The 44,660-nt window shown below is 63.0% G+C and carries 50 protein-coding genes, 1 tRNA gene and 1 pseudogene (1 of these 52 only partly in view); 37 read left to right on the forward strand and 15 right to left on the reverse strand.

Annotated elements, in window-relative coordinates; translation table 11 throughout:
- A protein-coding gene (gene cyoB, locus NKJ28_RS25150) for a cytochrome o ubiquinol oxidase subunit I (protein WP_352637324.1) crosses the window boundary here: on the reverse strand, positions 1 to 1,102 show its 5' portion. The gene continues 905 nt to the left of window position 1, outside the view; only the first 1,102 of its 2,007 coding nucleotides appear in the window; it begins with the start codon at positions 1,100 to 1,102; the stop codon falls past the left edge of the window.
- A gap of 2 nt (positions 1,103 to 1,104) precedes the next feature.
- The gene (gene cyoA / locus NKJ28_RS25155) at positions 1,105 to 2,028 is read right to left on the reverse strand and encodes a ubiquinol oxidase subunit II (RefSeq protein WP_352637326.1); all 924 of its coding nucleotides are present in this window, start codon (positions 2,026 to 2,028) and stop codon (positions 1,105 to 1,107) included.
- Positions 2,029 to 2,619: 591 nt separating this feature from the next.
- Between cyoA and NKJ28_RS25160 the strand changes: the two genes are divergently transcribed.
- The 11 genes from NKJ28_RS25160 (at position 2,620) to NKJ28_RS25210 (ending at position 14,754) form a co-directional block, all read left to right on the forward strand.
- On the forward strand, positions 2,620 to 3,762 hold the full coding sequence (locus tag NKJ28_RS25160) for an extracellular solute-binding protein (RefSeq protein ID WP_352637327.1): 1,143 nt from the start codon (positions 2,620 to 2,622) through the stop codon (positions 3,760 to 3,762).
- Positions 3,762 to 4,613, forward strand: coding sequence for an IclR family transcriptional regulator (locus tag NKJ28_RS25165; RefSeq protein ID WP_352637328.1), 852 nt, complete (start codon positions 3,762 to 3,764; stop codon positions 4,611 to 4,613). Before NKJ28_RS25160 ends, NKJ28_RS25165 begins: the two co-directional genes overlap by 1 nt.
- A 23-nt stretch (positions 4,614 to 4,636) precedes the next feature.
- A complete protein-coding gene (locus NKJ28_RS25170) occupies positions 4,637 to 5,668 on the forward strand; it encodes a sugar ABC transporter substrate-binding protein (protein ID WP_352617742.1) in 1,032 nt (343 codons plus the stop codon).
- Positions 5,669 to 5,806: 138 nt separating this feature from the next.
- Positions 5,807 to 6,790, forward strand: a complete 984-nt coding sequence (locus tag NKJ28_RS25175; RefSeq protein ID WP_352468255.1) for an ABC transporter permease — start codon at positions 5,807 to 5,809, stop codon at positions 6,788 to 6,790.
- A complete protein-coding gene (locus NKJ28_RS25180) occupies positions 6,780 to 8,312 on the forward strand; it encodes a sugar ABC transporter ATP-binding protein (protein WP_352637330.1) in 1,533 nt (510 codons plus the stop codon). The genes NKJ28_RS25175 and NKJ28_RS25180 overlap by 11 nt, the downstream gene beginning before the upstream one ends.
- Before the next feature lie 30 nt (positions 8,313 to 8,342).
- Positions 8,343 to 9,338 carry an ABC transporter permease gene (locus tag NKJ28_RS25185; RefSeq protein WP_352501149.1) on the forward strand — a complete coding sequence of 332 codons (996 nt, stop codon included), beginning with the start codon at positions 8,343 to 8,345 and terminating at the stop codon, positions 9,336 to 9,338.
- Position 9,339: 1 nt separating this feature from the next.
- The gene (locus tag NKJ28_RS25190) at positions 9,340 to 10,125 is read left to right on the forward strand and encodes an SDR family NAD(P)-dependent oxidoreductase (RefSeq protein ID WP_352637331.1); all 786 of its coding nucleotides are present in this window, start codon (positions 9,340 to 9,342) and stop codon (positions 10,123 to 10,125) included.
- A gap of 18 nt (positions 10,126 to 10,143) precedes the next feature.
- A complete protein-coding gene (locus NKJ28_RS25195) occupies positions 10,144 to 11,349 on the forward strand; it encodes a CaiB/BaiF CoA transferase family protein (RefSeq protein WP_352637333.1) in 1,206 nt (401 codons plus the stop codon).
- Between the two features lie 2 nt (positions 11,350 to 11,351).
- Positions 11,352 to 12,137, forward strand: a complete 786-nt coding sequence (locus tag NKJ28_RS25200; RefSeq protein ID WP_352637335.1) for an enoyl-CoA hydratase/isomerase family protein — start codon at positions 11,352 to 11,354, stop codon at positions 12,135 to 12,137.
- Positions 12,134 to 13,909 (forward strand): CoA-transferase, encoded by a 1,776-nt coding sequence (locus NKJ28_RS25205; RefSeq protein WP_352637336.1) that lies wholly within the window; start codon positions 12,134 to 12,136, stop codon positions 13,907 to 13,909. Before NKJ28_RS25200 ends, NKJ28_RS25205 begins: the two co-directional genes overlap by 4 nt.
- Positions 13,910 to 13,920: 11 nt before the next feature.
- Positions 13,921 to 14,754, forward strand: a complete 834-nt coding sequence (locus NKJ28_RS25210; protein WP_352637338.1) for an SMP-30/gluconolactonase/LRE family protein — start codon at positions 13,921 to 13,923, stop codon at positions 14,752 to 14,754.
- Between the two features lie 26 nt (positions 14,755 to 14,780).
- On the opposite strand, the gene NKJ28_RS25215 is transcribed toward NKJ28_RS25210, so the two are convergent.
- Together NKJ28_RS25215 and NKJ28_RS25220 are read right to left on the reverse strand one after the other, a co-directional pair.
- Entirely contained in the window at positions 14,781 to 15,122 is a 342-nt protein-coding gene (locus tag NKJ28_RS25215) for an antibiotic biosynthesis monooxygenase family protein (RefSeq protein ID WP_352637339.1), read from the reverse strand.
- Between the two features lie 171 nt (positions 15,123 to 15,293).
- Positions 15,294 to 15,881, reverse strand: coding sequence for an EF-hand domain-containing protein (locus tag NKJ28_RS25220; protein WP_352637341.1), 588 nt, complete (start codon positions 15,879 to 15,881; stop codon positions 15,294 to 15,296).
- A 105-nt stretch (positions 15,882 to 15,986) separates the two neighbouring features.
- Here NKJ28_RS25220 and NKJ28_RS25225 point away from each other — a divergent pair, with 105 nt between their 5' ends.
- Positions 15,987 to 16,253 (forward strand): DUF3606 domain-containing protein, encoded by a 267-nt coding sequence (locus tag NKJ28_RS25225; protein WP_023677031.1) that lies wholly within the window; start codon positions 15,987 to 15,989, stop codon positions 16,251 to 16,253.
- A gap of 37 nt (positions 16,254 to 16,290) precedes the next feature.
- Here NKJ28_RS25225 and NKJ28_RS25230 read toward each other — a convergent pair whose 3' ends face one another.
- Both NKJ28_RS25230 and NKJ28_RS25235 read right to left on the reverse strand, forming a co-directional pair.
- Positions 16,291 to 16,839, reverse strand: a complete 549-nt coding sequence (locus tag NKJ28_RS25230; RefSeq protein WP_023677030.1) for a DNA-3-methyladenine glycosylase — start codon at positions 16,837 to 16,839, stop codon at positions 16,291 to 16,293.
- A gap of 103 nt (positions 16,840 to 16,942) precedes the next feature.
- The gene (locus tag NKJ28_RS25235; RefSeq protein WP_023677029.1) at positions 16,943 to 17,272 is read right to left on the reverse strand and encodes a hypothetical protein; all 330 of its coding nucleotides are present in this window, start codon (positions 17,270 to 17,272) and stop codon (positions 16,943 to 16,945) included.
- Positions 17,273 to 17,508: 236 nt separating this feature from the next.
- Between NKJ28_RS25235 and NKJ28_RS25240 the strand changes: the two genes are divergently transcribed.
- The 3 genes from NKJ28_RS25240 (at position 17,509) to NKJ28_RS25250 (ending at position 19,770) form a co-directional block, all read left to right on the forward strand.
- Positions 17,509 to 18,036, forward strand: coding sequence for a metallophosphoesterase (locus tag NKJ28_RS25240; protein WP_352637343.1), 528 nt, complete (start codon positions 17,509 to 17,511; stop codon positions 18,034 to 18,036).
- A 50-nt stretch (positions 18,037 to 18,086) separates the two neighbouring features.
- Positions 18,087 to 19,382, forward strand: coding sequence for a cytochrome P450 (locus NKJ28_RS25245; protein WP_352637344.1), 1,296 nt, complete (start codon positions 18,087 to 18,089; stop codon positions 19,380 to 19,382).
- 73 nt (positions 19,383 to 19,455) lie between these two features.
- Entirely contained in the window at positions 19,456 to 19,770 is a 315-nt protein-coding gene (locus tag NKJ28_RS25250) for a hypothetical protein (protein WP_352637365.1), read from the forward strand.
- Between the two features lie 105 nt (positions 19,771 to 19,875).
- On the opposite strand, the gene NKJ28_RS25255 is transcribed toward NKJ28_RS25250, so the two are convergent.
- Together NKJ28_RS25255 and NKJ28_RS25260 are read right to left on the reverse strand one after the other, a co-directional pair.
- Positions 19,876 to 20,109 carry a hypothetical protein gene (locus NKJ28_RS25255; protein WP_352637345.1) on the reverse strand — a complete coding sequence of 78 codons (234 nt, stop codon included), beginning with the start codon at positions 20,107 to 20,109 and terminating at the stop codon, positions 19,876 to 19,878.
- A gap of 151 nt (positions 20,110 to 20,260) precedes the next feature.
- Positions 20,261 to 20,337, reverse strand: a tRNA-Arg gene (locus NKJ28_RS25260).
- A gap of 282 nt (positions 20,338 to 20,619) precedes the next feature.
- On the opposite strand from NKJ28_RS25260, the pseudogene NKJ28_RS25265 reads away from it, so the two are divergent.
- From NKJ28_RS25265 to NKJ28_RS25285, 5 genes and pseudogenes are all read left to right on the forward strand, one after another.
- Positions 20,620 to 21,015: pseudogene (locus NKJ28_RS25265) on the forward strand (type I restriction-modification system subunit M N-terminal domain-containing protein); the annotation flags it as partial.
- A 69-nt stretch (positions 21,016 to 21,084) separates the two neighbouring features.
- On the forward strand, positions 21,085 to 22,722 hold the full coding sequence (locus NKJ28_RS25270) for an HsdM family class I SAM-dependent methyltransferase (protein ID WP_352637362.1): 1,638 nt from the start codon (positions 21,085 to 21,087) through the stop codon (positions 22,720 to 22,722).
- Entirely contained in the window at positions 22,719 to 23,771 is a 1,053-nt protein-coding gene (locus tag NKJ28_RS25275; RefSeq protein ID WP_352637347.1) for a restriction endonuclease subunit S, read from the forward strand. Before NKJ28_RS25270 ends, NKJ28_RS25275 begins: the two co-directional genes overlap by 4 nt.
- Positions 23,768 to 24,592: a hypothetical protein gene (locus NKJ28_RS25280; protein ID WP_352637350.1), complete on the forward strand. Its 825-nt coding sequence runs from the start codon at positions 23,768 to 23,770 to the stop codon at positions 24,590 to 24,592. Before NKJ28_RS25275 ends, NKJ28_RS25280 begins: the two co-directional genes overlap by 4 nt.
- 28 nt (positions 24,593 to 24,620) lie before the next feature.
- Positions 24,621 to 28,049, forward strand: coding sequence for a type I restriction endonuclease subunit R (locus NKJ28_RS25285; RefSeq protein ID WP_352637353.1), 3,429 nt, complete (start codon positions 24,621 to 24,623; stop codon positions 28,047 to 28,049).
- Between the two features lie 54 nt (positions 28,050 to 28,103).
- Here the strand turns inward: NKJ28_RS25285 and NKJ28_RS25290 are convergent, their stop codons facing one another.
- On the reverse strand, positions 28,104 to 28,994 hold the full coding sequence (locus tag NKJ28_RS25290; protein ID WP_352637354.1) for a D-alanyl-D-alanine carboxypeptidase family protein: 891 nt from the start codon (positions 28,992 to 28,994) through the stop codon (positions 28,104 to 28,106).
- 237 nt (positions 28,995 to 29,231) lie between these two features.
- Here NKJ28_RS25290 and NKJ28_RS25295 point away from each other — a divergent pair, with 237 nt between their 5' ends.
- The 4 genes from NKJ28_RS25295 to NKJ28_RS25310 all read left to right on the forward strand — a co-directional run bounded on the left by NKJ28_RS25295 (position 29,232) and on the right by NKJ28_RS25310 (position 31,480).
- On the forward strand, positions 29,232 to 30,338 hold the full coding sequence (locus NKJ28_RS25295) for a hypothetical protein (protein WP_352637355.1): 1,107 nt from the start codon (positions 29,232 to 29,234) through the stop codon (positions 30,336 to 30,338).
- 75 nt (positions 30,339 to 30,413) lie between these two features.
- A complete protein-coding gene (locus NKJ28_RS25300) occupies positions 30,414 to 31,034 on the forward strand; it encodes a nucleoside triphosphate hydrolase (RefSeq protein ID WP_352637356.1) in 621 nt (206 codons plus the stop codon).
- 70 nt (positions 31,035 to 31,104) lie between these two features.
- Positions 31,105 to 31,365, forward strand: coding sequence for a hypothetical protein (locus NKJ28_RS25305; protein ID WP_352637357.1), 261 nt, complete (start codon positions 31,105 to 31,107; stop codon positions 31,363 to 31,365).
- A complete protein-coding gene (locus NKJ28_RS25310; protein WP_302893450.1) occupies positions 31,352 to 31,480 on the forward strand; it encodes a hypothetical protein in 129 nt (42 codons plus the stop codon). The genes NKJ28_RS25305 and NKJ28_RS25310 overlap by 14 nt, the downstream gene beginning before the upstream one ends.
- 21 nt (positions 31,481 to 31,501) lie before the next feature.
- Here NKJ28_RS25310 and NKJ28_RS25315 read toward each other — a convergent pair whose 3' ends face one another.
- The 3 genes from NKJ28_RS25315 to NKJ28_RS25325 form a co-directional block, all read right to left on the reverse strand.
- Complete coding sequence (locus NKJ28_RS25315; RefSeq protein ID WP_352637358.1) at positions 31,502 to 32,206, reverse strand: glutathione S-transferase family protein; 705 nt, start codon at positions 32,204 to 32,206, stop codon at positions 31,502 to 31,504.
- Positions 32,207 to 32,342: 136 nt separating this feature from the next.
- Positions 32,343 to 33,551 (reverse strand): beta-ketoacyl-[acyl-carrier-protein] synthase family protein, encoded by a 1,209-nt coding sequence (locus NKJ28_RS25320; RefSeq protein ID WP_352588683.1) that lies wholly within the window; start codon positions 33,549 to 33,551, stop codon positions 32,343 to 32,345.
- Between the two features lie 4 nt (positions 33,552 to 33,555).
- The gene (locus tag NKJ28_RS25325; protein WP_023677013.1) at positions 33,556 to 33,810 is read right to left on the reverse strand and encodes an acyl carrier protein; all 255 of its coding nucleotides are present in this window, start codon (positions 33,808 to 33,810) and stop codon (positions 33,556 to 33,558) included.
- Between the two features lie 202 nt (positions 33,811 to 34,012).
- On the opposite strand from NKJ28_RS25325, the gene NKJ28_RS25330 reads away from it, so the two are divergent.
- The 5 genes from NKJ28_RS25330 to NKJ28_RS25350 are packed head-to-tail and all read left to right on the forward strand — an operon-like array spanning position 34,013 to position 36,405.
- Positions 34,013 to 34,855, forward strand: a complete 843-nt coding sequence (locus NKJ28_RS25330; RefSeq protein ID WP_502898211.1) for an urease accessory protein UreD — start codon at positions 34,013 to 34,015, stop codon at positions 34,853 to 34,855.
- A 28-nt stretch (positions 34,856 to 34,883) separates the two neighbouring features.
- The gene (locus tag NKJ28_RS25335; protein WP_023677011.1) at positions 34,884 to 35,186 is read left to right on the forward strand and encodes an urease subunit gamma; all 303 of its coding nucleotides are present in this window, start codon (positions 34,884 to 34,886) and stop codon (positions 35,184 to 35,186) included.
- A 19-nt stretch (positions 35,187 to 35,205) separates the two neighbouring features.
- A complete protein-coding gene (locus tag NKJ28_RS25340; protein ID WP_352492190.1) occupies positions 35,206 to 35,463 on the forward strand; it encodes a DUF1272 domain-containing protein in 258 nt (85 codons plus the stop codon).
- Between the two features lie 35 nt (positions 35,464 to 35,498).
- Positions 35,499 to 36,092, forward strand: coding sequence for a HupE/UreJ family protein (locus NKJ28_RS25345; RefSeq protein ID WP_352637364.1), 594 nt, complete (start codon positions 35,499 to 35,501; stop codon positions 36,090 to 36,092).
- Positions 36,093 to 36,099: 7 nt separating this feature from the next.
- Positions 36,100 to 36,405: an urease subunit beta gene (locus NKJ28_RS25350; protein ID WP_023677008.1), complete on the forward strand. Its 306-nt coding sequence runs from the start codon at positions 36,100 to 36,102 to the stop codon at positions 36,403 to 36,405.
- A gap of 26 nt (positions 36,406 to 36,431) precedes the next feature.
- Here the strand turns inward: NKJ28_RS25350 and NKJ28_RS25355 are convergent, their stop codons facing one another.
- Together NKJ28_RS25355 and NKJ28_RS25360 are read right to left on the reverse strand one after the other, a co-directional pair.
- Positions 36,432 to 36,926: a hypothetical protein gene (locus NKJ28_RS25355; RefSeq protein WP_352492191.1), complete on the reverse strand. Its 495-nt coding sequence runs from the start codon at positions 36,924 to 36,926 to the stop codon at positions 36,432 to 36,434.
- 126 nt (positions 36,927 to 37,052) lie between these two features.
- Positions 37,053 to 37,436 carry a hypothetical protein gene (locus tag NKJ28_RS25360; RefSeq protein ID WP_023677006.1) on the reverse strand — a complete coding sequence of 128 codons (384 nt, stop codon included), beginning with the start codon at positions 37,434 to 37,436 and terminating at the stop codon, positions 37,053 to 37,055.
- 179 nt (positions 37,437 to 37,615) lie between these two features.
- Between NKJ28_RS25360 and ureC the strand changes: the two genes are divergently transcribed.
- From ureC to NKJ28_RS25395, 7 genes are all read left to right on the forward strand, one after another.
- Positions 37,616 to 39,328 carry an urease subunit alpha gene (gene ureC / locus NKJ28_RS25365; protein WP_031211834.1) on the forward strand — a complete coding sequence of 571 codons (1,713 nt, stop codon included), beginning with the start codon at positions 37,616 to 37,618 and terminating at the stop codon, positions 39,326 to 39,328.
- Between the two features lie 47 nt (positions 39,329 to 39,375).
- Positions 39,376 to 39,969 (forward strand): hypothetical protein, encoded by a 594-nt coding sequence (locus NKJ28_RS25370; protein WP_023677004.1) that lies wholly within the window; start codon positions 39,376 to 39,378, stop codon positions 39,967 to 39,969.
- A gap of 57 nt (positions 39,970 to 40,026) precedes the next feature.
- Positions 40,027 to 40,611, forward strand: a complete 585-nt coding sequence (locus NKJ28_RS25375) for an urease accessory protein UreE (protein ID WP_352637360.1) — start codon at positions 40,027 to 40,029, stop codon at positions 40,609 to 40,611.
- The gene (locus NKJ28_RS25380; RefSeq protein ID WP_031211833.1) at positions 40,592 to 41,293 is read left to right on the forward strand and encodes an urease accessory protein UreF; all 702 of its coding nucleotides are present in this window, start codon (positions 40,592 to 40,594) and stop codon (positions 41,291 to 41,293) included. The genes NKJ28_RS25375 and NKJ28_RS25380 overlap by 20 nt, the downstream gene beginning before the upstream one ends.
- A complete protein-coding gene (locus NKJ28_RS25385; protein ID WP_023677001.1) occupies positions 41,290 to 41,730 on the forward strand; it encodes a DUF3995 domain-containing protein in 441 nt (146 codons plus the stop codon). The genes NKJ28_RS25380 and NKJ28_RS25385 overlap by 4 nt, the downstream gene beginning before the upstream one ends.
- Positions 41,727 to 42,368, forward strand: coding sequence for an urease accessory protein UreG (gene ureG / locus NKJ28_RS25390; RefSeq protein WP_023677000.1), 642 nt, complete (start codon positions 41,727 to 41,729; stop codon positions 42,366 to 42,368). Before NKJ28_RS25385 ends, ureG begins: the two co-directional genes overlap by 4 nt.
- An 80-nt stretch (positions 42,369 to 42,448) precedes the next feature.
- Positions 42,449 to 43,216, forward strand: a complete 768-nt coding sequence (locus NKJ28_RS25395; protein ID WP_352577614.1) for a class II aldolase and adducin N-terminal domain-containing protein — start codon at positions 42,449 to 42,451, stop codon at positions 43,214 to 43,216.
- 22 nt (positions 43,217 to 43,238) lie between these two features.
- Here NKJ28_RS25395 and NKJ28_RS25400 read toward each other — a convergent pair whose 3' ends face one another.
- Complete coding sequence (locus NKJ28_RS25400; protein WP_023676998.1) at positions 43,239 to 43,871, reverse strand: HAD family hydrolase; 633 nt, start codon at positions 43,869 to 43,871, stop codon at positions 43,239 to 43,241.
- Between the two features lie 360 nt (positions 43,872 to 44,231).
- On the opposite strand from NKJ28_RS25400, the gene NKJ28_RS25405 reads away from it, so the two are divergent.
- Positions 44,232 to 44,660: helix-turn-helix domain-containing protein (locus NKJ28_RS25405; protein ID WP_352637361.1), on the forward strand; the 429-nt coding region annotated here is incomplete at its 3' end.

Consider the following 44,660-nt stretch of genomic DNA (forward strand, 5'->3'; position numbering starts at 1 on the left):
TGAACATCCAGTTATAGATCTTCACGCCGGTACCGACAGCGATGATGCTGGTGGCGATGCCGAACGCGGCGTTGACGTCGGCGCCGGCGCCCATGGTGAAGAAGTGGTGCAGCCACACCATGAAGGAGACGATGCAGATGAAGAGCGTCGCGGCCACCATCGAGCGGTAGCCGAACAGCGGCTTGCTGGAGAAGGTGGAGATGACCTCCGAGAAGATGCCGAACGCCGGCAGGACGAGGATATAGACCTCGGGATGGCCCCAGGCCCAGATCAGGTTCACGAACATCAGCATGTTGCCGCCGGCTTCATTGGTGAAGAAATGAAAGCCGAAATAGCGGTCGAGCGTCAGCATCGCGAGCGTGGCGGTGAGGATCGGGAAGGCGGCGACGATGAGCAGGCTGGCGGCGAGTGAGGTCCAGCAGAACATCGACATGCGCAGGTAGCTCATGCCGGGCGCCCGCATCTTCAGGATCGTGGTGACGAAATTGATCCCGGTGAGCAGCGTTCCGACGCCCGATATCTGCACCGCCCACAGATAATAGTCGACGCCGACGCCCGGTGAGTAGGCGGTCTCGCTGAGCGGCGGGTAGGGCAGCCATCCGGTACGGGCGAATTCTCCGATCACCAGCGAGATGTTGACCAACAGCGCACCGGTGGCGGTGAGCCAGAAGCTCACCGAGTTGAGCGTCGGAAAGGCAACGTCGCGGACGCCGAGCTGCAGCGGCACGACCAGGTTCATCAGTCCGATGACGAACGGCATCGCCCCGAAAAAGATCATGATGGTGCCGTGGGCGGAAAAGACCTGGTTGAAGTGATCGGGCGGCAGATAGCCGGGCGCCTGGAAGGCGAGGGCTTGCTGGGACCGCATCATGACGGCGTCGCTGAAGCCGCGCAGCAGCATCAGCAGCGCCAGCAGCGTGTACATGACGCCGATCCGCTTGTGATCGACGCTGGTGATCCATTCGCGCCACAGATAGGGGAAATGGCCGGCCAGGAAGACCCAGGCCAGCACGCCGAGGATTGCCAGGGCGACGACCGCCGAGGCGATCATCGGCAGAGGCTGATCGAACGGAATGACGTCCCAGCTCAATTTTCCGAGCATTGTCAGCCTCCTGTCTTGGGCGATACGCTCGGCTCGGGGCGACCGGCCTGGGGACCGGGCGCGGGCGGAACGCCCTGCGTCGCGATTTCATGGAAAAGGTCCGGCTCGACCGAGCGATAGGTCGAAGGCGGCACGTCGATGCTCTGTCTGGCTAGTTCCTGGTAGCTGGCCTTGTCGAGTGCCTGTCCCTGGCTTCGCGCCGAATTGACGAACGCGTCGAAGGCATCCGCTGCGACTGCATGCAGCACGAATTGCATGCCTGGAAAACCGTCACCGCTGAAATGGGCCGACCGCCCATAAAATTCGCCCGGCTGATCCGCCTGCAGGTGAAGCTGCGTCGTCATGCCATTCATCGTATAGATCATGCCGCCAAGCTGAGGCACGAAGAACGCGTTCATGACGCTTGCCGAGGTAAGCGAGAAATGCACCGGCCTGCCCGCCGGCACCACGAGCTGGTTGATGCTCGCGACATTCTGCTCGGGGTAGATGAACAGCCATTTCCAGTCGAGCGAGACGACCTGCACCTCAAGCGGCTTTTGCTGCGAATCCAGCGGCTTCATTGGATCGAGGTCATGCGACCCGATCCAGATGATGCCGCTCAGAAACAGGATGACGAGGATGGGGATCGACCAGACCACCAGTTCGATTCGTCCGGAATAGGCCCATTCCGGCAGGTACCGCGCTCTTGTGTTGGTTTCCCGGAACCACCAGGCAAAGCCGAGCGTCGCCACGATCGTCGGGATGACGATGGCCAGCATGATAGCAACCGAATTGAGCAGGATCGTCCGCTGCGCCGCCCCCACCGGCCCTTGCGGATCGAGCACGCCGCCCTGGCAGCCGGCAAGCAGCCCGACCAGCAAAATCGTCGCGCCGAGGCAGCCAAGACGGATGGCGGCACAGTTTCGAACGATCACCCTCAGCAGCATGAGATCTCGCCGTTTCCTGAAAACCGATTGGAACGTTGCAGGCAGCGTGGCTGCCAACCCCGAATGTGCGCGCCGGTGTGCTCCTGGCGACAGTTTCTTCACGCACGCGGCTCCGGCTGGCAGAACCGCATGCCGTGGATGTTGTCGTTAAGCGGTCGACCTGTCGAGAACCCCTCCAAATCCCAAGCAACCAGAGCCAAATCCTAAGGAACCAGAAACAATACCCAGATCGAAGTTATCGCCAGAACGCGGCGAATGCCAAGGCGGTAAACCGGTTCATGGCCGCGCCCACGGTTGGTCCATTTAGTCCGCTCCCTGCGACGTGGCTGCTGATTCCAGTGATGCTGCTCCAGATGGCTGCGCCAACCGAACGAATGTTCGTCGCGAAAGTTCCCCAAAAGCCAGATCCATCGCAGCCTTTGGTTGCAGGCCGGCGGCAACGCGATGCGCACCAAGGATGGTTGGGCGGCTTTCTCGCCAAACGGAAGCGAGGACTGGCTTTGCGTATGTAAAAACTACTTGTCTAGGTGAAAATAGTTGCTACTAATCGGCTGGGCTGGCGCATGGCCGCCTCTGGGAGGAATTTCGGGCATGACAAGACTGCGCGGTCTCGCGTGGGATCACCGACGCTGCTGGGGTCCGCTCGACGCCAGCATCGGGCCGTATTGTGCCGCCAATCCCGGTCTTGAGATCGAATGGGACCGCCGCAGCCTCTACGAGTTCGGCGAGGGCGCGCTTGGTCCGGTGCTCGGCGCCTATGACCTTGTCGTGTTCGACCATCCGTTCATCGGCGATATTGCCGAAGGCGGGCTGATGGTGCCGTTCGATTTGTCGGCCGAGCAGCGCCACGGCTTCGAACGGGATTCGGTCGGCGCATCCTGGCAATCCTACGCAAGGGACGGGCTTCAATGGGCGTTGCCGATCGATGCTGCCTGTCAGGTTGCCTCGTATCGCCCCGATCTGCTGGAGCGCTACGGACCGCTGCCGCGCAGCCATGACCAGGTGCTGGAGCTCGGCCGGCGCGCCTTGAAGGACGGCAAATGGCTTGGGCTGCCGTTGGTGCCGACTGACGCCATGTGCCTGCTTTTGACGCTGGGCGATCCGCGGGAAGACGGCGACGAGTTCATCGCCGGGGAAAAAATCGAGCGGGCCGTCGGGCAATTGCGCCAGCTTGCGGCGCTGTCGCATCCGGATTCGCCGAAATGGAACCCGATCCGCTGCTACGATCACATGATCGGGCATGACGACGTGGTCTACGTGCCGTTCGCCTTCGGCTATGTGAATTATGCCTCCAGGGCAGACAGGCCGTATCTGCGCTTCGCCGACGTGCCGACGCCGCGATCCGCCGGCGCCTTGCTCGGCGGCGCCGGCATCGGCGTCAGCGCCCAATCGCAACACAAGCAGGCAGCCATCGATTACGCGCTGTTTCTGTGCTCGCCCGGCTATCAGCGCGGCGACTATGTGAAATCCGGCGGACAGCCGGGGTCGCTGGCGGCGTGGCAGGATACCGAGGTCAACGCTCTCTCGGGCGGCTTCTTCGCCTCGACGCTGGCGACGATCGAAGCCTCCTATCTGCGCCCGACCCATCCGGGCTTCATCAGCTTCTTCCGCCAATGCGCCCCTCATGCCGCGGCGGCGATCGCCGGCGAATTGCAGGCGGCCGAGCTCGCGGATCGGCTGAACCGGCTCTATCGCGAGACCAGGCATGGCCAGCCGCAACGGAGCGTCGCGTAATGGCCGCCGATATTGCCCAGATCGTCGACGAAGGCGAAAGCGGCCGCAACGGCTATCGGGTGCCGGCGGTGGAGAAGGCGCTCGACATACTGGAATTCATGGCTGCCAGCGGCGAGCCGCTGACCCAAACCGAGATCGCCACCGGAATGGGGCGCTCCATTCACGAGATCTACCGCATCCTGCTGTTGCTGGAGAAGCGCGGCTACATTTTCCGGACGCAATCGGACCGCTTCCGCCTGTCGCTGAAGCTGTTCGAGCTGGCGCATATGCATCCGCCGGTAAACCGCCTGGTCGAATGTGCGCTGCCGGTGATGCGCGGCCTCGCCGCCAATGCCGACCAGAGCTGCCATCTGGTCGTGCGCGAAGGCGAGAGCGCACTGGTCGTGCTGCAGATCGATTCGCCTTTGCCGATGCGTTATTCGGTTGCCCTTGGCTCGCATTTCCCGATACTCGAAACGAGCTCCGGCGCGGTGCTGCTGGCGCATTCGAGCCGCGCCGAGCGTGGCCGCATCGTCGAACGGATCGTCGCCGCAGGCGAAGGCCAAGGCAGCCGGGCGGAAATCGAAGCGCGGCTGAACGAGGTCGCAAGGCTCGGCTATGAAATGCGCGCCTCGCTGGCTGTCGAGGGCTGCACCAACATCTCGATGCCGGTGCGCGACCATACCGGCGCCGTCATTGCCGCGCTCACCGTCCCCTTCCTGCCGCAAAAGGCCGCCCGCTTCGATCGCAGCACCGTATTCGAGCGGACGAAGGCAGCGGCCGAGACGATATCGGCGGCGCTGGGCGCGGGCGAAGCTGCCGCCTCTTCACGTGCCGACCCGGAACGGCGGGACTATCCGTTCAGCAACTGACAAGAAATACAGGGAGAAGAAACATGAACTGGTCCAAATCGATGCTGTTTGCCTCGGCGGCGGTGCTGGCTCTGAGCGCCGCCGCGGCACACGCCGAAAACATGCCGAAGCGCATCGGCTACGTCACCAACTACGCCACGCATGAGTGGTATCAGAACGTCATCAAGGGCATGCAGTCCCGCGCCAAGGAACTCGGTATCGAGCTCGAGGTGCAGGACGCCAATCTGGACGTTGCCAAGGAGGTCTCCGCCGCCGAAGATTTCATGGCCAAGGGCGTCGACGTCCTGATCATCACGCCCGTCAACGAGGAAGGCGTCGTGCCGCTGCTGCGCCAGGCGAAATCCAACAACGTTCCAGTCGTGCTCGAAGGCAATCCGGTCAAGGGCATGACCACAATGGTCGCGATCTGCGACTACGACACCGGCTACACCGCCGGCGTCGAAGCCGGCAAATACGCCAAGGAAAAGCTCGAAGGCAAAGCCAAGGTGATGAATGTCGGCCTGCCGCTGCTGTCCGCCACGGTGCTGCGGTCGCAGGGTTTCATGGATGGCCTCAAGACCATCATCCCCGACGCGGTCATGGTCCACGACCTCGACGGTGGCGGCAATCCCGATCGCGCGCTCGAGGTCTCTTCGGCGGCACTTGCCAAGAACGCCGACATCAACATCATCTACGGCATCAACGATTCCTCCTCGCTCGGCGGCCTTCAGGCCTGGAAAGCGGCCGGCAAGTCGCAGGACGGCCTGTTGACGGTCGGCACCGGCGGCGAAGGCCTCGCCTTCATGAATGCAATGCAGAACGAGCCGTCCTATCGCATCGAAGCCGCGATGTTCCCTGAAAAGGAAGGCTACACCGCCATCGATGCAGCGGTTAAGCTCTTCAACGGCGAAGAGGTGCCGGAACACATCGTCAGCCCGACCGCGCCGATGAACGGCGACGACTGGAAGAAGTTCTACGACTACGATGGCACCACACGCAAAATCAAATGGGATGCCGTCAATGCGCTTCAGCCACCGGAAAAATGCATGAAAACTTCCGCCGATCTGAAGAAGTAAGGATTCCGGCTAGCCCTTCCCGCGCGGCGGGAAGGGCATCGGATCGGATGCCGACGGCAAAACAGGTCAACCGCCCTGTTTTGGCCGGCAGTTTCCAGACGGCGACGGCACCCGATGCGGCCCGGAAATGAAATGGACATGAGCGAGCTTACGCAATCCTCCGCGCCAAGGCGTTTCATTGGCGGCCAGCTGCTGGGCAGCAGCCAGCTGGTGCTCGGCGTGATCCTGGCCGTGCTCTGCATGGCCATCTCGATTGCCGCGCCGCAATTCTATTCCGAGGCCAACATCATCGCCATCCTGCGCCAATGCGCGCTGGTGCTGATCGTCGCCTCCGGCATGACGATGCTGATCATCACCGCGGAAGTCGACCTGTCGGTCGGTGCATCGCTGGCTTTTGTCGGCTGCATCGGCATGGCCGTGCTCAATTCAACGCACAGCCTGACGCTCGGCCTGCTGGCGGCGCTCGCCTTTGCCGGTGCCGTCGGGCTGTTCAACGGGCTGGTCGTCACCAGGCTCAAGGTGAACTCGCTGATCGCCACGATCGGCACCATGATGATGCTGCAGGGCGGCGTCTATCTGTTCACCCGCGAGGCGGTGCAGAACCACCACCGGCTTGCAAGCTTCACCGATCTCGGCGCCGGCTATCTCGGCGCGATCCCGCTGCCCGTGGTCGTTGCCGCGCTGATTTTCGCGCTGGCCGCGGCAACGCTGCGCTTCACCACGCTCGGCCGTTATCTCTACGCTGTCGGCGCCAATGAGCGAGCGGTCCGCCTCTCCGGCGTGCGCTCGCAACGGCTGAAGCTGTTCGCCTTCGTCGTCACCGGCCTGTGCGTCGGCATTGCCGGCATGATCCTGTCGTCGCTGATGAATGCCGGCCAGCCGACCGCCGGCCGCGGCTTCGAGCTGACGGTGATTGCCGCCGTCATCCTCGGCGGCACCAGCCTGCTTGGCGGCCGCGGCTCGCTGCTCGGCACGTTGCTGGGCGTGCTGGTGCTGAAGGTCATCGACAACGGCATCATCATCCTCGGCTGGAACCAGGACCTGCAGATGGTGGTGCCTGGCATCGTCATCATCCTGGCGACCTATCTCGACATCGTGCGGAACAGAGCCAATGTCGGTTGATTTCCTTCACCCCGGCGAAACCGTGGCTGTCGACAAAAGCGTGCCGGCGCTGGAGATGCGCGGTATCGGCAAGCGTTTTCCCGGCGTGGTGGCGCTGGACAATGTCGATCTGACCTTGGAACCCGGAAAAATCCATGCCCTGATGGGCGAGAACGGCGCCGGCAAGTCGACGCTGATCAAGATCATGGCCGGGGTCTACGGCAAGGATGCCGGCACCATCCGCCTGCGCGGCCGCGAGGCCGACATCAAGTCGCCGCGCGATAGCCTGAAAGAGGGCATCAAGGTGGTGTTCCAGGAGATCGCGCTGATCGCCGAATTCAGCGTCGCCGAAAACATCTTCCTCGAAGGCTATCCGACCGGCAAAGGCGGCTCGATCGACTGGAAGAAGATCCGTGCCGATGCGGCCGCTCTGTTCAAGCGTATCGGCTTCAATGTCGACCCGGCGGCGCGCACGGGATCGCTGCCGGTCAGCCAGCAGCAGATGGTCGAGATCGCCCGCGCACTCGCCCATGAGGCCCGCGTCGTGGTGATGGACGAGCCGACCTCCTCGCTGACGCCGAACGAGGTCTCGCTGCTGTTCACCGTCATCCGCCGGCTGGCCGCGCTCGGCATCGCGGTGCTCTATGTCAGCCACAAGCTCGACGAGGTCTTCGAGATCGCCGACACCGTGACCGTGCTGCGCGATGGCCGCCACGTCTCGACCAGGCCGATCGGCGAGCACACCAACGACACGCTGATCCAGGACATGATCGGCCGGCGCATCGAAAACCTGTTCCCTCGCAAGCGCGGCGCGCCGGGCAGCAAGGTCGCGCTTTCCGTTGAGGGGCTCAGCACCGCCAAGAAGCTGAAGGATGTGTCGTTCGAGGCGCATGCCGGCGAGGTCCTCGGCTTCTTCGGCCTGATGGGGGCCGGCCGGACCGAGCTCGCCAAGGCCATCGTCGGCTACGACCCTATCACTTCCGGCGTCATTTCGGTCGATGGCAGCCGGCTGCTGCCGCACGAAACGCACACCGGCGTCCGGCTCGGCATCGGCCTGCTCACCGAGGACCGCAAGAGCGAGGGGCTGATGGGCGAGTTGCCGGTCTACCAGAATGCCAGCCTCGCCTCACTCGGCGCCTTCGCCAGAATGGGCTTCGTCGACAAGGTCAGCGAACGCAAGGCGGTGCAGGACTATGTCGACCGTTTCCGCATCCGGACGCCCAGCCTGTTCCAGCAGGTCAAGAATCTGTCCGGCGGCAATCAGCAGAAAGTGCTGATCTCGCGCTGGCTGATGCGCGGTCTCAAGGTGATCGTCGTCGACGAGCCGACCCGCGGCATCGACGTCGGCGCCAAGTCGGAGATTTTTGCGCTCATCGACCGGCTCGCCGGCGAGGGCCTGGCGGTCGTCATGATGACGTCCGAAATGCCCGAGCTGCTGGGGCTTGCCGATCGCATCGCGGTGATGTGCGAAGGCCGCCTCACCGCGATCATGCCTCGCGACGAGGCCACGCAGGAGAACATCCTCAATGCGGCAATCGGCTAAGACGATGACGCTTCGCAAAGGGACCAAGCGATGAGCCTGGCAAGCACCGACACCATGAAAGCTGGGCCGTCCATGCTGGCGCGGCTCGTCGCGCGGCAGGAATTGGCATTGCTCCTCTGCCTCATCCTGGTGATCGCGTTCTTTTCCTTCACGGCCGAGAATTTCTTCTCCGTGCGCAACATCACCAATGTGCTCGGTCAGGCTTCGCTGGCGCTGACAGCCGGCATCGGCTGCGCCATCGTCTTCATATCAGGCGAGGTCGACATCTCGATCGGCTCGCTGCTGGCGACCATCGCCCTGCCGCTGATCATCATCATGAACGACACGAATTCTCTGCTGCTCGGCATCAGTGGCGCGCTGCTGTTCGGGCTGATCATCGGCGTCGTGAATGGCTATCTGACGGCCTACGCCGGCATCAACTCGCTGATCGTGACCCTGGGCACGATGTTCATCATGCGCGGCGGCGTTTATCTCTATACCGGCCAGCGCGCTATTCCAGACGATGCCGCGCTCGACAGCTTCATCGCGCTGTCGGACGGCCGCCTGTTCAACGTCGTTCCCTATTCGGCTGTCATCGCCATCGTCCTGCTCGCCGTCTTCGCCTACGTGATGCAGCACCGGCCGTTCGGGCGGCAGATCTATGCCGTCGGCGGCAATCCGGAAGTGGCACGGCTGGCGGGTTACGACGTGCGCCGCGTCAAGTTCACCTGCTTCATCATCAGCGCGCTGCTGGCGACGGTAGCCGGCATCATCCTGGCCGCCCGCGTCGGTTCGGCGCAGCATACGGCCGGGCTGAATTTCGAGTTCCAGGTCGTTGCCGCCACCGTGCTCGGCGGGGTGAGCCTTGCCGGCGGCATAGGCAGCCTGACCGGGATGGCGCTCGGCGTGCTGATCCTGCAGTTCCTGTCCAACGGGCTGCGCGGTCTCGGCCTGCCGACCGAGTGGCAACTGGTCATCACCGGCATGATCATCATTGCCGCCGTCGCCTTCGACGAAGCAAAGCGCCGGCGCGCCATTGGAGGCTGATATGGATCGTCTCAAAGGGAAAACCGCAATCGTCACCGGCGCCGCCGACGGCATCGGCCACGCGATCAGCAAGGCGATGGCAAGGGAAGGCGCGCACGTCTTCCTCGGCGACATCGCCGACGAGAAGGGTGAAAAATTCGCAGCCGAGCTGCGCGCCGCCGGCCACCGCGCCGACTACATCCATTGCGACGTCGCGGAGGAGGCCGACATCGCCGCCCTGATCGACGCAGCTATCGGCAAGACCGGCCATCTCGACATTCTCGTCAACAATGCCGCCGTTGCCATCGGCGGCATGCCGGTCCATGAGATGACCGACGAGCAGTGGCACCGGCTGATCGCCGTCAACCTGACCAGCGTGTTCCGCGGCTGCAAATATGCGCTGCCGCATATGATCGCGCAGAAATCCGGCTCGATCATCAACATGGCCTCGGCGCAAGGTCATATCGGGCTCGAGGGCTGGACCGCCTATGCCGGCGCCAAGGGTGCGGTGATGGCGATGACGCGCCAGATGGCGGTCGAGTTCGGCCCGCTCAACATCCGCGTCAACTCGATCTCGCCCGGCACCATCAACACGCCGATGAACGACAAATTGGTCAAGGAGATCGGCGGCAATCTCGCCAAGGCCTGGGTCAAGATGCATCCGCTCGGCCGCATCGGCAAACCGTCCGAGGTGGCCGAAGCCGCCGTCTATCTGGCCTCCGACGCCGCCGGCTTCACCACCGGTACCGACCTGCGCGTCGACGGCGGCCTCACCGCAGCACCCCGCTACGTACCCGACCTGCTTTGACAACCAACGAGACATGAAATGAACAAAGCCCTCGAAGGCGTCCGCATTCTCGATTTCAGCCATCTGCTGCAAGGGCCGTTCGCCACGCAGCTGCTCGGCGACATGGGCGCCGACGTCATCAAGATCGAGCGCGCCGGCGCCGGCGACATGTTCCGTAGCATGACCTTTTTCGCCAAATGGGTCGGCGGCTCCGAAAGCCCGAATTTCCTCGCCTGGAACCGCAACAAGCGCTCCATCGCGCTCAACCTGAAAAGCCGCAAGGTGCATGCCATCATCATGGACATGGCCAAGAAGGCGGATGTGGTGGTGCAGAATTTCCGCCCCGGCGTGCTCGCCAGGCTCGGCTATGGCTACGAGGACTTCAAGGCAGTCAATCCCGGCATCATCTATTGCTCGGGCTCCGGCTATGGCGAGGAAGGCCCCTATGTCGAGCGTCCCGGCCAGGACATGCTGATCCAGGGTTTGTCCGGGCTGATCTCCAACACCGGCCGCGGCGACCAGGCGCCTGTTCCGGCCGGCGCCGGCCTCGCCGACCAGATCGGCGCCATGAACATGGTCTACGGCATCTTGTCGGCGCTCTACTATCGCGAGAAGACCGGCAAGGGCCAGAAGATCGAGGTCAATCTGCTCGCCGGCATGCTGGCGCATCTCAATCAGGAATATGTCGCCGTGCTCAATCTCGGCGAGGATTTCGTGCGCCCGAATTCCGGCATCGGCCACCCCGGCATGCAGGCGCCGTTCGGTGTCTATGAAGCGAAGGACGGCGGCTATGTGTCGATCGCCATGAGCCCGTTCAAGACGCTGTATGAAGTGCTGGAGGCGCCGCAGCTTGCTGTCTACGATGATCTGAAGACGCTGTTCGACAGGCGCGACGAGGTGTTCGACAAGGTCAACGCCGAAACCAGGAAGTTTGCCACGCAGGACCTGCTGGCGCGGCTGCTGGCAGCCGACATCTGGTGTGCCGAGGTGAAGGACATAAGGCGCGCAGCCGAGGACCCGCAGGTCAAGCACCTGGGCATGATCACCAGCTACGATCATCCGCGCGGCGGCAAGGTCAGGGTGGTCGCGCCGGCGGTCAAGATGAGCGAGACGCCGCCTACCATAGAGCGGCCGGCACCGCTGGTCGGCCAGCATGGCCGCGAGATACTGGCCGAGTTCGGCCTCTCCAGCGGCGAGATTGCAGCGCTTGAGGCGTCCGGCAACATGACCGTGGATGCTGTCTGACGATGAGCGTTTACCAGACACTCAGCTTGGAAATATCCGGGCGCGTCGCAGTCGTCACCTTCCGGCGCGCCGATCAGCTCAACGCCATGAACCAGCTGATGCAAAGCGAGATCACCGATGTTTTCGAGGCGCTGTCGCAGGATGACGGCGTCGGCGCGATCGTGGTGACCGGCGAGGGGCGCGGCTTCATGGCCGGCGCCGACATCAAGGAATACGCTGCCCAGACAGCTATCGAGTTCGACGCCTTCCAGGCCGCCGGCACGCGCATGTATGCGGCGGTCGAGAACAACCGCAAGCCGGTCATCGCCGCGGTCAACGGCTTTGCGCTCGGCGGCGGCATGGAGCTGGTGCTGTGCTGCGACATCGTCATCGCCAACCAGTTCGCGAAGCTCGGCCTGCCCGAGATCAAGCTCGGGCTGGTCCCCGGCGGCGGCGGCACCCAGCGCAGCGTCCAGAAGCTCGGCCGCAACCGCGCCAATTTTCTGCTGATGACCGGCGCCATCGTGCCGGCTTCCGAGTTCGTCGGCGCCGGTCTGGTCAACGAGATCGTCGATGCCGAAAGGCTGATGCCGCGGGTGCTGGAACTCGCCGAGATGATCGCCGCCGAACCGGCCGCAGCGATCGAAGGGCTGAAAGCGCTGACCGCGCATGCCGTGTCGGGCGATCTGGCCGACGGCCTTGCCATGGAGCGCGATGTCCTGGGTGGCCTGTACCGCAGCGAGACCGGCCAGCGTCGCGTCAAGGAATTTGCTGGAAAGAGCGCGACGCGGCCGAAGGCTGCGAAATGACGTCCCTGGTCAAGCAAAACCGGCCGCGCTTCACCGATGTCGAGGGCCTGGCCGCGATGGTCGGCGGCGGCGACGTCTTCGGTGTCGGTGGCCATCATTTTGCCCGGCTGCCGATCGCCTTGTTGCGGGCCATCGCCCGCATGGGCGTCAAGGATCTTCGCTATGTCTGCTGGGCCGGCGGCCTGCCGCTCGAACTGCTTCTCGAAGCGAATGCCGTGGCGGAGGTCGATATCTGCTTTTCCAGCCTCGATATTTTTGGCTTGCCGCCGCGCTTCCGCGCGGCTGCCGAGACCAATGCCGTGCCGGTCCGCGACTGGACGGCGCTGGCCATGATCCAGGCGCTGCGGGCGGGGCAGCAGAACCTGCCGTTGATGCCGTTTCAGCTTCCGGAGGGTTCGGACATGCTGGCGCGCGTGCCGGGTGCGATCGCCGCGCCCGATCCGATCGCGGGAATCACGACCGGGATCATCCCGGCCTTGCGGCTCGATACGTTCGTCGTCCATGCCCAGCGTGCCGACGAGAGCGGCAATGTCCAGATCATCGGGCCACGGGCGCTGGACTTCGCCATGGCCGGGGCGGCGCGCCAGGTGCTGGTCACGGTCGAGGAAATCGTCCCGGTCGGAGCGCTGCGGCATGATGGTCGGCAGAGCATTTTGACCCGCAACCAGGTGTCGGCGATCGCGCTGGCACCAGGCGGCGCCTATCCCGCCTCCTGCCTGCCATTCTATGTGACGGATTATCAAGCGTTGGCGGGGGCGTTCGCGGCCAAGGAAATACCTTTGTCGGACAGCCTGAGCATGCCTTCGGAAGGCGTGCCGGAGCAGGTTCAAGACGCTGCAAAAGTCCGCGCTGAAACAGTCCTCGCAATGCCCAGGCTCGTGCACGGCAACAAGGAGGCGTCCATCGACGAGATCATCGCCGCCCGCATCGCCGCTGAGCTCGACAATGAGAGCTTTGCCAGTGCCGGCGCGGTGTCGCCGCTCGCCAATGTCGCCTACCGGCTGGCCAAAGCGACGCACGCGCCGGACATGATCATCGCCACCATGAGTTGCGGCCATCTCGACATAGCACCGAGCCCGATGATCCTGTCGCTGATCGAAAGCCTCGATTGCGAGACGGCGGTGGCGCATGCCGGCGGCGACGACACCTATTCGACCTACTACCAGGCCGGCGCGGTGACGCATGAGATCGTCGGTGCCGCGCAGGTCGACCGCCGTGGGCGCGTCAACACCATTGCGCTGCGCAAGCGTGACGGCAGCCTTATCCGGCTGCCCGGGCAAGGCGGCATGGCCGACGTCGCCAACATGCATCGCGATTATCTGCTCTACGTCCCCCGCCATTCCGTGCAGTCGCTGGTCGAGACGGTCGAGATTGCCAGCTCGGCGCGCGGCCTGTTGACTGAGGCCGAACGCGAGCCGATGGGCTATCGGACCGGCGCGGCATTGGTGTTCACCGACCTTTGCGTGTTTCGGCTCGACGGGGAGAGCCGGCAATTGGCCGTCATCGAGACCATGCCGGGCGTGACGCGCCAGCAGCTCCAGGATGCCACCGGCTTTGCCCTGACATTCGATGCCGATTGCCGCGAAGTTGCGCTACCCTCGAACGAGACGCTCGACATCCTGCGAAACCGCATCGACCCGCTCGGTCTGCGCCGCCTCGAATTCGTCAGCGCCAGGGAGCGCCGCGCGCTTATCGCCGAGATCCTGGCCACCGACCGGCGGATGGTCGAGCGCTGTATTGCCGCACGGCGGTCGCATACTGCACCGGATTGAAGGGGGTGCGCATGGCAAAGCCGTTGCTCGAAATGTCGGCCGCGAGGGTCTTCTTCGATGGCATCTTCACCAGCCCGCGCGTCGCCCATCCGGAAGGCGTGGCCATCCATCGCGACGGCTCGATCTGGTGCGGCACCGAAACCGGCGACCTGCTGCGCTTGGCCGCCGATGGCGGCTCGGTCGAACGCATGGGCGGTACGGAGGGCTTTCTGCTCGGCATCGCCTTCGATAGCGCGGGAAACTGTTTTGCATGCGATTTGAGACATTCGGCGATCTTTCGCTGGGATGCCGCGACGGCTGGTATGCTACGCTTCGCCTCGGCCGGCATCCGCGTGCCGAACTATCCCGTGATCGACGAGACACGCGGCTGGCTCTACGTGTCGGACAGCGTAGGCGAAGACAACCGCTCCGGCATTTTTCGCTACGATTTGAAGACCGGCGAAGGCGGCCTGTGGTGCAGCGAGACCATGGCCTTCGCCAACGGCATGGCGATGGCGCCGGGTGGCGATGGGCTTTACGTCGTGGAAAGCCATGCGGCCTGCCTCAGCTATGTGCCGATCCGTGCCGACGGCACGGCAGGACCTCGCCAGCTCGTCGTGGAGGGCGTGAACAACGTTCCCGATGGCGTCGCCCTGGCGCCGGACGGGTCGCTGTTCATCTCTTGCTACGAGCCGAGCCGCATCTACCGCTGGCGAAAGGATAGTGGGCTCGAGGTGGTGATCGAGGATCCGGCGGCAACGACGCTCGCCCACCCCACCAACATCGCCTTCAAGGGCGACAAGCTCTACACCGCAAATCTCGGCCGCTGGCACATCACCGAAATCGACTTGACGGCGATTTCCTAGATCGGGCCGAACCGGGCGGCGCTGCCCTATCCCAGCCGCCCGTGACTCGATCGGATGCGCAACACCTGCACCCGCGACGGCAACTCGATCAGGAACTCTTCGTCCCGCTCGAGATGGTGGATTTTCGTCGGATCGCCGCCGGTGAACGCCGCCATCGCCTCGACGTTTTCCCAATAGGAGATCGTCACGAATTCCGAATGGGTCGGCGTGTCCTCGCGAAAGGTCTGAACGCCTAGTGCCTTCTCGATCAGCGGCTTGATGCCGGCCTCGTAATTGTAACTCTCATAGGCATCCGCCTTTTCAGGCACGGTTCTGCCGCGCCAGATACGAGCGATGGTCGGGGGTTTCTCTGTAGCTTTCTCTGTCATGGCCAATGAATTCCTGCTGATCTGATTGGTCCGCGGCGTTCGGCAAGGCCAGCCAAGGAACGCATCTCCCCGGCTGGCAGCCTGGTATCCAGTTGCCGGCGACTTTTTATCCTCCCCGGCCGACGAGCTCGCGCTGCCCCAGACAGGCCTTCTTGCCGACCGGTAGGAGACCTACTCCTGATCCTCGGCGCCGCCTCCGTGGAAGAAGGACCGGATTTCCTGCATGTCGACGCTGCCGTCACCGTCCTCATCGACGGCGTTGAATATTCGCCCGACGAAATCCTGGACTTCGGCCTGAGAAAGCGCGCCATCGCCATCCGCGTCCACTATGGCGAACATCATTCGCATCTTCGCGCCATGCATCCCGGGTGCAATGCCACCGCGGCCTCCCATCTCCCAACCTCGGTCAGGCGGGCCCATCCTGTAGCCGCGATGCCAGCGGTCGGGACCTCGCCGTTCCTCCCGGGGCGCGCGATCTTCCTGCATTCTCTCCTCCAGCATCTCAGTCATCATCTGGCGCATCATATCGCGCATGGTGTCCTGGCTCTGCCCGCTCATTGCGGGCGACTGTTCGGCGCCATTCCCCGGTGCCGGTGCCGGCGCTGCGGGCGCAGGTGGGCTCGTCTGGCCGAATGCCGGCGCGGCCAACATGGCCAGCGCCGCGGCAATTACAGTGGTTTTGCTTGCGAGCGTCATCGTAATCTCCATCGTGTGAATTGTGGGCCGCTGCATCCAAGCCAAACCGGCTGCTCGCCTCATGGTTCCTGGGCAGTCGGCACGGCGGCGGAAAAGTCCGCCTGATCGCGGCAACGAAAGCGGCTCACCCACGTTGCCGTTGATGCAAAGCTCCACCAGGAGGAAAAAATGGCCGACGATAAGAGCAAGCGAGATTTCCGCGAGCGCGATCGCGTTTCTACGGAAGACGACCGTGAAGTCGAGTATTTTGCCCAACAGAACGGCATCACCGCCGACCAGGTCCGTCAGTTGATCAAAAGCTTCGGCAATGATCGCGGCCGGCTGACCGTAGCCGCGAAGGCGTTGCGAGGGATTTCACCTGCCGGAGCCGACGAGGTGACCAGGGAAGCCCGCCAGCAGGCGACACCTATGCATCTCGGCAAACCCGACGAGTGATGCCGGGGGGGCAACTGCTCTGCCGCTGCCGCGGGCATCAGAACTTGCGGCTCAGATAATCCGAGTCGCGCAGTCCGAACCGCCACTCGGCATCGACAGCCTTGGAAATGCCGATCCGGCGGCCTGTCAGAACGGCGCCGGCTTCGCTCGGCGGCCTGAATTCGAATGGCGGCAGGTCCAGGGGCAGCCCGTCATGGGATTTGTCGATTGCCAGCGCTTGGCAAAGGCGACCCGGTCCCGAACAAAGCAGCCGGGGGTCGTCAACGCCGCGATTGGCCCGCATCACCACCAGCCCGGATTGCGGTTCGATTGCGCGGATAAGCACGGCACTGCCGGGCAGGCACACGGCATTGAGGCACCAATGCAGGCCATAGGAGCGATAGACATACGCGCTGCCGGGGGCGCCGAACATTGCGCCGTTGCGCACCGTCCTGCCACCGAAAGCGTGCGAAGCCGGATCATCCGGGCGATAGGCTTCGGTTTCGACGATGATGCCGCCGACGCCGTGCAAGAGCAGCATCGCGCCGATCATGTCGCGCGCCACGGTGGTGGCGTCTCGGGCAAAGAATTGATGGTTGGTGGTCAATGTGCAGCAGACTCGATCACGCCTGAACTTGGCGCGTCAGCAAGGTCCCGGACCGGAAACAAAATGTCCAGCCATCGCGCCACCGAACCTGGGGCAGCGGTATTCAGCGCAGCATGGCTGCGCCGATGAAAACCGCCGCGGCCAGCACGACGATGGCGGCAATCACCAGGACTGGCCCATATCTGCTCGGTTGGACGTCGGGCTCATCCTTCAGCGGGCGCATCGCATTGGCATAGCTCGCCTGGTTGGTAAACTTCGGCGTTTCATGGCGCGCGGCAGGGCTCTTCGGCGGAGCGTTGCCGGCGGATTCCGCGTCCGTTTCCATGGGAGCCGCAGCCGGATCGATGCCCGGGGTCTTGTCCCCTTCGCGCCCGGCATCGATATCGCCCCGCGCTTGAGCCGGGCTTCGCCCAAGAGGTTCTGCGTCGGTCATCGTCGAGGTCCTTTCAGAGCATCGGCCTCAAGCATTCTAACCTGCGTCTCATTTCAAAGTTCCCCCGTTTCAAAGTTCCCCCTTTTTGAAGTTCCGACGAGCGGGAACCGCCTAGGCCTGCTTCCAGGAACAACCGGCGATCGAGCGGGTTGAGCAAGCATCGGGAGAGCAACATGGACTTGGTGCGCCACGCGCCTACCTGCGCGGCAGTTCGACAACAGGCCCAGCGAGTGCGCATGATCTACTTCACGGCCGACACGCATTTCAGCGACCCGCGCATTTTGCGCATCGACCGCCGCCCGTTCGGCTCGCTGGCGGAACATGACCGGTCGCTCATTGCGTTCTGGAACGAGACTGTCGGGCCGGACGACGAGATCTGGCATCTCGGCGATTTTGCCAGGGGATCGGCCGCGTTCGTGTCGTCGCTTCTGGCGTCTCTTCATGGCAGCAAGCATTTGATCATCGGCAACAACGATGCTGCGGCCACCATCGAGGCCACAGGTTGGGCGAGCACGCAACACTACAAGGAGCTGGCGCTCGACGGCAGCCTGCTGATCCTTTGCCACTACCCTTTTCGCACCTGGAACCAGATCGGCAGGAAATCGATCGACCTGCATGGCCATTCCCACGGCAGGCTGACCCCGGTCACGCGCCAGTATGACGTCGGCGTCGACAGCTGGGATTTTCGTCCGGTCACGCTGACCACCATCCTTGCCAGCCGCGGCCGAAGGGCGGCGCGGCTAAGCCGTCAAAAAGTCGAGTGATCGAAAGTGCCGGCCGTGCGTTGAGGAATTTCAACGCCAGGGAGCACGCCATGAACAGACGTGAACTGATCGATGCCGATGGCGGCAATCATGCCGCAAAACCCATTCCGCGCGCCGCGTTCGATAGCACCTTGGCCCTGCTGCGCGAAGGCTATGACTTCATTTCGGCCCGCTGCCGGCGCATGAACACCGACATCTTTGCCACGCGCCTGATGCTGCGGCCGGCAATCTGCGTCCGCGGTGCCGAGGCTGCCGAGATGTTTTATGGCGGCGACCACTTCACCCGAATTGGTGCGATGCCGCAGACCACGCTGCGTCTGCTGCAGGACAAGGGCAGCGTCCAGGCGCTCGACGGCGCCGCTCACCGCCACCGCAAGGCGCTTTTCCTGTCGATCCTGTTGGATGGTGACCAGATCGAGCGGCTCCGCGCAACCTTCCGTCGCGCTTGGCTCGACCAGCTGGAAGACTGGCAGCGGCGTGACGAGATCGTCCTGTTTGACGCCGTAAACCTCGTCCTGACCCAGGCGGCAGCGGATTGGGCCGGCATCCCCGCCGACAAGGATCGCCCCGAACTCTGCCGCGAGCTCAGCGGCATGGTCGAGAACGCCGGCGGCATTGGGCCGTCGACCATGCTGGCGCTGTGGCGGCGACGCCGGACCGAACGCACTATCGGCGAGCTTGTACGGCGCGTTCGAAGCGGCGCGCTTGATTTGCCGGCAAACAGCCCGGTCCGCCTGGTCAGCGAATATGTCGATGCCGAGGGAATGCCGCTCGATCTTGCCAGTGCTGCGGTCGAGATCATCAACATCATCCGGCCGGTTGTCGCCATCGGCCGCTTCATCATGTTTGCGGCGCTGGCGCTTCACCAGCACCGCCAATGGTACGATAAGTTCGCCGCCGGCGATGACGACGGGCTGGAAGCCTTCGCCGAGGAGGTTCGCCGGCTCTATCCGTTCTTCCCGTTCATCGGCGGCCGCGCCCGCCACCCCTTCGAATGGAAGGGCTACCGCTTCGGCAAAGGCGACTGGGTTCTGCTCGACCTGCACGGCACCAACCACGATCGCCGCCTGTTTTGGGAGCCGGACCGATTTATCCCGGAGCGCGGCTTGAGCTGGAAAACCCACGGCTTCGACTTCATCCCGCATGGCGGGGGAGATCCGGCGACTACCCATCGCTGCCCCGGAGAAGCCGTCACCGTCGCTCTGATCATGGAAGCGGTTCGCCTGCTGACGCGGTCGATGGCCTACCAGGTGCCTGATCAGGATATGACCGTCTCGCTTGCCCGCATGCCGGCGCGGCCGAAATCCGGGTTCAGGATAGATAATGTGCGGCGAAAACCCGGCTGAAAGGCTGCCGGTCGAACCGGAACCTCTGCGGAGCTGAGGCGTTCGAAAATTGCAAGGCGTAAAGGCAAACGCAATGGCTCAGAAGATCACGACAGGCGCGAACGACCGGCCGCGCAATGAAACCATCGGCCAATCCGGCGAAGGCCTGCCGGACGACAGCAGCAGGCCGCTCGAAGTCGACGAAGGCTTGGTCGCCCGGCTGAGAAACAAGCTGCAGGGCAAGCCCCGGCAAGCCGGTCAGACCAACACGGACGAAGTCCCCGCAGGCACTCCAGGCGCTGGCGAGAATATTTGCCGCCGCTGTGCAGGGTCAGGCATGATCGACGGCCGCACCTGCCCCGAATGCGGCGGAACCGGCAAGGTGACGACGCCCATAGGCGGAGGCTGAGCAATTCCAGGAAAGTGTGAAGCGGTTTTCCGTCCGGTATTTGCGTCAAACAATAAGATAGACCGGTTCTGCGTTTCCGCGGAACGATGAACCGTCCAGCGCCGGTCAGATCGCCGGCACCCACTTCCAGAACACGCCCTCCTTGCGGTCGGGGTAGTGCTTGAAGTCGCATTCGAAGCGCCAGCCGTAAGTCTTGGCGGCGGCAAGCGCCTCCTTGCTGACCGGGTTCATGCCGGTTCCCGGCGCAAACCAGTCCTCCAGCAAGTCGTCGGGTATGTAGGCGCCGATCCTCAAAGGCAGCTTTTCGAGGACGAAATCCATTTCGGGTGGTGCAGGCACGGGGGCGCTCCTCAAGTTTATCTCACGAGGAAGTCATTCGAGGTGGATTCGGTTCCAGAGCGCAGCCGAGATCAGAGGGGCGGCAGGACTGGATTCGACGTCCAGCTTTACGAGATATGGCTGAAATAGGAGGATCGGCAGATTTGCAAGTTGGCGCACCCGACAGGATTCGAACCTGTGACCTCTGCCTTCGGAGGGCAGCGCTCTATCCAGCTGAGCTACGGGTGCCTTCAGGACCGACGATCCGGAAAACGAACCAGCCGATAAACGGCCAGCCCCGGCTTCTTATCCGAAGCTGGAGCGGGCTTCAACGGGCAAGTGATCGTTGCGCGAAATCCGAAGGCTGAGGTCACAGGTTTGAACCCTGTCGGGTGCGCTGCATCGTTTTAACTGCGCCGGCCATGGCATTCGGTAGATTTCTTCAAAATTGCCGGGCGTGCCCTATTGTCAAAACGATTCGATATTTAGACAAGTCCCATTCGAACGAGATTGGCAGACAAGGCGCACATGATGGTTGCAGACCCCTTCAACGGGCTCGAGAAATTCGAATCCGGTCTTTGGAAGATTGCCGACAATTTGCGCGCAAACTCCAATCTGGCGTCTAACGAATATTTCATGCCCATAATGGGCCTGATCTTCCTGCGCCACGCTACAAACCGTTTCTATGAGGCGAAGGCCGCGATCGAGGCCGACAAGGCCGCTGGCAAGATGCCGCAGCGCGCGCTCGTCGAAGCCGATTTCACACGCCGCCGCGCGTTGAACCTGCCGGAAAGCGCGCGGTTCGATATGATCCTTAAAACTCCGAAGGACGGCAATCTGGGCGCGGCACTGACTTCGGCGATGGAGGCTATCGAAACGGCCTTTCCACCGCTAGCAGGCCAACTGCCGAAGGACTATGGGCGGTTCGAGGGCAGCGTCCTCGAAGAGATGATGCGCATGTTCGATTCGGAAGGCTTGCGCACAGCATCCGGCGACGTGTTCGGCCGCATCTACGAATACTTCCTCGCCGAGTTTTCGAAGCAAGGCGCGCATGACAGTGGCGAGTTCTTCACGCCGCCTTCGATCGTCCAGACCATCGTCAATGTTATCGAGCCCGACCACGGCATCGTCTTCGATCCGGCCTGTGGCTCGGGCGGCATGTTTGTACAATCGAGTCACTTCATTGCAGATGAGGGCTTGGACACGATGAAGCGCGTCACCTTCTACGGCCACGAGAAGAACGAGACGACCGCCAAGCTCGCGCAGATCAACCTCGCTGTTCACGGACTGCAGGGCACGATCCGGGCCGGGAACGAAGCAATCACCTATTACAAGGACCCACACGAACTTGTCGGCAAGTGCGACTTCGTGATGGCCAATCCACCTTTCAACGTGGACGAGGTCGATGCGGAGAAAGTGAAGGGCGACAAGCGCCTTCCCTTTGGCCTGCCCGGCGTGAACAAGGGCAAGAAGATCTCGAACGCCAACTATCTTTGGATGTCCTATTTCCACAGCTACCTGAACGAGAAGGGTCGCGCAGGCGTGGTCATGTCCTCGCAGGCGTCGAGCGCGGGCCGCGATGAAGCGACGGTTCGCCAGAAGGTCGTCGAAACCGGCGCTGTCGACGTGATGATCGATATTCGCGGAAATTTCTTCTACACGCGCACCGTGCCTTGCCAACTCTGGTTCTTCGACCGGGCGAAGGAGAAGGACGCAGTGCGGCGGGACCATGTGCTGATGCTCGATGCGCGACAAATCTTCCGCAAGGTATCGCGCTCAGTGTGCGATTTCAGTCCGGAGCAGCAGAAGAACATCGCCGCCATTGTCTGGCTCTATCGCGGCCAGCAGGACCGCTTCCTGAAGCTTGTGGACAGCTATCTCGCGCAAGCGGTGGAGCTTGGCGCGAAGGCGCAGAAGCCGCTTGATGGCTATGAGGAGGCGCTCGGAAAACTCGTCGATCTCATGGAGCCCCACGCCAAGGCGAAGCGCAAGGATGATCCACTGGCCGACCCATGGGATGAACTCACCAGTGCGCAGGCGACCTTGACGGCGGATATTGAAGCCTTTGGCAAGGAGGCGGCGGCAAGGGCCAAGGCTTGGCCGGGAGCGGTGCGCCACAATACCGGGCTGAACGCAGCGCGGGCGGCGCTGCACCCACTGGCGGATCGCTGCCGGGATTTGACAAGACAGATTGACCTTGCGGTGAAACTGTCGGGCCGGGCGATCGACATCGCCGTGAAGGAGCTTTCGGCACGAGATGCGGACGCCTGGAACAATGCCGGGGTGAACCGGGCACGTAAGGTGCTGGATGAGGCGCGGGCGGCGGCTGTCGAGGCGCTGCGGCAGACGCGCTACTTCGTGAAGCAGGCGGACTGGTTGCAGGAGCGTTTCCCCGATGCGGTGTTGTGTGATGTCGAGGGGCTGGTGAAGCGTGTCGGTCGCGCAGCCATCAAGGCACATGACTGGAGTCTCACACCGGGTCGCTATGTCGGCGTGGCGCCCGAGGAGGCGGACGAGGATTTCGACTTCGAGGAGACGCTCAGCGCCATCCATATCGACCTGAAAGGCCTGAACGAGGAGGCGGTGGAGCTCGCGGCGCGGATCGCTCGAAACTTTGAGGAGTTGGGCGCTTGAGCTGGCGGGCATGCACACTTGGCGACGTAATCAAGCTTCAGCGCGGGCATGATTTGCCAGAGCGGGTTCGCGTCGATGGCCCAGTTCCTGTCGTGTCATCATCGGGAATTACAGGAAGGCACAATGTCCCTAGAGTCGATCCTCCTGGCGTTATTACAGGGCGATATGGCACGATTGGCGAGGTCTTTTTCGTTGATGAGCCGTACTGGCCGCTCAACACTGCCCTGTACGTGGTGGACTTCAAGGGAAATGATCCTCGGTTCGCAGCCTACCTGTTGAGAAACACACTGAAGAATTACAAGTCAGAAAAGGCCGCTGTTCCCGGTGTTGATCGCAACGTTCTCCATTTGCTCAAAGTTCGGACCGCAGAACGACGAGAGCAGGAGCAAGTTGTATCAATCCTCTCCGCCTACGACGACCTGATCGAGAACAACCGGCGGCGGATTGTGCTGTTGGAGGAGGCGGCGCGGATGCTTTATCGCGAGTGGTTCGTTTACTTCCGATTCCCAGGCCACGAGCACGTCAAGATCATCGACGGCATCCCCGAGGGATGGGAACGACTCAAGGTTGGCGATGTCGCACAACTTGCCTACGGCAAAGCACTAAAGGAAGAAACGCGAGTCGAAGGCCTGTATCCCGTCTATGGATCGAGCGGAATCGTCGGCACACATCATGCGGCGCTTGTTGTTGGTCCCGCAATCGTGGTTGGCCGTAAGGGCAACGTCGGAAGCGTCTATTGGTCAACAAGCGATTGTTGGCCGATTGATACGGCCTACTTCATCCCAAGCGCACAAGCAGATTTTTGGCTCTATCTTGCGCTCCCTCATGTGGGATTTCAGAATACTGACGGCGGAGTTCCCGGCTTGAACAGAGATTTCGCCCATAGCCGAAAAATCACCAAGCCGACCGAACGGCTCCGTCGCTTTTTCAACGAAACCGTCGAGCCGATGTTTGGGCAACGCGAAACTCTGCTCAGATATAATCGGAAACTCGGACAAGTCCGCGACCTCCTTCTGCCACGCCTGATGAATGGAGAAATTGCGGTGTGACCTATGACAAAGACACAGAACTTCCCACAGACTTGCGTGCGGAACTGGAACGGGAAGCATTGGGCCAACACTGGCCCGAGATCAGCAACCGCGATCACGCGCTGTTCCTGATAGCAGAACGCGACCTTGAAGCACAGCTCGTTGCGATCAAAGGCGCCCTTCGCCGCAACCAGAACTTGGACGAGGCCGTCTCCGCAAGTATCCGGGAATTGGAGGCTTATATCCGCAGCTACTCAGGCGGGGACGATGAATACCAGATGCATCTCGAGGGTCAGTGGGTCGACACCTTGCATGACTCGGTTTTTCAGGATGCAGCACACAGCATGGCAGCGGTGGGCATGCTGGCGCCGTTTATCGAGTCCCTTTTCGTGTCGATCTTCGCTGGCTTGCGGGTGCGGGCGAAAGGCAAGGGCAACGATGACCCTAGGGTAGTGGCCTCCCAGGACCATTACTGGAACCCACAAATTGTGTTCCGCGGTAGCGGTCCGAAGGAAGACCTTGTCGCGGGGATCGCGCAGCTTGCGGCCTCAACCGGTTTGCAACCCTGTCTGCCCGATGGCTACGAAAAGACACTCTCAGCCCTTTTCAGCTACCGCAACAACATGTTCCACAATGGTTTCGAATGGCCCATTGAGGCACGTCGCAGATTTGATTCGCGAATTAAGTCTGACGGCTGGCCAGCGGAGTGGTTTGAAAGAGCAGAAAGCGACGGTGATCCATGGGTTTTCTACATGAGCGCCTCCTTTATCGAGCGTTGCCTTGAGACGATTGACCAAGTGCTTGAAGGCGTTGGAAGGTATTTGGCTAAGGATCAGATTTGAAGTGCTCTGATTTGGAAAGGGGCACCGCATGGCCGTAACCGGCATTAACAGCGAGGACCGACTGGTGCAGGCGACTTTCGCTGCGCATCTAGAGGCTAGGCTCGGCTGGGAAACTATCTATGCCTGGAACGACGAAACCTTCGGGCCGGGGGGCACGCTGGGCCGCGCCAGTACCAGCGAGGCGGTGCTAACCCGCGATCTGCGCGCAGCGCTGAAGCGCCTCAACTCCGGTTTGCCGTCTTTGGCAATCGACGAGGCAATGCGGGCGCTGACCGTCCATGATTTCAGCCGTTCGATGGTGCAGCACAATCACGACTTCGCTCGCCTGATCCGCAACGGCGTGCCCGTGTCTTGGCGCGATGCGACCGGGCATCGACGCGAAGCCCGTGCCCGCGTGATCGACTTCGACAATGCGCTCGGCTCGAATCGCTTCCTCGCCGTGCGCGAACTGAAACTGACCGGCCTGCGCACGCCAAACTACAACCGCCGCGCCGATCTCGTCTGCTTCGTAAACGGCCTTCCACTGGTCTTTATTGAGCTGAAGGCGGTCCACAAGAATATCCGCGCCGGGTTCGACGGCAATCTGCGCGACTATATGGACGAGAATGTTATCGCCCATGCCTTCCACCACAACGCCTTCCTGATTGTCAGCAACGGGCACCGCGCCCGCTACGGCTCGATCACCAGCGAGTGGGATCACTTCGCCGAATGGAAACGCCTTGACGAGGGCGACAAGGGCAACGTTGAAGCTGAGGTTTTGCTAAACGGTATGCTGGCACATGACCGGCTGCTCGACATCGTCGAGAACTTCATTTTGTTCGACGAAAGCAAGGCGGGTGCAACGCGCAAGGTGGTAGCGCGCAACCATCAGGTGCTTGGCGTCAATCTCGCCGTGGCATCGGTAGGGTATCAGGAAGAACTGAAACGAGAGTTTCCGCGCGAAAGGCGGCTGCAGCACCGCATTGTGGAATTGCCGCTCGAGAAGCGGCCAAGTGAAGACCGAGGGCGTGCCTTGCACTTGGCTGGGATGGCGGAAGCGCCTCAATCCCCCTTTATTCCGGAGGGCCCGATCGACATTGTCGAACGGGCCCACCCGAGCCTCGGGCGGCTCGGTGTCTTCTGGCATACGCAAGGCAGCGGCAAGAGCTACTCCATGGCTTTCTTCGCCGAGAAGGTGCGCCGCAAGGTCGAGGGCAATTTCACCTTCCTGCTGATGACGGATCGCAATGATCTGGACAGCCAAATCTACAAGACCTTCGTGGGCTGCGACGTGGTCGAGAAGGACACGCCACGCGCATCTTCGGGCGCAGACCTCGAAAGGCTGCTGAAGGAAAATCACCGCTACATCTTCAGCCTGATCCACAAGTTCAATCAGGACGTGGACCCCAAGAAACCCTATAGCGAGCGCGACGACATCATCGTGATCTCGGACGAGGCGCACCGGACGCAGGCCGGAAGGCTGGCGCGCAACATGCGCCTGGCGCTGCCAAACGCCGCCTTCATCGGTTTCACCGGAACGCCGCTGTTCAGGCAGGATGAAATCACCAAACGCATCTTCGGCGGCTATGTCTCGCAGTACAATTTCAAACGATCGGAGGAAGACGGCGCGACCGTCAAGCTCATCTACGAGAACCGGGGTGAGAAGCTCGGCGTGGCGCGCCCCGATCTGAACGACCGGATCGCGGCGAAAATCGAGGAGGCCGAACTCGATCCGGACCAGGCGGCCTTACTCGATAAGCTGCTTGGCAAGGACTATGAAGTCATCACCGCCGACGAACGACTTGACAAGATCGCGGCGGATCTCGTCGAGCATTGCTCGACGCGGTGGGAAACCGGAAAATCGCTGCTCGTCTGCATCGACAAGATCACTTGCGCGCGCATGCATCAACGGATCATGCCGGCCTGGCGGGCGAAGGCCGCAGAAGTACGCGCTGTACTCGAAGCCAGGAAGGCAGAAGCCGCTACGACTGTCGATGAAACTGCCCGCGCTGTCATAAATGACGAAATCGGCAAGCTCGAAAAGAAGGCCCGTTGGCTCGACGCGACGGTTATCGAGATCATCATTAGCGAGGCGCAAAACGAGGTCGCCGATTTCAAGAAATGGGGATTCGACATCATCCCACACCGCGCCCTGATAAAAAAGGGCTTCGAATCAGATGGCGGCGATCGTGTCGATGTCGAGACTGCCTTCAAGAACCCAAAGCACCCATTCCGCGTGGCGATCGTCTGCGCCATGTGGCTGACGGGTTTCGATGTTGAATGCCTCTCAACGCTTTACATCGACAAGCCGATGAGGGCACACACGCTGATGCAGGCCATCGCGCGGGCGAACCGGGTTTATCTCGGCAAGGATTTCGGGCTGATTGTCGACTACAACGGCATGCTGGTGAGTCTGCGCGCGGCCTTGGCGCAATATGCGCTTGGCGATGACGGAACAGGCGGCGAGGAAATCATCGCGCCCATCGAAGAGCGGGTGCAGGCGCTCATCGAGGCCATCGAGGCGACTGAGGCGCATTTGCGCGGGCTTGGCTACGATCCGGCTACACTGGTTGGCGCGAAGGGATTCGCGCGTATCAAGGGGCTCGTCGATGCGGTTGAGGCCGTCTATTTGAGCGACGAAACCAAGCGGCGCTTCGAAATCATGGCGCGGCAAGTATTCACCCGGTTCAAGGCGCTGCTGGTTGAACCGAGCGCTTGGGCATACGCCGAGCGGCATGACAACATCGAAGCGATCTACAAGAAGCTGACTGAGCGGCGCGATACGGCTGATGTGACGGAACTGCTTAAGGAACTGCACCGGATCATCAACGAAGCCATCCGTACGCAAACTGTCGGTGACGATCAAGCCGAAGGACTGACTTTCGATCTTAGCCAGATCGACCTTGAACGGCTGCGTGATGAATTCGCCAAAAAGGTCAGGCGCAAGGCCACGGCGCTTCAGGACATTCGAGCCATCGTCGAGCAAAAACTCGCCGAAATGCTGGCGCGCAACCCGATGCGAATGGATTTTCAAGTCAAGTACGAGGAGATCGTGGCCGCCTATAACCGTGAGAAGGATCGCGCAACGATCGAGGAAACATTTCGGCGGCTGGTTGAGCTCGTCAACAGTCTCGACGAGGAACAGAAACGGGCGGCAAGGGAAGGCCTAGCCGATGACGAACTGGCACTGTTCGATCTCCTTCGGAAAGACGGCCTGGATAAGACCTCACGCGAACGCGTCAAACAGGCCAGTCGGGAACTGCTCGCTTCGATCAAGGCGCGATTGGCAGAACTGGATCGTTTTTGGGAGAAGGAGCAGACCAAGGCTGATGTAGAGGTATTCATTCTGGACGAAGTGTTCGCAAGCCTGCCGTCACCGCCCTTTACGCCCGAGGAGAAGAAGCTGGTAGCGGGCAATGTCTATGCGCACGTCTGGCAGCAAGCCATGAGTGGTGGCTTTGCAAGGGCGGCATTATAGACTGTTTTTTGGGTTGGTCGCCTTGACCCTAAGCGAAACTTAGGCGCAGCCCCCTCACTGCTCCTCGGCATACAGCAGCCGCGTCTTTGCCTCGGAGGTCGGCAACAGGCTGCGCTGGATCAGCGCCTCGACGTGGTCGTTGCGCTGGCGCGCGCTGTCGGCGCCCATCACCACGATGATCAGCCTGTGCCCGTCCGCATTATAGGAGGTGACGATGTTGAAGCCCGAAGCCCTGATGTAGCCGGTCTTGATGCCGTCGACCCCGCGCACCCGGCCGAGCATGTCGTTGTGGCCGCGCACCAGCCTGCCGCGGAACATGAAGTCGCTTTCAGAGAAATAGTGGAAATGCTGCGGGAAGCGGGCGTGCAGCGCCATGCCGAGCACCGCCATGTCGCGCGCGCTGGTGTGCTGGTCGCCGTCCGGCAGGCCCGAGGCGTTGCGGAAAACGGTGCTGCTCATGCCGATCTGGCGCGCCTTGGCGGTCATCATGCCGGCGAACGCCTCTTCGCTGCCGCCGAGATATTCGGCAATTGCGACCGCCACGTCATTGGCCGATTTGACGACGACGGCGCGGATCGCCGAATCGACGTCGATGGTCTCGCCGCGCCTGAACCGCAGCTTGGTCGGCGGCTGCCGGGCGGCGTTGTCCGACACCGGAATTTGCGTCTCCTTGCTGATGCGGCCAGAATCCAGCGCCTCGAACAGAAGGTAGAGCGTCATCATCTTGGTCAGTGACGCCGGATAACGCGGCGCCGTCGAATTGACCTCGAACAGCGTCTTGCCGGTGCCGGCATCGATGACCATGGCGGCATATTTCTGCGGCGGCGCCGGTACCGCCAGCACGCTGTCGGGCGGCGTGACAGTCGTGCAGCCGGCAGCAAACAGCAGCAGCGCCAGCACAGCGACGCATTTGTGGATGGACGAAAAGAACCGGAAGGCGGACAAGTCAGTTCCGAAGGCAGGCAGTTTCTGAGACGACGCGAAGCTATCTTAACGCAAAGGCACAGTCCATTTGGTTAATATCGGTCTGGCCCTCGAACGGTGCCCTGTCCACAGGCCGACGTGGCGCCGCCTGATGTGAATTGCCGGCCACCGCGCTTGCGCAACCGGCGGCGAGTGGGCTTTGCTGGCGCCGGCAGAATCGGGCCGCCGGAATCGGGCCGGCAGAATCGGTAGGTGCACATGGATACGGTCACGATCACGGCGAAGGGCATTTCGGTATCGGTCGATCTTGCCGTCGGCCATCTCGCCGACATGACGGTCGGTATCGATGGCCGCCGGCTGAAGCCGCTGCATCGCGCACCCTGGGTCGGCGAGCCGCGCGAGATGCTGCCGAAAGACCTGCCTGAAGGGACGGTCCACCTGTCCGGCGATTTCCTCTGCGCGCCGTTCTCGATCAGCGACGTCGAAGCGGCACCTTTGCATGGCTGGCCGGCAAATAGTCACTGGGACGTCGTCGACAGCGCGGCAACGACCGATGGCTGGCGCGCCGTCTTCCGCCTGCAGCGCCCGGTCATGGGCGCAACCGTCGACAAGATCCTGACCTTGCGCGACGATCATCCCTTTCTCTATCAGGAGCACGTCTTTTCCGGCGGCGCCGGCGCCATTCCCGTCGCCCACCACCCGATGACGGTGATGACGGCCGGCGGCAGGCTGGCCTTCTCGCCCAAACGCCTTGCCGCAACGCCGAGTGAGGCGCCGGAGCCCGATCCGGCCCGCGGCCGCTCGTTGCTCGCCTACCCTGCGCGCAGCACCGACCTGACGCGCTTTCCCGCCTCCAACGGCGGCACGATTGACCTGACCACCTATCGCATGGACCAGCTGCGTGAGGACTTCGTGACGCTGGTCGAGGCCGATCATGGCGGGCCGGGCTGGACGGCGCTGGCGCGCCAGGCGGAAGCCGATCTCGTGCTGGTGCTGAAGAACCCGGCCGAACTGCCGGTCACCATGCTGTGGGTCAGCAATGGCGGGCGCGATTATGCGCCATGGAGTGGCCGCCACCGCGGCGTGCTCGGCATCGAGGACGGCCGCACGGCCGTCGGCCACGCCGCATCGCTCGGCGACAATTGGCTGAAGCGCGAAGGCGTGGCGACCGCCTTTGCCCTTTCCGAAGGGCGCCGCTTTTCGTTCCGCCATGTCATCGGCGCACTGCCATGGCCATCCGGCGAGCCGCCGCACGACGTCGCGACCTCGCCGGGCCGCATGCGCATCCTGGCGGCTGACGGTGCCGTGCGCGACATCGGCTTCGACAGCGACTTCCTGCGGATCGGCCAAGCCAGGCCCGATTGAAGGCCTGGCACAATCCGGCGTTTGAAATTTCCGAAAACTGCCGCCAAAATGCGTCAGAACCATCGTAAGGGCCCAATGTCAGAGATCGCCCATATCGCTGCTGCCATTTTTAAGCGCGCCGGCAAGGCACCGCGCTTCATCGTTGCCATTGCCGGTCCGCCCGGCGCCGGCAAATCGACATTGTCGGCAGGCTTGCACGACTTGCTGCCGGAAGGCACGGCGGAAGTCGTGCCGATGGATGGCTTCCATTTCGATGATGTCGTTCTCGAGCGGCGCGGCCTTCGCGCGCGAAAAGGCGCCCCGGAAACCTTTGATTTTGCCGGCTTCGAAGCGCTGCTGAAGCGCATCCGCGCCGGCGAGCCGGATATCGCCATCCCGGTCTTCGACCGCAGCATGGAGCTGTCGCGCGCCGCCGCTGCGATTGTCGCCGCCGACACCAAATTCATCCTGGTCGAAGGCAATTATCTCCTGCTCGACGAGGAACCCTGGACGCGGCTGGCGCCGCTGTTCGACTTCTCGATCTTCGTCGATGTGCCGCGCGCCGAGCTCGAGCGCCGACTGCTGGCGCGATGGCACGAGCACGGCCGCTCCGACGAGGACGCGCGCGCCTGGATCGCCTCTAACGATATGCCGAACATCGACCGCGTGCTTGCCCGTCGGCGGCCCGCCGACCTGGTGGTCGGCGACCTGGCCTGACTTGCAAGGAACCGCCCGGCCGGAACCTTGACAGTTTCAGGCCGTTATCCCGGACACGGCAATTGTGCCCATGAGGGAACCGTTCGATGGAAACCATGGCAAGAAAGCCTGCGCCCGCCAAGGGCAGGGCAACACGATCAAAAGCAACTCGAGCGAAAACCAGCTCCGGCCCGGCAGCGGCGGCCCGCTCCAAGGATGCGGCAAAGCCCAGCTTTGGCAAGGCAGCGCCGAAGAAGGTGGTGCCTGCCGCGGCCAAAGCCGCTGCACCCAAGCCCAAAAGATCGGCAAGCAGCAGAGGATCGATCGCAGGCAGCGCAATGCGCACTGTTAAAGCAACGGCCAATGTCGCCGCCGGTGCCGTGCTTGCCACCGCCAAAGGTGCGGCGTCGCTTGCTGCTTCCGTAGTCGGCAAGGGCGGCTCAAAACCCCGGACCAAGGCAAAATAGCCGAGCGGAATCGATGTAAGATCAGCTTCTGGCCGGAATGGTGAGGCCCCTCTGCACCGCCGGCCGGGCGAGGCCACGCTCCAGCCATGCGCCCACGCTGGGGAAATCGTCGAAACCGACGAGTTCCCGCGCCTCGTAGAAGCCGATCAGATTGCGCACCCACCCAAGCATCGAAATATCGGCGATGGTGTAATCGTCGCCCATGATCCAGCTGCGGCCCTTGAGCCTCGTTTCGAGGACGCCGATCAGCCGTCGCGACTCGTCGCGATAACGTTCCAGCGGGCGCTTGTCGGCGATTTCGCGCCCAGCGAATTTGTGGAAGAATCCGACTTGGCCGAACATCGGCCCGATCGAAGCCATCTGGAAGAACACCCACTGGATCGTCTCATAACGCAGCGTCGCGTCTGCCGGCACCAGCTTGCCGGTCTTGTCGCTGAGGTAAAGCAGGATGGCGCCGGATTCGAACAAGCCGATCGGCTTGCTGCTCGGGCCGTCCGGATCGATCATCGCCGGTATCTTGCCGTTCGGGTTCAAAGACAGGAATTCCGGGGTCCAGCTCTCGTTCTTGCCGAGATCGACGGCATGCGGCTCGTAAGGCAGGCCAAGTTCCTCCAGCGCGATCGATATCTTCACCCCGTTCGGCGTCGGAAACGAATAAAGCTGGATGCGGTCGGGGTGGCTCGCCGGCCAGCGCCTGGCAATCGGAAACGCGGACAGATCGGTCATCGAAACTCCTGGTAGGGGACCGCGCCGAGCGGCACGGTCATGGCAGGTCGCAGAGAATTAGGCGCGACGCCTGGCGCGATCAATATGCGCATGGAAAGTTTCGCCGGCCCCGGTGAAGGACCCGCAAGGGGTGCGGTCACACGGCCTTGACCGCCAGCACCGCATTGGTGCCGCCGAAGGCGAAGCTGTTGCTGATCGCGGTGCGCACGGTGCGTTCGCGCGCCACGTTCGGCGTGATGTCGAGATCGCAGTCGGCGTCGGCTTCCCGATAATTGGCGGTCGGCGGCACGATGCCTTCGCGGATCGCCATCACGCAAGCGATCATTTCCAGCGCGCCGGAGGCGCCGAGGCAGTGGGCGTGCATCGATTTGGTCGAGGACACCGAAAGCTTGTAGGCATGGCCGCCGAACACGCGTTTGATCGCCGCCGTCTCGATCTGATCGTTGGCCTTGGTGCCGGTGCCATGCGCGTTGAGATAGTCGACGTCCTCTGGATTGAGCCCGGCATCGACGAGGCAGAAGCGCATCGCCGCCTCAGGCCCTTCGATGGTTGGCGCGACGATATCGGAGGCGTCGGCGGAAAGGCCGACGCCGGCGATTTCGGCAAGGATGGCGGCGCCGCGCGCCATGGCATGCTCATATGTTTCCAGCACCACCATGCCGGCGCCTTCGCCGAGCACGAGCCCCTGGCGGTCGGCCGAAAACGGCCGGCAGGTGTCCGGCGACAGTACCCGCAGGGCCTCCCAGCCCTTGAGGATGCCCCAGACCAGCGGCGCATCGGTGCCGCCGGCGACCATGACGTCGGCCCGGCCGAGCCTGATCTGATCGACCGCCGAGGCAATGGCGTGGTTGGATGACGAGCAGGCAGAGGTGATGCCGAACACCGGCCCGCGCAGACCAAGATTCATGCTGACATGGCCGGCTGCAGCGCCCGGCATTACTTTCGGGACGGTGAAGATGCCGGCGCGGTTCTTGCCTTCGAGCAGGATGGCGCGATAGTTCTCTTCGATTGCCTCCCAGCCGCAGACGCCGACGCCGACGATGGTGCCCATCCGGTAGGTGTTGGCCGCGTGCGGGTTCAATCCCGCCTGCTGTGCCGCCTCCCGCGCGGCGATCGTCGCCAGAAGGCTGAAGCGGTCCATCGACACGACCTGCTTGCGGTCGATGCCGTGCTCGGGAAGCGCCTTGATTTCGCAGCCGACCTTGACCTTCAGATCATGCAGCAGCGGATTGTCGATCGCGCCGATTGCCGAACGGCCGGCGCGCATTTCATTCCAGATTGCCGGTGCATTGGTGCCGAGCCCGCATAATCCGCCGATGCCCGTGATGACGACGCGCTTGTGCATTCAGTCAGGCTTTTTTCGCGATCAGCGCGCGAACCGCCTCGACCATGTCGCCGACATTCTTCAGATTGCTCCAGGCATCGACAGTGTTCATCTCGATTTCGATGCCATACTCTTCCTCGAGATCGAAGATGATCTCCGTCAGTTCCAGCGAATGGATGCCAAGGGCGGTCAGTTCGGTACTGGTGGTGATTTCCTCGCCGCCCGGCTCGGCATGAGCCTTGATCTTGGCGATGATATCGTTTGCCAGCTGGTCAGCCATTCGGTTTCTTCCCCAACTCTGTCGTTTCCCGACGCCAACTGATCAGCGCCCCTTTTGTCCTCGATTACGTCGTCATCGTCGCCTTTTACCCCCGCCAGGCGCCGGTGACCGTACCAAGGTGGCTCCCTCTATAGAAACCGAAACGCTGTCAAGCAACAAGCTATATATCGACAAAGCCGCCGCAGTGCTTAACGTTGGTGTCGTGGATACGATCGCATATAGCTTGACTTCAGTGCCGCCGGCCCAGCGTGTTGCCGGCGTCGCGCGGCTTGGCTGCGACTGGAACGGAGGCCGCACGCGTCTTCGGCGTCTGTACCAGGACGGTTCGGCCAAGATCCGCATGCCGGCGGTCTCGGCCGATCCGCTCGAAGCCGTCCTGATCAACACCGCCGGTGGGCTGACCGGTGGCGACCGTCTCGCCTGGGAGGTCGATGTCGGTGCCGGCGCCTCCGCAACCATAACAACGCAGGCCTGCGAGAAAATCTATCGCGCCGCATCCGACCGCGCCGAAGTGCGGGTGCAGCTGACTGTCGGGGAAGACGGCCACATTGCCTGGCTGCCACAGGAAACCATCGTCTTCGACCGCTCGGCCTTTGCCCGCAGCCTTGACGTGGAGCTTGCCACCGGAGCCGAGGCGCTGATCCTGGAGGCTACCGTCTTCGGCCGCCTGGCCATGGGTGAACGGGCTTCGCAAGGCCATTTCCACGACCGCTGGCGCGTCCGCCAGGACGGGGCGCTGGTCCATGCAGAGGAGTTCCGCATCGGGCCGGACGTTGCGGCCACCTTGAACCGTCCCGCAGCGGCCGGCGGTGCCGTCGCCGTGGCGACGCTGCTGATGGTATCGCCACGGGCAGAGGCTTTGCTCGAGCCGGCCCGGGGCATAGTCGGCGGCCAGGGCGGCGTCAGTTTCTGGAGCGTGCGGAAATCTGGCAAGCTTCTTGCGAGGCTGTTCGCTGAGGACGGCTACCAGCTCCGCAAGCGGCTGGTGCCGCTTGTCGAATTGCTCAACGGACGGGCGGGCCTGCCCAAATTATGGTCACTCTGATTTCGATTGTGCCACCGCAGGAAAAAGCATGAATCTGACGCCGAGGGAGAAAGACAAGCTGCTGATCGCCATGGCGGCGATCGTGGCCCGCAAGCGGCTCGAACGCGGCGTCAAGCTCAATCATCCGGAAGCGATCGCGCTGATCACCGATTTCGTCGTCGAGGGTGCCCGCGACGGCCGCGCGGTCGCCGAGCTGATGGAGGCCGGCGCCCATGTCGTCACCCGGGCCCAGGTGATGGAAGGCATTGCAGAAATGATCCACGATGTGCAGGTCGAGGCGACGTTTCCAGACGGCACCAAGCTGGTGACCGTGCACGAGCCGATCAGATAACACCGCCAAGGAGAGGAAAATGCTTGAGCTGCGTCCCAACTGCGAGTGCTGCGACAAGGATCTGCCGCCCGATGCGACGGATGCGGTGATCTGCACCTTCGAATGCACCTTTTGCGCCGACTGCGCACAAAACGTGCTCGGCGGCGCCTGTCCGAATTGCGGCGGCAACTTCTCGGCCCGCCCTATCCGTCCGGCAGCGCTGCTGAAGAAATATCCGGCCTCCACCAAGCGCGTCCTCAAGGCAGAGGGCTGTGGTCCGGCCCGCAAGGCGGCGTGAGAGGCATGATGATCTCGAAGATGGAAGCTACGCCGATGATCCCCGCTACGATGAAACGCACGACGCTGTCGGCGGTCCTGCTGCTGGCGGCAGCTATGCCAGCCTATGCCCATGTCGGCGTGGGCACGGTTTCGTCCTTCACCGCCGGCTTCTCCCACCCGCTCTCCGGCCTCGATCACATGACGGCGATGATTGCCGTCGGGCTATGGGCCGCGCTCAAGGGCGACAAAGCGACCTGGGCATGGCCGCTGGCCTTCGTAAGCGTCATGCTGGCCGGCGGCGTGCTCGGCAGGCTGCATGTGCCTATGCCTTTCGTCGAGCCGGCGATACTGGCGTCCGTCGTGGCACTCGGGCTGCTGGTTGCGCTCGCCGTCGATCTTCCCGTCTCGGCCGGCGTCGCCGTCATCGGCCTGTTCGCGCTGTTCCATGGCTACGCCCACGGCACCGAGGTTCCTGAAAATGCCGCTGGGCTCGGCTATATCGCAGGCTTTGCCGTTGCCACGGCACTGCTCCACGCCGTCGGCATCGCGGCCGGTCTCGGCCTCGGCTGGCGCTTCCGCGGGCTTGCCCGCGCCGCTGGCGCCGCTTGTGCCGCGATTGGCGCCGGCCTCGCTTTCGGCGTCGTGTGAGGCCGCGATGATCCCCGGCGAAATCATCACGGCAAGCGGCGAGATCGAACTGAACAAGGGTCTGGCGACGGTCACTTTGAAGGTAGCCAACAGCGGCGACCGGCCGATCCAGGTAGGCAGCCATTATCATTTCTTCGAGACCAATGAGGGACTGAGATTCGATCGCGACAAGGCGCGCGGCATGCGCCTCGACATCGCTGCCGGCACCGCCATGCGCTTCGAGCCCGGCCAAGAGCGCGACGTTACCCTGGTGCCGTTCGGCGGCAAGCGCGAGGTCTACGGATTTCAACAGAAGATCATGGGCGCGCTGTGAGATCGAAGGCGTCGAGCAGTTTCGGCTCAGCCGGGCGGCTTGGCCGCCGCATAGATGATGACCTTTCCCGGATCGTCGAATTCCACCGCCAGAACGTCCTCGGTTTGCACTCGCCGCGAATCGATGGCGTTGAACAGCAATGCGTTCGCTTCGATCTCCTTGCGCAGCTCGGCGATGTCGTCCCGATGTTGCCTGACCTTGTTTTCGATCGCCGGTGGCGGGCCGCCTTCAGTGCGCGCGGCATCGGTAAGAAACACGATATCGACCTTGTCGAGCTTGGATGTCTTGCGCACGGCGGCGATGTTTTCACGCGTGCGGTCGATCGCCGAACTGACCTTGCCGGCTTCCGCATTTGTCTGGGTCTCTTCCTGGCCGACCTCCGAGCCGACGATCCGGTTGACGGTCTCGGCGCTGTCGAGGCTCTGCGCGTTCAGCGCGGCGTGCGGAATGCTGGCTGCCAGAAACGCGGTCGCGGCAATCCCATGCAGCCATCTGGTGTCGGAGAAGGTGGTGATCGCCATCGCTCGTTCTCAGGGTCCTTTTCGAGGCTCGTGTCAGGGCGACAGGACCGAAACGTAACGTCCCCCGTGAAGGTTCCCTTTGTGATGCGGCGGGCTGGCCGGGCGCCGGCCCGCCGCCTCGTCTCGTCAGCTCGCTTTCTTGGTGATCAGCGTCAGCGCGCCATTGGTGCTCATGCTGGCGGCGATCACCTGCGCCGAGGTGAGCCCCTTGGCTTCGAGCGCGGATTTGACCTGCGGTGTCGCGTCGATCGAGCCGCGCAGTTTCTGCAGGTCGGCATCGCTGCGCTTGGCGATCACCTCGTTGACCTTGGCTTGAGTGTCCGCGGGCAGATCCTTGATATCGACGACGTTGATCGCCTGGATGGTGGGCGCCTGCGGCTGCGCCCCGGGCGCGGCAGGAGCAGGCGCAGCCGGCGCCGGACTGGGCTGCTGCGCAGGCTGTTGCTGGGCGCTGGCGGCGGTTGCGAGCACCAGCGTGGCGGCGGCTGCCAGAAGGGTCGTTTTGCGCATGGATGTTCCTTTCCATCGATTGGCAAATGGTCGTTTTGGGGTGGCCCGGCCACCTCAAACGCTAAATGGGATCGGAAAGTGTCGCTCAGCGGGTCATTGCGTGACCATAGGATGGCGGCAATGTGGGGCCCGGCTTCGACAAGCGGTATTTTCGGGCTGTATTTCGGGAGCAATTGCTGATGGCTAAAATCACCCGCGCCGCCTATGCGCAGATGTACGGCCCGACCGTCGGCGACAAGGTCCGGCTCGCCGACACCGAGCTGTTCATCGAGGTCGAAAGGGATCTCACTCTTCACGGCGAGGAGGTGAAGTTCGGCGGCGGCAAGGTCATCCGCGACGGCATGGGCCAGAGCCAGGTGTCGCGCGCGCAAGGCGCGGTCGACACCGTCATCACCAATGCGTTGGTCGTCGATGCCACCGCCGGTATCGTCAAGGCAGATATCGGCCTCAGGGACGGCCGTATCGCCGCGATCGGCAAGGCCGGCAATCCGGATACCCAAGGCGGCGTCACCATCATCATCGGTCCCGGTACCGAGATCATCGCCGGCGAGGGCAAGATCCTGACCGCCGGCGGCTTCGACGCGCATATCCACTTCATCTGCCCGCAGCAGATCGAGGAAGCGCTGATGTCGGGCATCACCACCATGCTCGGCGGCGGCACCGGCCCGGCGCACGGCACGCTGGCCACCACCTGCACGCCTGGGCCGTGGCATCTGGCGCGCATGATCCAGTCTTTCGACGCCTTCCCTATGAATATCGGCCTGTCGGGCAAGGGCAACGCGTCCCTGCCTGCCGCGCTCGAGGAGATGGTGCTCGCCGGCGCCTGCTCGCTGAAGCTGCACGAGGACTGGGGCACGACGCCGGCTGCAATCGACTGCTGCCTGTCGGTCGCCGACGATTACGACGTGCAGGTGATGATCCACACCGACACGCTGAACGAGTCCGGCTTCGTCGAAAACACGGTCGCGGCGATCAAGGGCCGCACCATCCATGCCTTCCACACCGAAGGCGCCGGCGGCGGCCACGCGCCTGATATCATCAAGGTCTGCGGCCTGCCTAACGTCATTCCGTCCTCGACCAACCCGACCCGCCCCTACACGATCAACACGCTGGCCGAACACCTCGACATGCTGATGGTCTGTCACCATCTGTCGCCGTCGATCCCCGAAGATATCGCCTTTGCCGAAAGCCGCATCCGCAAGGAAACCATCGCCGCAGAAGACATTCTGCACGACATCGGCGCCTTCTCGATCATCTCGTCGGACAGCCAGGCCATGGGCCGTGTCGGCGAAGTGGCGATCCGCTGCTGGCAGACCGCCGACAAGATGAAGCGCCAGCGCGGTTCGCTGCCGCAGGAGACCGGCGACAACGACAATTTCCGCGTCCGCCGCTACATCGCCAAATACACCATCAATCCGGCCATCGCGCATGGCCTGTCGAAGGACATCGGCTCGGTGGCGGTGGGAAAACGCGCCGACCTCGTGCTGTGGAATCCGGCCTTTTTCGGCGTCAAGCCGGACATGGTGCTGATCGGCGGCATGATCGCCGCCGCCCCGATGGGCGATCCCAACGCCTCGATCCCGACGCCGCAGCCGATGCATTACCGGCCGATGTTCGGGGCCTACGGCAAGGCGATGACCAATTCGTCGGTGACCTTCGTTTCGAAGGCCGCGCTCGACGCCGGCCTGCGCGGCAGGCTCGGCGTCGACAAGCAGATGGTCGCGGTCGAAAACACCCGCGGCGGCATCGGCAAGCATTCGATGGTGCTCAATGACGCCACGCCGCATGTCGAGGTCGACCCCGAAACCTATGAGGTCCGCGCCGACGGCGAACTCCTGACATGCGAGCCGGCTACCGTGCTGCCGATGGCGCAACGCTACTTCCTGTTCTGAACCACAGGCGTTAGAACGACCGATGTAGAACATGCCGCGCCAGGCCTATGGACCCGCAACTCCCCTACGCCCACGACATTTTCCCGCATATCCGCATCGTCCTGGGCATGGTGATCGGCCTCGGCGTCACCCGCCTGCTGTCGGGGGTCGCCCGCATCGTCCAGCATCCCGGCCAATACCGGCTCTATCCCGTGCACCTCGCCTGGGTTGCGTCGGTGCTTTTAATGCTGGTGCATTTCTGGTGGTGGGAGTTCGGCCTGTTCCAGATCGAGAATTGGACCTTCGGCAAATACCTGTTCATCATCTTCTACGCCGTCACGCTGTTCCTGCTCTGCGCGCTGCTGTTTCCGGATTCGATGCTGGACTACACCAGCTATGAGGATTTCTTTTATTCGCGCCGGGCCTGGTTCTTCGGCCTGCTGGCGGCGACTTATCTGCTCGACGTGATCGATACGCTGCTGAAAGGGCCGGAGCATTTCGCCCATTTTGGCGTCGAATATCTGATCCGCACGCCGGTTTTCGTCGCGCTTTGCGTCATTGCGATCCTGCTGCGCGACCGCCGCTTTCACATCGCCTTTGTCGCCGGCGCGCTCGTCTATCAGATATCGTTCATCCTGCGGCTCTTCGACACGATCGTCTGAGCCCCATTGGGGCGGCGGACGCGATAGGCTAGGCTTTTTGGGAGAGGCAGTTTTTACATGAAGCTCGATATTCGCACCGACTTCACCAAATTCCCGCGCGCCGTCTCCGTCCTGGCCGCAGGCGAAGCCGGAACCACCACGCCATACGACAGTGCGGTGCTTGCCCATGACGAGCGGCATCTGCGCCGTCGCGCCATCGAAACGGCCCGTAGCGACAAGGTGCTGGTCGACCTGCCCGAACCGGTGACCTTGAACCATAGTGACCGGCTGGTGCTGGAGGATGGCCGCCACATCGAGATCGTCGCGGCCGAGGAGCCGCTCTACGACGTCCGGGCCAGCGACCCTGTCCATCTGGCAGAGCTTGCCTGGCACATCGGCAACCGCCATCTCGCAGCCGCCATCGAAGCTGGGCGCATCCTCATTCTGCGCGACCATGTCATCAAGGCGATGCTGGAGGGATTGGGCGCCACCGTTAGCGACGTCTCCGAGCCGTTCAAGCCGGTGCGCGGCGCCTATTCCGGGCATGGCGGCCACGGCCACGCTCATGCCGAGGCGCATGCGCACAGCCACGCCGAAGCGCATTCCCATACCCATAGCGAATCGCATTCCCACAGCCATTCGCATGACCATGACCATGACTGACCAGCCTTCCAACGTTGCCCAGCCTTCCAATATTGCTTTGTTGCGGCTGATGGCGTGGCTGTCGCCTTCCTTCCCGGTCGGCGGCTTTTCCTACAGCCATGGTCTCGAGCAAGCCGTGCATGCCGGGCTGGTTGCCGACAGCAAAGAGCTCGCCGCGTGGCTGGAAACGCTGGTCGAGATGGGTTCGGGCTGGAATGATGCGGTGCTGTTTGCCGAAAGCTGGCGCAGGGGGCGCGAAACCGGCGATCTCGATGAAATCGTCGCCCTTGCCGAAGCTCTGGCAGGCTCGCGCGAGCGCCATGCCGAGACCATGCTGCAGGGCGCTGCTTTCCTGAAGGCGGCCTTCGCCTGGCCGTGCCAGGTGCTGGATCGCCTGCCGGCCGAATGTGCCTATTGCGTTGCCGTCGGCGCCGTTGCCGGCGATCACGGCATTGCGCTGCGGGACGCCCTGGCGGCCTTTCTGCAGGCCTTCTTCTCCAATCTCGTCCAGGCCGCGATCCGGCTCGGCATCGTTGGCCAGAGTGCCGCGATGACGCTACTGGCCGCCTTCGAACCGCTTGCCCTGGCCACGGCCGACCGCGCTGCCGGCTCGACCCTCGATGATCTCGGCGGCTGCGCTTTCATCTCCGACGTCACGGCGATGAAGCACGAAGCCCAGTATTCGCGGCTGTTCCGCTCATGATCGTCCTCGCTTTCGCGCTCTCGCTGGTCCTGCTGTTGATCACAGCACTGCATGTCTATTGGGGCATTGGCGGCATCTGGCCGGGCAGGGACGCCGCCTCCTGCGCTCGCGCGGTCATCGGCTTTCGCGGCGTCGACGAGATGCCGGCACCCTTCGCCAGCTTCGCCGTTGCCGCCTGCCTCGGCCTGGCGACGCTGTGGCCGATGGCGCTCGAAGGCGTGTTCGCCACGCCCTTTCCCAAGGCCGGGCTGGCCGCCACGGCGCTGCTCATCGCGCTGGTCTTCCTGGCGCGCGGCATTGCCGGCTTCACGCCGTGGTGGCGCCGGCTGGCGCCCGAACAGCCTTTCGCGCGGCTTGATGTCAGCTACTATTCGCCGCTCTGTCTGTTGATCGGGCTCGGCTTCGCCATTCTTGCCATCACGGAGTTCCCTAGATGACACAAGCCAACGGTCCTCTTCGCATCGGCATCGGCGGCCCGGTCGGCTCCGGCAAGACGACGCTCACCGAAAAGCTCTGCAAGGCGCTGCGTGACGAGTTCTCGATCGCCGTCGTCACCAACGACATCTACACCAAGGAAGATGCCATGATGCTGGCCCGGCTTCAGGCGCTGCCCGAGGATCGCATCATCGGCGTCGAGACCGGCGGCTGCCCGCACACCGCCATTCGCGAGGACGCCTCGATCAATCTGCAGGCGATCGCCGAGATGACCAAAAAATTCCCGGATCTCGACATCGTCTTCATCGAATCGGGCGGCGACAACCTCGCCGCCACCTTCTCGCCGGACCTTGCCGACCTGACGCTCTATGTCATCTCGGTTTGCCAGGGCGAGGAGATTCCGCGCAAGGGCGGACCGGCGATCACCCGGTCCGATTTCCTGGTCATCAACAAGAGCGACCTTGCGCCCTATGTGAACGTCAATCTCGACATCATGGAACGCGACGCTGCCCGCATGCGCGGCAAACGGCCGTTTGGCTTCACCGACCTGTCGCGCGGCAAGGGCCTGCAGGAGGTGATCGATTTCATCGTCGAGCATGGCGGGCTTCGGGTCGGCGCGGCCACCAGCACGGCGGCATAACGGCGCTCGCCTGTACCAAACGAAACCGGTTGCGCGTGTTCCAGCCGCGCGGCATCCTTGCTTCTTTCACGGAGGTTACGATGAGCATCACGCGCCTGCAGAAGGAAGTGCTGACCAACCTGCCGTTCTATGAGGAGCGCGTCGATCTGGCTTGCGCCTTCCGCTGGACGGCGCGGCTTAACATGCATGAGGCGGTGGCCAATCATTTTTCGCTGGCGGTCAACGACGATGGCTCGCAATTCCTGATGAACCCTAACCAGGTGCATTTCTCGCGCATCAAGGCGAGCGATCTGCTTCTGATCGACGCCAATGATCCCGACACGCTGGTCGGCCCGAATGCGCCCGACCCGACGGCGTGGGGCCTGCATGGTGCCATCCATCGCAACGTGCGTCATGCACGCTGCGTCATGCATGTCCACTCGATCCACGCCACCGTGCTTGCCTCGCTCGCCGACTCGACGTTGCCGCCGATCGACCAGAACTCGGCGATCTTCTTCAACCGCCATGTCGTCGACGCTCATTATGGCGGGCTGGCCTTCGAGGAAGAGGGCGAGCGCTGCTCCCAGCTTCTTGTCGACCCGAAGGTCAAGGTGATGATGATGGGCAACCATGGCGTGCTGGTCATCGGCGACAGCGTCGCCGACACCTTCAACCGCATGTTCTATTTCGAGCGCGCCGCCGAAACCTATATCAAGGCGCTGTGGACCGGCCGGCCGCTGCGGGTACTGTCGGATGAGATCGCGGAGAAAGCGGCAAGGGAACAGGAAGACTATCCCGGCCAGGCCGAGCGCCACCTTTCCGAACTGAAGGCGATCCTCGACGAGCAGGAGCCTGCCTACCGGAGTTGAGCGCGGTCCCGCCGGGCCTGGCTTAAAGCCCGAGTTCGGCCCGCAATTCGCCGGCGCTGTTGATGACAATCGCCCCCGGCGGCCCCTCCATGGGCACCTCTGGCCAGAAAATCGTCTTCATTCCAGCTGCCAGCCCCGCCGTGGCGCCGGTCACGCTGTCGTCGACCGCCACGGCCTCGGCGGGATCGACGTCGGCCAACCAGGCGGCGCGCAGGAAAGGTTCGGCATGCGGCTTGCCTTCACGCACGTCGTTGCGGCTGACCGTCTTCATGCCGGGATATACGAGGCCTACGGCGCGCAGATTGGCATCGACGATCAGCCTGTCCGAGTTGGACACCACCGCTTGCGGCACGCCAAGCGCGAGCAGCTCATTGAAAATCTCGATCGCGCCGGTGCGTGGCGTCAGCGTTTCGGCCATCGGCAGATAGTGATCGTATTTGCGCACGATCCAATCGTCGAAAGGCAGGTCGAGGCCGAACTCGTCGCGCAGCATTTCGTAGACCGGCCATGCGGCGATGCCGAGCACGCGCTCATGCAGGTCGGCCGGCGGCGCGATGCCGACGCTGTGCAGCGCCGCAATCAGCGCCGCCTCGTGCAGCGGCTCGCTGTCGACCAGCGTGCCGTCCATATCCCAGAAAACCGCTTTCGGCGTCATGCAAGGCTCCATTCTCAAAAAATTCCTTAAAGCGTTTAGCGCGCGAGATAAACCGCCGCGTCCCCGCTAATGCATGTCGCGCAAAGTGTGCAGCGGTTTTGCGATGACGACATGCATAAAAAGGAACCTAAAACGCGTCGCATGAGGCCGATCGAACGCAACGCGCTTTAGAACCGGGATTGGTGCGACCTCGACAGCCTTGCTGTTGCAACGAGACTGGGTCGACCTGTCACTTCGCTCCAAACACCAAGTTTCATCACTAAGCAATTGCTCTTACAATAGGCAATTGCGCGCAAGTTCATTCCCTGCGAAACTACTGCGCTCCGCCTCTTATGCTCGGCGGGGTTGGGAGGCAGGAACTTGAATTCGCGGCAGGACAGCGGCGGCAACAGGCTGGACGACGCGGCGCGTGCCGGCTGGCTCTATTATGTCGCAGGCAACACCCAGGACCAGATCGCCGCCACGCTTGGCATCTCGCGGCAGACGGCGCAGCGGCTGGTGTCGCTCGCAGTCTCCGAAGGGCTGATCAAGGTGCGCGTCGACCATCCGATCGCCAATTGCCTCGACCTTGCGGCACGGCTGAAATCGCGCTTTGCGCTTGATCTGGTCGAGGTGGTGCCGAGCGACCCTTCTTCTTCCTCCACCGTCATCGGCGTCGCCGAGGCGGCGGCGGCCGAGATCGAACGGCGGCTGCGGTCGCGGGGGGCGCCGGGGGGGGCGGGCGGGAGCCGGCGGCCCCGGCGCGGCGCGGGCGCGCGTGGGCGCGCGCGGCGAGACGCCGCCGCCCCA

Origin of the sequence: Mesorhizobium sp. M0145 (assembly GCF_040322355.1) — a bacterium.
Lineage (GTDB): Bacteria > Pseudomonadota > Alphaproteobacteria > Rhizobiales > Rhizobiaceae > Mesorhizobium.

Coding starts and splice junctions, on each gene's coding strand:
- cyoA (WP_352637326.1), bottom strand. CDS start 2,028: ATGCTGCTGAGGGTGATCGTTCGAAACTGTGCCGCCATCCGTCTTGGC.
- NKJ28_RS25160 (WP_352637327.1), top strand. CDS start 2,620: ATGACAAGACTGCGCGGTCTCGCGTGGGATCACCGACGCTGCTGGGGT.
- NKJ28_RS25165 (WP_352637328.1), top strand. CDS start 3,762: ATGGCCGCCGATATTGCCCAGATCGTCGACGAAGGCGAAAGCGGCCGC.
- NKJ28_RS25170 (WP_352617742.1), top strand. CDS start 4,637: ATGAACTGGTCCAAATCGATGCTGTTTGCCTCGGCGGCGGTGCTGGCT.
- NKJ28_RS25175 (WP_352468255.1), top strand. CDS start 5,807: ATGAGCGAGCTTACGCAATCCTCCGCGCCAAGGCGTTTCATTGGCGGC.
- NKJ28_RS25180 (WP_352637330.1), top strand. CDS start 6,780: ATGTCGGTTGATTTCCTTCACCCCGGCGAAACCGTGGCTGTCGACAAA.
- NKJ28_RS25185 (WP_352501149.1), top strand. CDS start 8,343: ATGAGCCTGGCAAGCACCGACACCATGAAAGCTGGGCCGTCCATGCTG.
- NKJ28_RS25190 (WP_352637331.1), top strand. CDS start 9,340: ATGGATCGTCTCAAAGGGAAAACCGCAATCGTCACCGGCGCCGCCGAC.
- NKJ28_RS25195 (WP_352637333.1), top strand. CDS start 10,144: ATGAACAAAGCCCTCGAAGGCGTCCGCATTCTCGATTTCAGCCATCTG.
- NKJ28_RS25200 (WP_352637335.1), top strand. CDS start 11,352: ATGAGCGTTTACCAGACACTCAGCTTGGAAATATCCGGGCGCGTCGCA.
- NKJ28_RS25205 (WP_352637336.1), top strand. CDS start 12,134: ATGACGTCCCTGGTCAAGCAAAACCGGCCGCGCTTCACCGATGTCGAG.
- NKJ28_RS25210 (WP_352637338.1), top strand. CDS start 13,921: ATGGCAAAGCCGTTGCTCGAAATGTCGGCCGCGAGGGTCTTCTTCGAT.
- NKJ28_RS25215 (WP_352637339.1), bottom strand. CDS start 15,122: ATGACAGAGAAAGCTACAGAGAAACCCCCGACCATCGCTCGTATCTGG.
- NKJ28_RS25220 (WP_352637341.1), bottom strand. CDS start 15,881: ATGAGGCGAGCAGCCGGTTTGGCTTGGATGCAGCGGCCCACAATTCAC.
- NKJ28_RS25225 (WP_023677031.1), top strand. CDS start 15,987: ATGGCCGACGATAAGAGCAAGCGAGATTTCCGCGAGCGCGATCGCGTT.
- NKJ28_RS25235 (WP_023677029.1), bottom strand. CDS start 17,272: ATGACCGACGCAGAACCTCTTGGGCGAAGCCCGGCTCAAGCGCGGGGC.
- NKJ28_RS25240 (WP_352637343.1), top strand. CDS start 17,509: ATGATCTACTTCACGGCCGACACGCATTTCAGCGACCCGCGCATTTTG.
- NKJ28_RS25245 (WP_352637344.1), top strand. CDS start 18,087: ATGAACAGACGTGAACTGATCGATGCCGATGGCGGCAATCATGCCGCA.
- NKJ28_RS25250 (WP_352637365.1), top strand. CDS start 19,456: ATGGCTCAGAAGATCACGACAGGCGCGAACGACCGGCCGCGCAATGAA.
- NKJ28_RS25285 (WP_352637353.1), top strand. CDS start 24,621: ATGGCCGTAACCGGCATTAACAGCGAGGACCGACTGGTGCAGGCGACT.
- NKJ28_RS25295 (WP_352637355.1), top strand. CDS start 29,232: ATGGATACGGTCACGATCACGGCGAAGGGCATTTCGGTATCGGTCGAT.
- NKJ28_RS25300 (WP_352637356.1), top strand. CDS start 30,414: ATGTCAGAGATCGCCCATATCGCTGCTGCCATTTTTAAGCGCGCCGGC.
- NKJ28_RS25305 (WP_352637357.1), top strand. CDS start 31,105: ATGAGGGAACCGTTCGATGGAAACCATGGCAAGAAAGCCTGCGCCCGC.
- NKJ28_RS25310 (WP_302893450.1), top strand. CDS start 31,352: ATGCGCACTGTTAAAGCAACGGCCAATGTCGCCGCCGGTGCCGTGCTT.
- NKJ28_RS25315 (WP_352637358.1), bottom strand. CDS start 32,206: ATGACCGATCTGTCCGCGTTTCCGATTGCCAGGCGCTGGCCGGCGAGC.
- NKJ28_RS25320 (WP_352588683.1), bottom strand. CDS start 33,551: ATGCACAAGCGCGTCGTCATCACGGGCATCGGCGGATTATGCGGGCTC.
- NKJ28_RS25325 (WP_023677013.1), bottom strand. CDS start 33,810: ATGGCTGACCAGCTGGCAAACGATATCATCGCCAAGATCAAGGCTCAT.
- NKJ28_RS25335 (WP_023677011.1), top strand. CDS start 34,884: ATGAATCTGACGCCGAGGGAGAAAGACAAGCTGCTGATCGCCATGGCG.
- NKJ28_RS25340 (WP_352492190.1), top strand. CDS start 35,206: ATGCTTGAGCTGCGTCCCAACTGCGAGTGCTGCGACAAGGATCTGCCG.
- NKJ28_RS25345 (WP_352637364.1), top strand. CDS start 35,499: ATGATCCCCGCTACGATGAAACGCACGACGCTGTCGGCGGTCCTGCTG.
- NKJ28_RS25350 (WP_023677008.1), top strand. CDS start 36,100: ATGATCCCCGGCGAAATCATCACGGCAAGCGGCGAGATCGAACTGAAC.
- NKJ28_RS25355 (WP_352492191.1), bottom strand. CDS start 36,926: ATGGCGATCACCACCTTCTCCGACACCAGATGGCTGCATGGGATTGCC.
- NKJ28_RS25360 (WP_023677006.1), bottom strand. CDS start 37,436: ATGCGCAAAACGACCCTTCTGGCAGCCGCCGCCACGCTGGTGCTCGCA.
- ureC (WP_031211834.1), top strand. CDS start 37,616: ATGGCTAAAATCACCCGCGCCGCCTATGCGCAGATGTACGGCCCGACC.
- NKJ28_RS25370 (WP_023677004.1), top strand. CDS start 39,376: ATGGACCCGCAACTCCCCTACGCCCACGACATTTTCCCGCATATCCGC.
- NKJ28_RS25375 (WP_352637360.1), top strand. CDS start 40,027: ATGAAGCTCGATATTCGCACCGACTTCACCAAATTCCCGCGCGCCGTC.
- NKJ28_RS25380 (WP_031211833.1), top strand. CDS start 40,592: ATGACCATGACCATGACTGACCAGCCTTCCAACGTTGCCCAGCCTTCC.
- NKJ28_RS25385 (WP_023677001.1), top strand. CDS start 41,290: ATGATCGTCCTCGCTTTCGCGCTCTCGCTGGTCCTGCTGTTGATCACA.
- ureG (WP_023677000.1), top strand. CDS start 41,727: ATGACACAAGCCAACGGTCCTCTTCGCATCGGCATCGGCGGCCCGGTC.
- NKJ28_RS25395 (WP_352577614.1), top strand. CDS start 42,449: ATGAGCATCACGCGCCTGCAGAAGGAAGTGCTGACCAACCTGCCGTTC.
- NKJ28_RS25400 (WP_023676998.1), bottom strand. CDS start 43,871: ATGACGCCGAAAGCGGTTTTCTGGGATATGGACGGCACGCTGGTCGAC.